The 56,978-nt window shown below is 63.7% G+C and carries 49 protein-coding genes (2 of these 49 cut by a window edge); 17 read left to right on the forward strand and 32 right to left on the reverse strand.

Features of this window, described 5'->3' with window-relative positions; translation table 11 throughout:
• From ABJ196_RS04880 to ABJ196_RS04905, 6 genes are all read right to left on the reverse strand, one after another.
• A protein-coding gene (locus tag ABJ196_RS04880; RefSeq protein WP_347305468.1) for an N-acetylmuramoyl-L-alanine amidase crosses the window boundary here: on the reverse strand, positions 1-949 show its 5' portion. Its footprint begins 233 nt before the window's first position; 949 of the gene's 1,182 nt are visible here — the first part of the coding sequence; its start codon is at positions 947-949; its stop codon lies off the left edge, out of view.
• A gap of 52 nt (positions 950-1,001) precedes the next feature.
• The gene (trxA, locus tag ABJ196_RS04885; RefSeq protein WP_257036439.1) at positions 1,002-1,331 is read right to left on the reverse strand and encodes a thioredoxin; all 330 of its coding nucleotides are present in this window, start codon (positions 1,329-1,331) and stop codon (positions 1,002-1,004) included.
• Positions 1,332-1,361: 30 nt separating this feature from the next.
• Entirely contained in the window at positions 1,362-2,282 is a 921-nt protein-coding gene (gene trxB / locus ABJ196_RS04890) for a thioredoxin-disulfide reductase (protein WP_347305532.1), read from the reverse strand.
• A gap of 227 nt (positions 2,283-2,509) precedes the next feature.
• A complete protein-coding gene (locus tag ABJ196_RS04895) occupies positions 2,510-3,064 on the reverse strand; it encodes a sigma-70 family RNA polymerase sigma factor (protein ID WP_347305469.1) in 555 nt (184 codons plus the stop codon).
• Between the two features lie 128 nt (positions 3,065-3,192).
• Positions 3,193-5,673, reverse strand: a complete 2,481-nt coding sequence (gene pepN, locus ABJ196_RS04900) for an aminopeptidase N (RefSeq protein WP_347305470.1) — start codon at positions 5,671-5,673, stop codon at positions 3,193-3,195.
• A gap of 302 nt (positions 5,674-5,975) precedes the next feature.
• Complete coding sequence (locus ABJ196_RS04905) at positions 5,976-6,509, reverse strand: YceI family protein (protein WP_257052445.1); 534 nt, start codon at positions 6,507-6,509, stop codon at positions 5,976-5,978.
• 311 nt (positions 6,510-6,820) lie between these two features.
• On the opposite strand from ABJ196_RS04905, the gene ABJ196_RS04910 reads away from it, so the two are divergent.
• On the forward strand, positions 6,821-7,009 hold the full coding sequence (locus tag ABJ196_RS04910; protein WP_347305471.1) for a hypothetical protein: 189 nt from the start codon (positions 6,821-6,823) through the stop codon (positions 7,007-7,009).
• 72 nt (positions 7,010-7,081) lie between these two features.
• On the opposite strand, the gene ABJ196_RS04915 is transcribed toward ABJ196_RS04910, so the two are convergent.
• Genes ABJ196_RS04915 through ABJ196_RS04925 form a run of 3 tightly spaced genes read right to left on the reverse strand, consistent with a single transcriptional unit; the run spans position 7,082 to position 13,085 of the window.
• Positions 7,082-10,327, reverse strand: a complete 3,246-nt coding sequence (locus ABJ196_RS04915) for a murein biosynthesis integral membrane protein MurJ (protein ID WP_347305472.1) — start codon at positions 10,325-10,327, stop codon at positions 7,082-7,084.
• 8 nt (positions 10,328-10,335) lie between these two features.
• On the reverse strand, positions 10,336-12,471 hold the full coding sequence (locus ABJ196_RS04920; protein ID WP_347305473.1) for a hypothetical protein: 2,136 nt from the start codon (positions 12,469-12,471) through the stop codon (positions 10,336-10,338).
• Positions 12,468-13,085: an NUDIX hydrolase gene (locus tag ABJ196_RS04925; protein ID WP_347305474.1), complete on the reverse strand. Its 618-nt coding sequence runs from the start codon at positions 13,083-13,085 to the stop codon at positions 12,468-12,470. The genes ABJ196_RS04920 and ABJ196_RS04925 overlap by 4 nt, the downstream gene beginning before the upstream one ends.
• A 64-nt stretch (positions 13,086-13,149) precedes the next feature.
• Here ABJ196_RS04925 and ABJ196_RS04930 point away from each other — a divergent pair, with 64 nt between their 5' ends.
• Genes ABJ196_RS04930 through ABJ196_RS04945 form a run of 4 tightly spaced genes read left to right on the forward strand, consistent with a single transcriptional unit; the run spans position 13,150 to position 16,309 of the window.
• Complete coding sequence (locus ABJ196_RS04930; protein WP_347305533.1) at positions 13,150-14,580, forward strand: CCA tRNA nucleotidyltransferase; 1,431 nt, start codon at positions 13,150-13,152, stop codon at positions 14,578-14,580.
• A 2-nt stretch (positions 14,581-14,582) separates the two neighbouring features.
• Positions 14,583-15,179 carry a YqgE/AlgH family protein gene (locus tag ABJ196_RS04935; RefSeq protein ID WP_257052456.1) on the forward strand — a complete coding sequence of 199 codons (597 nt, stop codon included), beginning with the start codon at positions 14,583-14,585 and terminating at the stop codon, positions 15,177-15,179.
• Between the two features lie 54 nt (positions 15,180-15,233).
• Positions 15,234-15,977 (forward strand): AzlC family ABC transporter permease, encoded by a 744-nt coding sequence (locus ABJ196_RS04940; RefSeq protein WP_347305475.1) that lies wholly within the window; start codon positions 15,234-15,236, stop codon positions 15,975-15,977.
• Entirely contained in the window at positions 15,977-16,309 is a 333-nt protein-coding gene (locus tag ABJ196_RS04945; protein WP_066512536.1) for an AzlD domain-containing protein, read from the forward strand. Before ABJ196_RS04940 ends, ABJ196_RS04945 begins: the two co-directional genes overlap by 1 nt.
• A 24-nt stretch (positions 16,310-16,333) precedes the next feature.
• Here ABJ196_RS04945 and ABJ196_RS04950 read toward each other — a convergent pair whose 3' ends face one another.
• From ABJ196_RS04950 to ABJ196_RS04970, 5 genes are all read right to left on the reverse strand, one after another.
• Positions 16,334-16,645, reverse strand: coding sequence for a hypothetical protein (locus tag ABJ196_RS04950; RefSeq protein ID WP_257036450.1), 312 nt, complete (start codon positions 16,643-16,645; stop codon positions 16,334-16,336).
• Positions 16,646-16,651: 6 nt separating this feature from the next.
• Positions 16,652-17,626 carry a bile acid:sodium symporter family protein gene (locus ABJ196_RS04955; protein WP_347305476.1) on the reverse strand — a complete coding sequence of 325 codons (975 nt, stop codon included), beginning with the start codon at positions 17,624-17,626 and terminating at the stop codon, positions 16,652-16,654.
• A 60-nt stretch (positions 17,627-17,686) separates the two neighbouring features.
• A complete protein-coding gene (locus tag ABJ196_RS04960; RefSeq protein ID WP_347305477.1) occupies positions 17,687-18,064 on the reverse strand; it encodes a Rieske (2Fe-2S) protein in 378 nt (125 codons plus the stop codon).
• A gap of 20 nt (positions 18,065-18,084) precedes the next feature.
• The gene (locus ABJ196_RS04965; RefSeq protein WP_347305478.1) at positions 18,085-18,651 is read right to left on the reverse strand and encodes a hypothetical protein; all 567 of its coding nucleotides are present in this window, start codon (positions 18,649-18,651) and stop codon (positions 18,085-18,087) included.
• A gap of 236 nt (positions 18,652-18,887) precedes the next feature.
• Entirely contained in the window at positions 18,888-19,301 is a 414-nt protein-coding gene (locus ABJ196_RS04970) for an SdpI family protein (protein ID WP_257069108.1), read from the reverse strand.
• Between the two features lie 240 nt (positions 19,302-19,541).
• Here ABJ196_RS04970 and ABJ196_RS04975 point away from each other — a divergent pair, with 240 nt between their 5' ends.
• Positions 19,542-20,762 carry a dicarboxylate/amino acid:cation symporter gene (locus ABJ196_RS04975; RefSeq protein ID WP_347305479.1) on the forward strand — a complete coding sequence of 407 codons (1,221 nt, stop codon included), beginning with the start codon at positions 19,542-19,544 and terminating at the stop codon, positions 20,760-20,762.
• Between the two features lie 384 nt (positions 20,763-21,146).
• Here ABJ196_RS04975 and trpA read toward each other — a convergent pair whose 3' ends face one another.
• From trpA to ABJ196_RS05005, 6 genes are read right to left on the reverse strand one after another with little or no spacing between them, the layout of a single operon-like run.
• Entirely contained in the window at positions 21,147-21,989 is an 843-nt protein-coding gene (trpA, locus tag ABJ196_RS04980; RefSeq protein WP_347305480.1) for a tryptophan synthase subunit alpha, read from the reverse strand.
• Positions 21,990-21,991: 2 nt separating this feature from the next.
• Entirely contained in the window at positions 21,992-23,200 is a 1,209-nt protein-coding gene (trpB, locus tag ABJ196_RS04985; RefSeq protein ID WP_347305481.1) for a tryptophan synthase subunit beta, read from the reverse strand.
• Between the two features lie 14 nt (positions 23,201-23,214).
• The gene (trpCF, locus tag ABJ196_RS04990) at positions 23,215-24,621 is read right to left on the reverse strand and encodes a bifunctional indole-3-glycerol-phosphate synthase TrpC/phosphoribosylanthranilate isomerase TrpF (protein WP_347305482.1); all 1,407 of its coding nucleotides are present in this window, start codon (positions 24,619-24,621) and stop codon (positions 23,215-23,217) included.
• A complete protein-coding gene (trpD, locus tag ABJ196_RS04995) occupies positions 24,611-25,636 on the reverse strand; it encodes an anthranilate phosphoribosyltransferase (RefSeq protein ID WP_347305483.1) in 1,026 nt (341 codons plus the stop codon). Before trpD ends, trpCF begins: the two co-directional genes overlap by 11 nt.
• A 10-nt stretch (positions 25,637-25,646) precedes the next feature.
• Complete coding sequence (locus tag ABJ196_RS05000) at positions 25,647-26,285, reverse strand: anthranilate synthase component II (protein WP_347305484.1); 639 nt, start codon at positions 26,283-26,285, stop codon at positions 25,647-25,649.
• Complete coding sequence (locus tag ABJ196_RS05005) at positions 26,285-27,796, reverse strand: anthranilate synthase component 1 (protein ID WP_347305485.1); 1,512 nt, start codon at positions 27,794-27,796, stop codon at positions 26,285-26,287. Before ABJ196_RS05005 ends, ABJ196_RS05000 begins: the two co-directional genes overlap by 1 nt.
• 583 nt (positions 27,797-28,379) lie before the next feature.
• On the opposite strand from ABJ196_RS05005, the gene ABJ196_RS05010 reads away from it, so the two are divergent.
• The 4 genes from ABJ196_RS05010 (at position 28,380) to ABJ196_RS05025 (ending at position 31,675) form a co-directional block, all read left to right on the forward strand.
• The gene (locus ABJ196_RS05010; protein ID WP_347305486.1) at positions 28,380-28,970 is read left to right on the forward strand and encodes a hypothetical protein; all 591 of its coding nucleotides are present in this window, start codon (positions 28,380-28,382) and stop codon (positions 28,968-28,970) included.
• A gap of 92 nt (positions 28,971-29,062) precedes the next feature.
• The gene (locus ABJ196_RS05015; RefSeq protein ID WP_347305487.1) at positions 29,063-30,046 is read left to right on the forward strand and encodes an ABC transporter substrate-binding protein; all 984 of its coding nucleotides are present in this window, start codon (positions 29,063-29,065) and stop codon (positions 30,044-30,046) included.
• The gene (locus ABJ196_RS05020) at positions 30,043-30,897 is read left to right on the forward strand and encodes an ABC transporter permease (RefSeq protein WP_347305488.1); all 855 of its coding nucleotides are present in this window, start codon (positions 30,043-30,045) and stop codon (positions 30,895-30,897) included. The genes ABJ196_RS05015 and ABJ196_RS05020 overlap by 4 nt, the downstream gene beginning before the upstream one ends.
• Complete coding sequence (locus ABJ196_RS05025; protein ID WP_347305489.1) at positions 30,890-31,675, forward strand: ABC transporter ATP-binding protein; 786 nt, start codon at positions 30,890-30,892, stop codon at positions 31,673-31,675. The genes ABJ196_RS05020 and ABJ196_RS05025 overlap by 8 nt, the downstream gene beginning before the upstream one ends.
• 13 nt (positions 31,676-31,688) lie before the next feature.
• On the opposite strand, the gene ABJ196_RS05030 is transcribed toward ABJ196_RS05025, so the two are convergent.
• Both ABJ196_RS05030 and ABJ196_RS05035 read right to left on the reverse strand, forming a co-directional pair.
• Positions 31,689-31,883 (reverse strand): hypothetical protein, encoded by a 195-nt coding sequence (locus ABJ196_RS05030; protein ID WP_347305490.1) that lies wholly within the window; start codon positions 31,881-31,883, stop codon positions 31,689-31,691.
• A 15-nt stretch (positions 31,884-31,898) separates the two neighbouring features.
• Positions 31,899-32,255: a YbaN family protein gene (locus ABJ196_RS05035; protein ID WP_347305491.1), complete on the reverse strand. Its 357-nt coding sequence runs from the start codon at positions 32,253-32,255 to the stop codon at positions 31,899-31,901.
• A 145-nt stretch (positions 32,256-32,400) separates the two neighbouring features.
• Between ABJ196_RS05035 and ABJ196_RS05040 the strand changes: the two genes are divergently transcribed.
• Together ABJ196_RS05040 and ABJ196_RS05045 are read left to right on the forward strand one after the other, a co-directional pair.
• Complete coding sequence (locus ABJ196_RS05040) at positions 32,401-33,876, forward strand: NAD-dependent succinate-semialdehyde dehydrogenase (RefSeq protein ID WP_347305492.1); 1,476 nt, start codon at positions 32,401-32,403, stop codon at positions 33,874-33,876.
• Positions 33,877-33,957: 81 nt separating this feature from the next.
• A complete protein-coding gene (locus ABJ196_RS05045) occupies positions 33,958-35,367 on the forward strand; it encodes an aldehyde dehydrogenase family protein (RefSeq protein WP_347305493.1) in 1,410 nt (469 codons plus the stop codon).
• A 42-nt stretch (positions 35,368-35,409) separates the two neighbouring features.
• Here ABJ196_RS05045 and ABJ196_RS05050 read toward each other — a convergent pair whose 3' ends face one another.
• Entirely contained in the window at positions 35,410-36,909 is a 1,500-nt protein-coding gene (locus tag ABJ196_RS05050; protein WP_257036470.1) for a plasmid pRiA4b ORF-3 family protein, read from the reverse strand.
• A gap of 249 nt (positions 36,910-37,158) precedes the next feature.
• Between ABJ196_RS05050 and ABJ196_RS05055 the strand changes: the two genes are divergently transcribed.
• Positions 37,159-38,349, forward strand: a complete 1,191-nt coding sequence (locus ABJ196_RS05055) for an HNH endonuclease signature motif containing protein (protein ID WP_257036471.1) — start codon at positions 37,159-37,161, stop codon at positions 38,347-38,349.
• 15 nt (positions 38,350-38,364) lie between these two features.
• On the opposite strand, the gene ABJ196_RS05060 is transcribed toward ABJ196_RS05055, so the two are convergent.
• The 4 genes from ABJ196_RS05060 to ABJ196_RS05075 all read right to left on the reverse strand — a co-directional run bounded on the left by ABJ196_RS05060 (position 38,365) and on the right by ABJ196_RS05075 (position 43,950).
• On the reverse strand, positions 38,365-39,060 hold the full coding sequence (locus ABJ196_RS05060; protein WP_347305494.1) for an MOSC domain-containing protein: 696 nt from the start codon (positions 39,058-39,060) through the stop codon (positions 38,365-38,367).
• Positions 39,061-39,062: 2 nt separating this feature from the next.
• The gene (locus tag ABJ196_RS05065; protein ID WP_347305495.1) at positions 39,063-41,645 is read right to left on the reverse strand and encodes a hypothetical protein; all 2,583 of its coding nucleotides are present in this window, start codon (positions 41,643-41,645) and stop codon (positions 39,063-39,065) included.
• A gap of 73 nt (positions 41,646-41,718) precedes the next feature.
• Positions 41,719-42,279 (reverse strand): CAP domain-containing protein, encoded by a 561-nt coding sequence (locus tag ABJ196_RS05070; protein WP_347305496.1) that lies wholly within the window; start codon positions 42,277-42,279, stop codon positions 41,719-41,721.
• A gap of 111 nt (positions 42,280-42,390) precedes the next feature.
• Entirely contained in the window at positions 42,391-43,950 is a 1,560-nt protein-coding gene (locus tag ABJ196_RS05075; protein ID WP_347305497.1) for an alkaline phosphatase, read from the reverse strand.
• 232 nt (positions 43,951-44,182) lie between these two features.
• Here ABJ196_RS05075 and leuS point away from each other — a divergent pair, with 232 nt between their 5' ends.
• Both leuS and ABJ196_RS05085 read left to right on the forward strand, forming a co-directional pair.
• Positions 44,183-47,026 (forward strand): leucine--tRNA ligase, encoded by a 2,844-nt coding sequence (gene leuS / locus ABJ196_RS05080; RefSeq protein WP_347305498.1) that lies wholly within the window; start codon positions 44,183-44,185, stop codon positions 47,024-47,026.
• A gap of 366 nt (positions 47,027-47,392) precedes the next feature.
• Complete coding sequence (locus tag ABJ196_RS05085; protein WP_347305499.1) at positions 47,393-48,967, forward strand: hypothetical protein; 1,575 nt, start codon at positions 47,393-47,395, stop codon at positions 48,965-48,967.
• Here the strand turns inward: ABJ196_RS05085 and ABJ196_RS05090 are convergent.
• Entirely contained in the window at positions 48,951-49,721 is a 771-nt protein-coding gene (locus ABJ196_RS05090; protein WP_347305500.1) for a hypothetical protein, read from the reverse strand. The genes ABJ196_RS05085 and ABJ196_RS05090 overlap by 17 nt on opposite strands.
• 177 nt (positions 49,722-49,898) lie before the next feature.
• On the reverse strand, positions 49,899-51,557 hold the full coding sequence (locus ABJ196_RS05095; protein WP_347305501.1) for an FAD-binding dehydrogenase: 1,659 nt from the start codon (positions 51,555-51,557) through the stop codon (positions 49,899-49,901).
• Between the two features lie 185 nt (positions 51,558-51,742).
• On the opposite strand from ABJ196_RS05095, the gene ABJ196_RS05100 reads away from it, so the two are divergent.
• Positions 51,743-53,476, forward strand: a complete 1,734-nt coding sequence (locus tag ABJ196_RS05100; protein ID WP_347305502.1) for a DUF5635 domain-containing protein — start codon at positions 51,743-51,745, stop codon at positions 53,474-53,476.
• Between the two features lie 117 nt (positions 53,477-53,593).
• Here the strand turns inward: ABJ196_RS05100 and ABJ196_RS05105 are convergent, their stop codons facing one another.
• Positions 53,594-54,571: an MDR family oxidoreductase gene (locus ABJ196_RS05105; protein WP_347305503.1), complete on the reverse strand. Its 978-nt coding sequence runs from the start codon at positions 54,569-54,571 to the stop codon at positions 53,594-53,596.
• A gap of 116 nt (positions 54,572-54,687) precedes the next feature.
• On the opposite strand from ABJ196_RS05105, the gene ABJ196_RS05110 reads away from it, so the two are divergent.
• A complete protein-coding gene (locus tag ABJ196_RS05110; RefSeq protein ID WP_347305504.1) occupies positions 54,688-55,287 on the forward strand; it encodes a VanZ family protein in 600 nt (199 codons plus the stop codon).
• Here the strand turns inward: ABJ196_RS05110 and ABJ196_RS05115 are convergent, their stop codons facing one another.
• Both ABJ196_RS05115 and ABJ196_RS05120 read right to left on the reverse strand, forming a co-directional pair.
• Positions 55,288-55,419 carry a hypothetical protein gene (locus ABJ196_RS05115; RefSeq protein ID WP_255357125.1) on the reverse strand — a complete coding sequence of 44 codons (132 nt, stop codon included), beginning with the start codon at positions 55,417-55,419 and terminating at the stop codon, positions 55,288-55,290. It abuts the gene before it with no gap.
• 231 nt (positions 55,420-55,650) lie between these two features.
• On the reverse strand, positions 55,651-56,978 hold the 3' portion of the coding sequence (locus ABJ196_RS05120) for a hypothetical protein (protein ID WP_347305505.1). The gene runs 133 nt beyond the window's last position; the window shows 1,328 of its 1,461 coding nt (coding positions 134-1,461); its start codon lies beyond the right edge, outside the window; it ends in the stop codon at positions 55,651-55,653.

Here is a 56,978-nt window from a genome sequence, read left to right on the forward strand (position 1 = left end):
TGGACAGGTTGGTCAGCGGCGTGCGCGCGGTGATTTCGCGCTGGATGTAGCTCGACAGCGTCTCGCCGATAAGGGAGGAGTTGCCGGACTCGGAGCCGAAGTAAAAGCTTGCTACGCCGTTGGCTTTCTCGTTGGGGTACGAGTCGCAGGCCAGCGAGATAATGAGGTCTGCGTCGAAGGCGTTGGCCATCTCGGAACGAGACTTCACCGTGGGGTCGTCGAGACGCGGGCGGGAGATGATAGTCTCCATGCCGGCGGCAATCATGCGGCCCTCGAGGCGCTGCGCCAGGTCCCAGAGGAGCTCTTCCTCGGTGATCTCGCCAAAGCGGCCTTTGACGGTCTGGCCTTTGTTGGCGCCGCCGAGCGCGGGGTCGATGACCACGCGCTTGCCGGCGAGCTTGGGTCCGGCGTTGCGGACGCGTTCGCGTTCCTGAACGTTGTGGGCTGAGCCCGTGGTAATGCGGCGGCCCAGGAGGCTCAGCGCGCGGATGGTGGCAGGACCACACACGCCGTCGTTTTGAAGGCCAGCGTTGAGTTGGTACTCGACGAGGGCGGCGTGGGTGTTACGGCCGAAGAGTCCGTCAATGCGGTTGCGGTAAAAGCCGAGCTCTTGGAGCTGCTGCTGCAGCTGGGAGACGTCGTCGCCCATGAGCTCGTTGCCGGGCTGGAAGCTCAAGACACGGGCACCGAGGCTGTACGACGCCTGGCGCAGCTCGCGCAGCGTGGGTTCATCGATGGTGCCCGAGGGCACGATGCCGCGGGACTGCTGGAAGGCCTTGAGGGCCTCGGAGAGCCCGTCGTCGAAGAACTTATCCTGCTCGGAGAACTTCTGTTTCTTCCAGTCGGCGACGTCGCCGCTGTAACCAGAGTTCAATCCCAGCCGGGCCAGGGTGGCGCGGGCCTCGGCGACGCGCGCACTGCGGTCGCCCACGTGATAGACGCGGTCCAACTTCCAAACCCCTTTCTTTTACTCAAACCTCAACAGAGCACAACAGTATCAGTTAGACGGCCTTCTGAATCTTTGCCACGATGGTGTTCTTCGGCTGAAGTCCAACGAATTCGTCGACCTTTTCGCCGTTGCGGAAAATGAGCACGGACGGGATGGACATGATCTGGAACATGCCGCCCAGGGTGCGCTCCTCATCGACGTTGACCTTGACGATCTCGGCCTCGTCACCCAGCTCACCAGCGATTTCGTCGAGCATCGGGGACAGCTTCTTGCACGGGCCACACCACTCGGCCCAGAAGTCAACGACAACGGGCTTGTTGACGGATGCCTCGACGACGTCGGTGCGGAAGGACTGCGCGGTGACGTTCTTCACGGTGGACATGGATCCTCTCCTTAGGAAAATGGAAGGTAATTAGGCCTGATCAGCCAGGTAATGTTCAGCGTCGATGGCGGCGCGGCAGCCGGAACCAGCCGCGGTGATGGCCTGCTGGTAGTGGTCGTCGACCAAGTCGCCGCAGGCGAAGACGCCCGGGATACTGGTTGCGGTGCCCGGCTGGTTGACGACAACGTATCCTTCAGGGTTAAGTTCCACCTGGCCGTTGAGGAATGCGGACCGCGGGTCGTGGCCGATGGCAACGAACATGGCGGTGACGTCGAGCTGTGAGGTCTCACCGGTGATGGTGTCTTTGAGCTCGAGGCCAGCAACCTTGCCGTCGCCTTCGAGGACGCGTTCCACTGTCTTATTCGTTGCCCACTTGATCTGCGGATTGGCCCTCGCGCGCTCGAGCATGATCTTCGAGGCGCGGAACTCCTCGCGGCGGTGAATAATAGTCACGGTCTCGGCGAACTTGGTGAGGAAGGTGGCTTCCTCCATGGCGGAGTCGCCGCCGCCCACGACTGCGATGTTGTGGCCCTTGAAGAAGAAGCCGTCGCAGGTCGCGCAGGCGGAGACACCACGGCCGGAGAGCTCGGCTTCGCCCGGAATGCCCAGGTAACGCGGTGCGGCGCCGGTGGCGAGGATGACGGTGCGGGCCTGGAAGACATCGTCGCCCACGTGGACGCGCTTGATATCGCCCTCGAGCTCGACGGAGTCGACGAGGTCCATGCGCAGGTCAGCGCCAAAACGGATGGCTTGGGCGCGCATCTCTTCCATGAGCTCAGGGCCCATGATGCCCTTCTGGAAGCCGGGGTAGTTCTCCACCTCGGTGGTGTTCATGAGCTCGCCGCCGTACTCGTAGCCCTCGAAGACGATGGGCTTGAGCTCGGCGCGGGCTGCGTAGAGAGCTGCGGTGTAGCCGGCAGGGCCGGAGCCGACGACGATGACGTCGTGGATGGCGTCTGCAGACGGGGTCTCGGTCGCTTCCGGCTCGGCGGTCGCATCGCCGAGGTTGATGAGGCCGGGGTTGTTCGCACCGGGGATGGTCACTGCACGTCTCCTTTATAAGTTGTGTCGTTGCATGACTCTTAACGCCATGATCCTACTCGGAGATTCCCGTACCCAGGAAACCCAGCACGTTCGTGTTGACGTGCTGTTGTTGAACTGTGACCAACCTGGACGAATCAGTCCGCCATGACGGACCGCAGCGTCTTTTTGGCGCGCGCCCGACGGGACTTGATGGTCCCGGTGCGCACTCCCTGCGCCGCGGCGGCATCGGCAAGCGAGAGCCCTTCGATTTCCGTGAGATAGAGTGCCACGCGCTGCTCCTCCCCTAGCCGAGCGAGCGCCTCGCGGATCATGAGCTGGGTGTCGAGCGCATGCTCGTAAGCGAGCGCCGGATTGCGGTCCGGATCGAAGCCTCCGGTATCGAGAGAAGGATTCTCGCGGTTGGCGCGATGGTTGAGGAAATCGAAGCCAGCATTCATGACAAGACGGTGCAACCAGGTGCCCAGCTGCGCGTCCCCGCGGTAGCGCTCGAGCGCAGTGGAGGCCTTGAGGAACGCCTCCTGGACAATGTCCTGGGCATCCGTGTCATTGTGCGTGTACTTCCGCGCGACGAACGTGAGCCGCTGGCGGTGTCGGTGAAAGATGTGCCCGAAGGCCTTGTCATCGCCCTCGAGGAAGGCCTCGATGAGCTGGTCGTCTGAGAGTTCTGACGTGGATTCTTGGTGCGACATGAAGTCAACCCCCCGATTGAAACTGGATGTGTAATCCATTCCAACCGAGGGGTTGTGACGGCGCCACCGGGAGACTGCACACTATATGTGGCACCCAAAAGATACTGTCTCTATGCAGGCATTATGCCTTACTTGGCGTGAGAATTTTTCACGCGGAGCGTCCTTGCAAGGCCATCCTGGCACTCGAGGAGCACGCGGCGCAGCGCGCCCGGGATGTCGCCGGCGAGCACTTTATCGGTGCGCTCGAGCGTCTCCGGTGTCTCCGGGTAGAGCCCGCGGACCAGGCGGTTGCCAATCTCGATGGGGTGCTCGGCCCACAGCGCATCGAGTACCTCGAAGAACTTACCCGCGAACGCGTCGCGGTCCCCGTGCGGGGCGTGGAAAGCGTCGATGAGCGCGTCGACCTGCGCATTCGAGTGCTTGCCGGGCTCGCGCACGAGATCGAAAGCCGCACGCTTGCGCTCGGGAAACGCGTGACGCGCGCCGAGGTGCGCCGCAACGCCCGTGAGCGTGTTGTCGCGCTCAAGCTCGGCGTCGAGCTCCGCATCCGTCGTGGCGTCGCGCGCGGCGAGCGCCGCGAGGACCGCCCAGCGCACGTCCGGGTCGAGCCGGAGCTTGCTGATGCCCCCATTGAGCACCGTGCGCAGGCGTTCCGTGCCGGAGGCGTCCGGGGTGGCACCGAGCGCCGTGATGGTCGCGCGGGCGAGGATGAGCTGGGCATCGGAGCCCGGCTCGGCGGTCTGGAGCAGATCCCACAGGGCGTCCGCGAAGTGCGCGCGGTCTGCGTCCGTGTCGAGGTAGTGCGCGACCGCGTACTGCGCGTTGGCGAACGCGGTGGTCATGAGCCCCGGGTTGGTCTCGGCCGTGGCGTGGTCGAGAACCGTACCCACGTAGTCGCGGGCTGGCCACTCACTGTCGCGCGTGGCCTGCCACAGGGCGGTCCACACGACGGCGCGCGTGAGTTCGTCCTCGAGTTTCGACAGCTGCTTTCGCAGGATACCGAGTGACTGCTCGTCGAAGCGGACCTTGGCATATGTGTGATCGCCGTCGTTGAGCACCACGAGCGGGCCCGCCGCCGTGCCGACCTCCGTGCGCGGTTCGCCTGTCAGATCTACGTCGCGGGACTCCACCAGCTCGAGTTCTGCGGAGTAGAAGGAGACGGTGAGACGGTGCGGGCGGAGGGTATCGGCAGCTTCCGCGTCGATGTAGAGCGTGCCGTCCTCGATGACCGGGGTGAGCGTGTCCGGACCGGAGGTGCGCAGCCATGCGTCCGCCCAGGCGTCGAGGTCGCGGTCCGTGTGCTTCTTCAACGCCTCGAGCAGGTCCTCGAAGGTCGCGGCACTGAAGGCGTGCTTTTGGAAGTAGTCGCGCGCGCCGGCGTAGAAGTTCTCGCGGCCGATGTAGTAGACGAGCTGCTTGAGGACTGCCGCGCCCTTGGCATAGGTGATGCCGTCAAAATTTTGGCGCGCGGCGTCGACGTCCGGGATCTCGGCCTTGATGGGGTGCGTCGTGGGCAGCTGGTCCTGCGTGTATGCCCAGTTCTTACGCGTGCCGGCGAATGCCGTCCACGCCTCCTGGTACTCCGTGGCGTGGATCGAGGCGTCGGCGCCCATGAACTCCGCGAAGGATTCCTTGAGCCACAGATCGTCCCACCAGCGCGGCGTGACCAGATCGCCGAACCACATGTGGCTCATCTCGTGGAGGATGGTGTTTGCGCGGCCCGTGCGCTGCGGACGCGTGGCGTGGGAGCGGAAGAGGTAGCGTTCCGTGAAGGTCACCAGGCCCGGGTTCTCCATCGCGCCGAGGTTGTATTCCGGAACGAAGATGGAGTCGTACTTGCCCCACGGGTACGGGTAGCCGTAGTTCTCGTGGAAGAAGTCCATGCCCTGCGCGGTGAGCTCGAGGATTTCTTCGTCGAGGTACTCCGCCATGGACGCGCGTGCCCAGGCGCCGAGCTCCGAGGTCACCGCGCCGTCCTGGGACGTCCACGTCTTATGCTTCGACACGTACGGACCCGCGGCAAACGACGTGAGGTACGTCGACAGTTTGGGCGTGGGCGCGAAGTCGACGGTGACCGCGCCATCATGCTCAGCGCGGGTCATCTCTGGCTGATTGGAGAGTACGGCCCAACCGGCCGGGGCCACCATCGTCGTGTGGAAGACGGCCTTGAGGTCCGGTTGATCAATGCACGGGAAGATACGCCGGGCATCGGAAGGCTCGAGGTGCGAGTAGAGGTAGACGTTGCCGTCCGCGGTGTCCTCCATGCGGTGCAGGCCTTGGCCCGTGCGCGAGTACGCGGAGGTACCAGCGATCTCCACGGTGACCTCCTCCCCTACCGGCACGCCGGTGAGGTAGATGCGCGCGCCATCGAAGCCGCCGTCCACGGCCTTCCCGTTGACGAGGACCTCCTCGACGGAGTTGCCCAGATAATCCACGAAGAACTCCGGATCGCTGGTCACGAGCCGGATGGTGGAACGGACGTTAAACTCGCTGGCCTGCGCGGCCTGGCTGAGGTCGAGGTGCAGGTTGTAGCTGTGAATGTCGAGCGCGGCGGTGCGGGCCGCGGCCTCTGCCTGGGAGAGGTTGCCGGTGGTGCGTGCAGTAGTCATGGTGCCATCTTATTAGCGCCACCGACCTGCGTCCCGAGATAAGGTCTCCTGTCTGAGTTGTTTCAAACAACTCTGCAACAACTTTTCGGGTCCTCGTGCACACTTTTTGTATCTTCGGCAGTAAAGGAGCAGGTCAACGAAAGAACATAGTAGTTGAAAGTTGTTTATGGGTTGTTGTATGCAGGCAGAGTTGCGTGCGGGTAATACGAAAACGCCGTATCCCGCCTCGCGAGGAGACGGGATACGGCGTCAGGAAGGAAGGGGGCGATTGGGCGCGCCCCAGCGCCGGGGTTCTCTAGGATCTACTGCTTGATGGCAGAGACCTCGAGGACGATCTTGATGTCTTCGGACACCAGGACGCCGCCGGTCTTCAGCGGAGCGTTGAAGTCGATGCCGTAGTCGAGACGGTTGATCTTCGTGGTGGCCTCGAAACCGAAGCGGGTGTTGCCGAACGGATCCTCGGCGACGCCTGCATCCTCAACCTTGAGGGTGACCGGCTTGGTGGTGCCCTTGATGGTGAGCTCGCCCTCGACGGTGCCCTCGCCGGACTCGTCAACGTTGAACTTAGTGGCCTTGAAGGTCAGCTCCGGGTACTGCTCAACGGCGAAGAAGTCGTCGCCCTTGACGTGGCCGTCGCGGCCCTCATCGCCGGTGCTGATGGAAGCGGCCTTGATGGTGACGTCTGCAGAGGACTCGTTGATGTTCTCGGCAACGTTAATGGTGCCCTCGAACTCCTCGAACGCGCCGCGGACCTTGGTGACCATGGCGTGGCGAGCGATAAAGCCGATGTTGGTGTGGGACGGATCCAGGGTGTAGGTGCCTGCGTTAACAGTCATGATTGTTTCTCCTTGATATAAGTAATCAGTTCGTTTGTTGATGTATCAATCATAGTACCCCAATGACTTCAAGCTTCAAGTCATTTTCTTTTACTATGTGCGGAAAAGGCCACCGCCTGCATAGATCGGGTGAATATAATTCGCGCATTCCCGTCGCCGCGGCCGCGTGTGGCGCCCACTGTACTTGTAATCGCTGTTTTCTACCGTGGTGTGGGTTGTGTGCGCTGATAGAAGGCTGTCACTTACCCCAATTCGTACCGATTCCACAAGTCCGGGTGCGTCCGGATGCATGGTTCCGAGTACCCTGAAAGGTGAGAACTGGGCTGGCTCCGGCCACTTCGGCTGCCGTGACGCCGAGGGCGACTTCAATCCCGAACTGGCTCGAGCTGGGCGCCCTGCTCACCGGCGAGGTCTCCGAGCGCTGGCAACGCATTCGGGAGCGTGCCGGTGCCACCTCGTTTACCGCCCCACACCGCAAGCACCCCCGCGCGACCAACTAAGACGCCACATCCCAGAAAACGCAGAAAGCGCACTCCGCAAGGAGTGCGCTTTTTCTGTCTTGAGGTGTGGAACTACGGCCGACCGGTGACGAGGACGTCAGTGAGCGTCACCTTGTCTGCCTTGGGCAGGGAGTCAAACCAGATGAGGACGCCGTCGAATTTTTCCGGCAGCTCGTCCAGATCGACGTGGTCCTTGGCGGACTTGAGCTTGCCGTTGGCGAGCTCGGTGAGTTCCTTCGAGTCAGCATTAAGCGACGCGGGGTCCGGGGTGCCCGTGACGCCGAAGACGCGGTACTCGGCGCCCGTGGACTTGGACTGGGAGAAGACCACGTCGCGCAGCTGGGAGGGCTGGGACAACTCGAGGAGCACCCCGGTATCGGCCTGGGACGTCGTCCACGTCGTCTTCGAGGAGTCATCGGTGAGCGCGGTCGTCTCCTTGCCGGAGGCCACGTCTACGGCTCCCGCCGGCGTGAGCACGAGCGCGGGGCCGGACACAGTGGTCGTCGTGGGGGCAGAGAGCGAGACGGGAGCCTCGGGCTCATCGCCGCCGATGAGCGAGATGATCCACACGGTGAGCGCAGCCATGCCCACCACGAAGGCGGTCGCCAGCGTGCCGAGGAGGAAGACGCCGGAGCGCGAGTAGCCGCGGGAGCCGAAGCCCGGTTCCTCGTCTTCGACGATGACCTCAGGTTCGGAGATGGGCAGCGGCTCTTCCTCCGGAGCATCCTCCGCGTCGCCTCCGAATTCGCGGAGCTGGTCCGCGATGAGCGCGAGCGGTGCCTCAGACTCGCCCAAATCAATGAGCGCCTGCGGGGCCGGGCTGGCGGCATGCGCGAGAGTGGAAATCGCGGACGTGAGCGCCGCGTGGTCGGATTCCTCCGACGCGTTATTCAGCACGCCTGGGAAGGCAAGGCGGACCACGCCATCCGTGGCGACGCGGAAGCGCGCGCGATTATCCACGCCGTAGGCAAGACCGGCGGCGTGGGCCGCGGCGGCATCGGCAAGCACGGGTGCGAGCGCGTGAGCCACGGCGCGAGAGTCGAGGTTGCCGGCCTCGGCGACGGCCTTGAGCTCGGTGCCCTCGATCCAGTCCGCAACCACGAGTCCGCCGTTGCGGTAGGACAGGATTTCAATATTGTCCGCGACGGTGGGCAGGTTCATCTCTGCGAGTTTGCGCGTGGAGCGCGCGACCTCGGCGGAGCGCTTGGCTACCTCGGCCGGGGTGGCCGGTGCCAGCGGCGCGCGGTTCGTGGTGTCGACGAAGGTGAGTGCCACCATGCGGCCGGTCTCTTGTTCGCGAGCCTGCCAGAAGCGCGCGCCCGGCACGGAGCCGTGCTCCTTGAGGAGGCGGAACCGGCCGTCAGAGACCGGGGCACCCGGCACGAGGGCGGGGCCACGGACGATACCGGCGGACATCGGCGGCGGGACCGGGGAGGAGTTGAAGGCGTCGAAGGCGACGAGCGGCTGGATTTCCGCCTGCTCGGGTTCCTCGACCTGAATACCGGCGTCCGGCTTGATGTTGATGAAGCGGCTCATGCCCGGGATGCGCTGGAGCGCGCGGCCCAGGTTGAGGACCTCTGGCAGGCCGGAGCGGGACACGACGAGGCCGGTGATGATGAGGAAGACAATGCCGGACAGGCCCACGCGCACGAGGATGAAGAGGCTGGGGACGTCCGGGATGATAAAGCCCAGCACCCAGTTGAAGGCGAGGGCGACGAGGACGCCCACGACGCCTGCGCCGGCGGACCACACAGTGGTGGCCATGACCTCGCGCCCGCCCAGCGAACCCAAGTGTCTCTTGAGAAGGAACGCGCCGATGACGGCGCCGGCGACGAAGCCAAAGCCGTTGGCGGTACCGAGGAGGACGACCACGTTGTCCGGGGAGCTCGCCACGCGCACGGCGAGCAGAGAGAGAACGACCTTGGTAATGGTGATGCCCGCGATGATGAAGGTCGGCGTCCAGGCCTCCTCGCGGGCATAGAAGACGCGCAGGTGGAGTAGGACGAGGGCGTACGGGATGAGCGTGAACGCGGAGAAGGACAGCGTGAGACCGAGGATTTCGGCCTCGTCCATGGTGAAGCGGCCGTAGCCGAAGAGGCCCTGAGCGATGGGCACGCCGAAGCCGGTGAAGAAGACGACGATAGGGATAAGCGCAATGAAGGTGAGCTTCGTGCCCAGCGTGAGGTCGCGGACCACGGCGTCCGAGTCGCCGTCCGCGGCGTTGCGGGACAGGCGCGGCATAATCGCCGTGAGGAGGGTGACGCCGATGACGCCGTAGGGAACCTGGAGCAGCAGCCAGTGGTTCTGGTAGATGACGTTGGCGGCCTCAGAGGAGATGGACGCGATCTGCGAGGTCACGACGTAGCCGGCCTGGGAAATGGCGACGTACGCGATAATCGCGATGGCCATGGAGCCGAACTGCTTGAGGCGGGCGTCGATGCCCCACAGGGGTGTGAGGTTAATGCCCGCGCGGTGCAGGTACGGAACAAGGATGAGGCATTGGATTACGACGCCAGCCGTGGTGCCGAGGCCAAGGAGCAGGATGTGCGGGTCCGTGATGGGCGAGGGCGCGGCGGGGTTGAGCTCGCCAGGCAGGAACCAGTACGCCAGGAGCACCGCGATGGAAATGACGTTGTTGATGACCGGGGCCCACGCGCCGGGCGCAAAGATATTCTTCGTATTGAGGATGGCCTGGAAGAGAGCGAACAGGCCGTAGAAGAAGATCTGTGGGAGCAGCAGATACGCCATGGACGTTGCTTGGTCGACGTTGACCATGCCGTCCGATTTGATCATCATGCGCGTGAGGAGCGGCGCGCCCACGACGGAGAGGATGGTCACCACGCCGAGGAGAGAGGCGGCGAGCGTGAATAATCGCCGCACGAATTCCTCACCACGGTCGGGGTCTTCCTTCTCCGCGCGCACAAGGACCGGGACGACGAGCGAGGTGAGCACTGCGCCGAGGACGATCTCGGTGACGAGGTTCGGAATCTGGTTCGCCGTCTGGAACGCGGACGCGATGGCCGCGCCCAGCGTCGAGGAAATGAGCACGGTGCGCAGGAAGCCCGTGATGCGCGAGATGAGCGTCGCGATGGCCATGGAGCCGCCGGCGCGGACGACGTCAGCGTCAGAGGTTCCTTCCGAATTGTCGGCAGACGCGTCAGCGGATGCCGGCACGTAGTTTTCGCCCTGGAGGTGCGACTTGTCCGGCTCGGCGGGCGTGGGCTCGGGCTCAGGTTGGGCGCGTGGCACCGGCACGGGCGCCGGCGGAGTGGGTTGGACAATGCGCGAACGCAAGCCAGCGGGTTCTTGAGATGTCATAAAGAGCTCTACTTCTTCTTGTGCGGGGCCCGGCGCAGGCGCACGGCGAGCGCACCCAGCGCGAGCAGGGCGACGAGACCGCCCAGGCCGTAGACACTTAACATACCGCCCCTGGTCTGTACCGCAATGGTGACAGGCTGCGAGATGGTCGCGCCGTCAGGCGTCGCGAGCCACAGGCGGAGGTCTGCCCTGCGGTCAGTCGGCAGGTCGGCCGTCATGGATACCGTAATAGACCCCTTGGCGGGTACCCGCAGCGCCTCCGGCGTGTTGAGGGACGCGGACTCAGGGCCTTCATATTTAATGTGGGCCTCGACGGGCAGCGGCAGCGAGTTCTCCGCGACGATGAGCAGCGGTGACGATTGCGAAGATCGCGTATAGACGTTGCCCGGCGGAATGAGCGAGACGGAGGCGCGCAGCTCCTGCAGCTGCTCCGAGTTCGCCTCGAAGCGGCGCGTCGAGCGCATGACCGCGTCCTGGTAGCCGGAGGCCGCCTGGCGATCGTTGAGGCTCAACGCCATGAGCAGGTCGCGGCGTAGCGGCAGCGTAAATCCATAGCGCGTGAGCGCGATATTTGGGTCATTGACCATGATGAGCATGAGCTCATCCGCGTACCGCGCTTGTTGCTCGGCAAGCAGAATCTCGGGCTCGCTCAGCGCCGCGGGGTCCGCGTAGGGGCTGCCCGGCTGGTCGTTTGTCTCTGCCGCGCCTAGCTTGCCGATGCCCCCTTCGGTCGCGCCCTGCGCGACCTCATCGAGGACCGCCGCCGCGGCCTCCGGATTGAGTTGGTTGGGCAGCTTGGCCACGAGGGGTGCATCTTTATCGGCGTCCGGGGCGGCGTGCTCGGTGCGCGCGAGGCGGATGCCGGCGGCAGCGCTGAGCGCGCGGGAGGCGGGGGCATCGGCAGCAAAGTCGTAGCGAAGGGCCGGGTTGGAGTACGCGGTGGTCTCCGGGTGCGAGCCGGTGCCAGCGAGCAGCGAGGCGAGCGAGGCGTTATATGTCGCGTAGCGCTCGCTGCCCGTGACCGTCGTATTGTCCGCGACGAGGACGGTGGGCGTGCCCAGGTCCGCGTAGGGGGCATTCGTCGTGAAATCCGAGGTGACGTAGCCGTTGCCGGGCACAAGGATAGTGGTAGGCGTTATGCCCAGGGTGTCCTCGATGGTCTCGTTGCCGCGGGCGACGGCCTCGTGGAGGAGCCACGCGTTGCGGGTTTTCGCCGCGGCGTTCTGGTCCGCGTTGGCCCACGGCATGGTGCTGATACAGTCGAGCTTCTTCAGCTTGTCCAGAAAGGCCTGCGCCGCGGCGGAGCCGGTGCCTTCGACGCCCGCGGTGTCGTTGGTCGAGCCCCAGGAGTCGCGCAGGCGCTGCGGCTTCTTCACGATGGACGGCCGGTTACTCGCCACGGTGTAGCCGTCCGCCATACGCGACGCAACGTCGACGAGCGCAGGGTCGAGCACGACGCAACCGGGCTGGTTGTGGTCGAGGTACGTGTCGACGAGTCGGGTAAGGCGCCCCTCGGGGCCGAGCTGGCCCGCGAGCTGCTCGGACTGGAGGATGAGCGACTCGCCGCCGGTCTCGCCCGGCACAATGTCCACGGTCGCGGTGAGCGGATAGAGGACCGTGAGGGAATCTTTGGCCTTGGAGTCGCCGACGGGAAGGAGGAGGCGGTCATCGGCAAGCGCATGCGCCGCCCCGTCCTGGAAGCCGGTGAGCGCGAACATGAGCGGGTAGACGCCGTCCTCATCCAGGGCCAGGGTGCCCTGATCATTGAGGCCCGTGGGCACGCGGAGCTCGACCGTGGTGCGCTCCCCCGGTTCCAGGTCCGCGGGTGCGGCGGTGGCCGCGAAGTACGGGAACTGGCCGGTGGCGAGCTCTGAGCGGCCTGCGTCGACGGTGGAGATGCGGTCCCCGCGCCGGGTGGTGACCTGGAGATCCGTCATCGTGGTGTCAGAGGTATTGACGATCTCGAGGGTGACATGGAGATCCTCCCCGCGGCGCGGCGTGGAGATCTCCGTGACGCTAAGCTCGGCGATCTGAGGTGTGCGGACGCTCTCCCAGGCTGCGTCATCGAGCGTCGGCGCGGCCTGGGCGGGCGCCGTGAGGAGCGCGACGGAGGCGGCGGCTGCGACTACAGCGGCGCGCCTCAACGCGGCGTGACCTTCCCTGCTTCCTTGTCTGCGCGGGCTAAGTCAGGAAGCAGATCGTGGGCGATACGCGCGAGCTTGCGCTCGTCCGCGTACGCCAAATGCTCGATGAGTTGGGACACAGGGATCCAGGAGACTTCGGTGACCTCCGGATCCTCGTCATTGAGGATGCCGTCGCGGAAGCGCAAGAGATAATGGTGCACCGTCTTATGGATGCGCACGCCATCTGAGACGAACCAGTAGTCGATCTCGCCGAGGTCCGCGAAGACCTCGCCGTGGATACCGGTTTCTTCCCAGACCTCGCGCTCGGCGGTCGCGCGCTTGTCCTCGCCGGCCTCGACGTGGCCCTTGGGCATGGACCACAGGAGGCGGCCGCGGCGGTCGAGGCGCCCGATGAGCGCGACGTAGACCTGGGAGAGATCCACCGAACCGTCAGCCTGCACGGCCTCCGGCAATCCGGAGACAATGAGGCCGCCCGCGGACGTTTCGTCCCGGGTTTCCATCGAGCGCGACTGCTGGCGTTGCTGCTGTTGCGCGCGCTTGGCACGCCCGTCGGTACGCCGGCGGCGGCGACGCCTGCGCGGTGCGGGTTTGGTGCCTTCATTTCGGTTAGTCATCGCCACTTATCGTAGTAGACTTGGCCGCGTGAATTTTCAGGACACCCAGGACAGCACCGACCGTATGGATCCCGCCTCGCCGGAACGCCTGGGCGTCCTCGCGCGGGCGGAGGCCGCGGTACGCGAGCTCTACCCGCTGCTCGAGGGGCTCATCGCTCGCTTTGAGGAGTCCGGCCACGCGCTCTACCTCGTGGGCGGCTCCGTGCGCGACGCCGCGCTCGGCCGCCTGGGCCACGACTTGGACTTCACCACGCCGGCGCGCCCGGACGTGGTGCAGGCCCTCCTTGACGACTGGGCCGAGACCGTGTGGGACACGGGCATCGACTACGGCACGGTGTCTGCGGCGTATAAGGGCCAGCAGATCGAAATCACCACCTTCCGCTCCGACGTCTATGACGGGGACTCGCGCAACCCCGAGGTCGCGTACGGCGACACGCTCGAGGGCGACCTCACGCGCCGAGACTTCAAGGTCAACGCCATGGCGGTTGAGATGCGCAGCGACGGGCCGGAGTTCCACGACCCGATGGACGGCCTCGGCGACTTGGCCGCACGCGTCCTCGACACTCCGGCCGCGCCGGAGCAGTCCTTCCACGATGATCCGCTGCGCATGCTCCGTGCCGCGCGCTTCGCCTCCCAGCTCGAGTTCGACGTCGCCCCGCGCGTGCTCAAAGCCATGAAGGACATGGCCGGCGAAATCCAGCGCATCACCGTCGAGCGCGTCCAAGTGGAGTTGGACAAGCTCATGCTCGGCGCGTTGCCGGAACGCGGTATCGACTTGCTCTGCTCCTCCGGCATCGCGGACTACGTCTTCCCGGAAATCCCCGCCATTGCCATGGAGCCGGACGAGCACGCGCAGCACAAGGATGTCTATGCCCACTCGCTGAAGGTGTTACGCCAGGCCATCGACCAGGAAGAGGATGGCCCGGACCTCGTGCTGCGCTGGGCCGCGCTCCTCCACGACATCGGCAAGCCCGCCACGCGCGATACGACGGACGGCAAGGTGAGCTTCCACCACCACGAGGTCGTGGGCGCCAAGCTCGCGCGCAAGCGCCTGCGCAAGCTCAAGTACCCCAAGCACGTGACCGAGGACATCGCGCAGCTCATCTACCTGCACATGCGCTTCCACGGCTTCGATGGCGACTCGTGGACGGACTCCGCCGTGCGCCGCTACGTCACCGACGCGGGCGAGCTTCTCCCCCGCCTGCACAAGCTCACGCGCGCGGACTGCACGACGCGCAACAAGAAGAAGGCCGCGCGCCTCGCGCGGACGTACGACCTGCTCGAGGAGCGCATCGCGGAGATCGCCGCGAAGGAAGACTTGGCGCGCGTGCGCCCCGACCTAAACGGCAACGAGATTATGGAGATCCTCGACTTGAAGCCAGGCCCCGAGGTCGGCGAGGCGTGGAGCTTTTTGAAGGAGCTGCGCCTCGAGGAAGGTCCCCTCGAGCGCGAGGTTGCGATTGCGAAGCTGCGCGAGTGGTGGGAATCTAGATAGCTATGTACGCCGACCGACTGTTTAAGGCCCTCGAACGCAACGAGCCTGCGCGCGGCCAGCTCCTCATCGCCGCGCCCGGCATGCGCTCCCCCGAGTTCGCGCGCTCCGTCGTGCTCATCCTCGAGCATAACGCGCAGATGACCTTCGGCGTCGTGCTGACCCAACGCTCCGAGGTCGCCGTCTTCAACGTGCTGCCCGAGTGGCTGCCGCTCGTGACCAAGCCGCAGGCCCTCTACATCGGCGGCCCGCTTAACCAGCAGTCCGTGCTGGGCCTGGGCATGACGCAGCCCGGCGTCACCTTTGACGAGGATGACGTGCTCTCCAAGATCGCGCCGCGTCTGGCGCTCGTGGATCTGCGTGCGGAGCCTTCCGAGCTCGAAGGTCGCCTCGCCGGCATGCGTCTCTTCGCGGGCTACGCGGAGTGGGCGCCCGGTCAGCTTGAAGAGGAAATCGCGGACGGCGATTGGTACGTCGCACCGGCGCTAGCGCAGGACGTGCTCACGCCTGGCCCGGCCGATCTGTGGGGCGACGTGATGAAGCGTCAGCCCATGCCTCTCCCCCTGTTCTCGACGTTCCCGCGGAGCGCCGACGCGAATTAAATTCCTGTGCTGCGGGACGTTCATGCCATGAAGCGGGATTGGTAAGCTGGCTCCATGAATTCCGTGGGCACGCGTGCAGAGATAAAGAAGGGCCTTGCTGATACCTGGGCCGTGGGCTTGGGACTTATTCCTCTCGGACTCGCCTTTGGTCTGCTCATGGTCCAGACCGGCTTCGCGTGGTGGTGGACGCCCATCTTCTCCTTCGTGATCTACGCCGGTTCGATGGAATTCCTTGCCGTCGCCATGATTACCTCGGGTGTCTCGGCGACTGCGGCGGCCGTGACGGGGTTTATGGTCAACTTCCGCCATATCTTCTACGGCCTGACCTTCCCCCGTGATAGTATTCGTTCGGTGCTGGGACGTGCCTACTCGACGTATGCGCTCACAGACGAGTCCTACGCGATCGTCTCCGCCCTGCCGCGCGGTGAAAAGCTCTCCGGTCCAAGGGTGCTCACCATTCAGATCTTCTGCCAAGCGCTCTGGGTGCTGCCCGGCATCGTGGGTGCGGTGGCCGGCCAGGCCGTTCCCGACTCGGTCCAGGGCATGGAGTTCGCGCTCGTCGCACTGTTCGTGGTGCTCGCCTTCGACTCCTTTAAGAACAACCCGGACTACTCGCTGCCCGTCATCTCCGGCGTCATTGCACTCGTCTGTGCACTGCTTGTTCCCGGCCAGATGCTCATGGTCGCGCTCGTCGTGTACTTCCTCGTGCTCATTGCGCGCTTCTTCTCGCCGCGGCTCGATGCGGCACTCACCTGGAAACGGGGGGCATCGGAAAGCTCTGCACAGGAGGTGAACTAATGCCAGAAGGAGTGACCTTGGGCGCCATCTTCGCCGTACTGCTGCCCGTGTGTGTGGTGACGGTGCTTATTCGATGGCTACCGTTTGGCTTCGTCAAGGCCTTCAAGAACAACCAGTTCATTAGCCTGCTGGGCCTGCTCATGCCCGTGGGCGTGATGACGGTGCTTGTGGTTTACACGGTCTTCGGCCAGCGTGAGGCACCCGGCGGGCTGCTCGCGGCGCTCCTCGGCGTGGCGGCGACGGTGGGGCTGCACCTGTGGCGCCACAACTCGGGGCTTTCCATCATCGGAGGCACGCTCGCGTATATGGCGCTGGTGAATCTAGTGTTCTAGCAGCGCGAGGTGTGAAGAACACTATTAGAGCTCTGGGAAGCGGGCGGTGGCCTCGGCCCACAGCGCCTCGAAGTCTTCCAGGCTGAGACGCTCGGCCTCCATGCCCTCGTAGGAGTCGTAGGTGTTGGGGTGCGGCACCTCGGCGAGGGGAATTTGTGCGTCGCCGTGCGCGGCCTCAGGAGTCGCGGCGCCCACCACGGCGTCATTGGGGGCAAGTGCAACCAGGCGGTGCATGCGGCAGGTTGTGGGCGACAGCTCCTCGAGCTCGGCGACGTGAATGGCAACGCCCACCTGTGGGATGGTCATGGTGGTGCGGACGTGGAGGAAGGTGCTCATGGTGGACTATCCTACCGGCGTCTCTTCCTGGCGGGCGTAGTGGGCGGCCAGCCATGAACAGATCATGAGCTGTACTTGGTGGAAAATCATGAGGGGCAGGACGAGGAGGGCCAGCTGCGCGCCGCCTGCGCCGAAAATGACGGAAGCCATGGGCAGGCCCGTCGCGAGCGACTTCTTGGTGCCGCAGAATTCGATGGCGCGCGTGTCTGCGCGGTCGAAGCCCAGGAGCTTGGATCCGCGCTGCGTGAGCCACAGCATGAAGACGACCATGACGATGGCGAAGAGGACGAGGAAGAGCACCTGCCACACTCCGATATCGGACCAGATGCCGCCCACAATGCCGGCGGAGAATGCGGAGTACACAACCATGGCGATAGACCCACGGTCGACGATTTTGGTGCCCTTGGTAGCGGCGAACGTGCCTACCCAGCGGCGGGTGATTTGGCCCAGGAAGAAGGGCAGGAGAAGCAGGACGGCGAGGTCAACAAAGACGGAGGGGTCGATGTGAATGCCGGAGCCCACACCCATGCACAGCATAACGAGCAGTGGGGTGAGGAGGACGCCTGCCAGGTTGGACAGTGAGGCCGAAACGATGGCGCCCGCCACGTTGCCGCGGGCGATGGATGTAAACGCGACGGAGGATTGCACCGTGGAGGGAACCAGCGTGAGATACAGGATGCCCAGATATATGTCTTCGCCGATGAATCCCGTGAGCGGACGCAGTGCAAGCCCCACGAGTGGATAAATGACGAAGGTGAACGCCAGAATTGTGAGGTGAAGTTTCCAGTGTTTCAGGCCGTTGAGGGCTTCAGACGTGGAAAGACGCGCCCCGTAGAGGAAGAAGAGGAGCGCGATGCTGATATTCGTGGCGATGGAAAATGCGTCCGCGAAGGCGCCGCGCGCGGGCAGGACGATGGCTAGGGCGACCGCGCCGAGGATGAGAACGATCAGCGGGTCGATGTTTTTCAAGCGTGCAAGCATGCCTTGCAGTGTACGCGGGTGCCGCGGCGCGATGTTTCACGTGAAACTACGTGTGGGGGTTTAGCTTGCGGCGGTATTCTTTACCGTCGTGCCGTCAGATTCCACGCCAAAGGCCGTGAGACCGGTGGGGGCCGGGCCAGAAACGACCTCACCCGTGGCGAGATCGAACGTGCTCATGTGCTTCGTGCAGACGGCGTTGCCGCCCTGGATCTTGGAGATCGGGTTCTGCTGGTGCGGGCACGTCGTGGAGTAAGCCTTGAACACGCCTTCCTCGGGCTGGGCGAAGATAACACCGTCGACGATGACGCCAGAGCCGACAGGAATTTCGGTGGCGGCTACCTCGGCGGTGGGCTCTTTACCGCAGGCTGCCAGGTAGGCGCCTGCGAAGGTGGTGGCAGTGCCGAGGAGGAAAGCTCGGCGGGAGCATCGAACAGTCATGCCTCTACCCTAGCGGGTGGTCAGGCCGTGAGGTCAATGTCCACGCCGTAGCCGTCGTCGTCATTCTCCGCCTCGAGGTGAATATTCCCCAGGGTCGCCTCGGCGTCATCGCGTGCTGCGTCGGCGGCCGTGTTGGAGAGCGTCCATTCCTTAATCTCGGTCCATGAGGTCTCGCCGAAGTCATATTCGCCGAGGGCCACGCCGACATCGGAAAGAACGGCGTCGATGTGCTTTTCTCTATCGTTGGGGGCGCCGGTCACCGTCGCGGAGACGGAGTCCGAGTCGAAGTCGACCTCATACGTCGCAGCGTCTGCTGTGCGGGTGCAGTCATCATCCTCATCGCAGGTGTAACCGGCCTGCTCGAGATTGGAGCGGAAGCCTGGCACGTTGATGCCCTTCGACATGGCCGAAGGTGAGGTCGTCTCGGCGGAAAAGGTGTGCGGAGTGGTCGACGTTTCGGTGGAGGCGGTCATCTCGGTGGCCACCGGCTCCGAGCTTGGTGCGTCCGCAGTGTCTGTGGTCGAGGAGCACGAAGCGGCAGCGAGAGTAGAGGCAGTGAGGAGGGTAAGTGCGCTCAAAGATTTCATGCGTACCAGTGTGCCTGTTATAGAAGGTGCTGTCATGTCCCACCCCTCCGTGAGGGGGATTTCGAGCTGCGAAAAATTGGTGAACACCAACGAAAGCTAGATTTTACGGACAGACCATGACCCTTGCTTATTTAGTCACTGTGACGTCTAACGAATTAAAACGTTGGGTCAATGGTGTAATGGGTTTATTCCACTATAGGACTAAAAAAGAACCGCGGTAGAACCGCGGTGTACGTTTACTTGTTGTCCGCCTTGCGGGCGGCCTTGCGCAGGGCTGTGAGATCGACTGCGGGGCCGGCGGCTTCCTTTGCCTTTTCGTTCTGGTCGAAGAGGAATGCGGCGCGGGCGCCCATGTTGGCGCCGACGGAGACGGCGAGTACGGCGATGATGAAGCCGAGCGCGGGGATGATCCACATCCACCCGTGGGCGATGAGCGCGACGAGGCCACCGAAGAGGAGTGCGACGCCACCGAGGATCCATACTGGGCCGGCGACGGAGTGGGCGAACTCCCATGCCTCGCGCGACTTGCGAGCTTCCTCGACACGGAGTCCGATGACGTTATTGCCCGGTAGCTTGCGGGCAGCAGCGAGGCCGCCGATGACGACGAGCGCCACGGCGAGAATAAGGAGAATGACTCCGAGTGCAACCATGGGCTCCATTTTAAACGGTGCCTCCCCCGCGGCCGTAATTGTCCCACCGGGCACGCTTGCCGCATATGTATTCATTATTCCCATGGGTGTGCGGTAACCTCAATGAGTATGTCGACCAATAGAAATTCGGCCGACCTGCTTCACTCCCTCGTGAGGCCGTGCTGCGCTGTGGCTGGTCGCTCGGGGGATGCGGAGTAGCCTCCCACCACAGGCTCCCTTTATCTTTGTGAAAGTACTGCTATGAACCTCAAGAGCATTGCGAATAGTCTTCTCTTCAAGATTATTGTCGCCATCATCCTGGGCGTTATCGTCAGCTTCTTCGCGCCGGTGTGGCTCGGCCGCATCTTCGCTACCTTCAACGGGCTCTTCGGTAACTTCCTTAACTTCTTTATTCCTGTCCTCATCTTCGCGCTCGTCGCGCCCGCCATCGCGGGTCTCGGCCGCGGCGCGGGTAAGTGGCTGGGTATCACCGCGGGCATTGCGTATGGCTCCACCATTCTCTCTGGTGCGATTGCCTACGGCCTATCGTTGGCCCTCTACCCCACCTTGCTGGCTGGTCAGTCCATCAATACGAACGTCTCCGACATCGACGAGGGCGCCTTGGAGCCTTTCTTCACGGTGGAGATGCCCGCGCCCTTCGAGGTCATGACCGCCCTCCTGCTCAGCTTCTGCGTGGGTGTTGCCATGACGACGGTGAAGTCGGACAATCTGTACCGCGTCATCAAGGAAACCGAGAACGTGGTTATCAAGGTCATCTGGGGCTTTGTTATCCCGCTGCTGCCCATTTACATCTTTGGCATGTTCCTGTCCCTGGGCATGAACGGCAACCTAGGCGACGTCCTCGTGGCGTTTACCAAGGTGCTTATCCTCGCCGTCGTGATGACCATCGTGTACCTCGTCTTCCAGTACGTCGTCGCGGGCGCCATCGCGGGCAAGAACCCGTTTACTGCCCTGAAGAACATGGCACCGGCCTACTTTACGGCGTTGGGCACGTCCTCTTCGGCCGCCTCCATTCCGGTGACGCTGGATTCGGCCTTGAAGAATGGCATCAGCAAGCCAGTTGCCGGCTTCGTCATCCCGCTCTGCGCCACCATTCACCTCTCGGGTTCCATGATGAAGCTGACGCTCTACGCGTTTGCCATCGTCTTCCTTACGGGCATGGATGTCTCTGCTGCTTCCGCCTTCGGATTCATCTTCCTGCTGGGCATCATGATGGTCGCCGCCCCGGGCGTCCCTGGCGGTGCCGTCATGGTTGCCGTTGGCCTTCTCCAATCCAACATGGGCTTCGATGATTCCCTCGTCGCGCTCATGATCGCCGCGTATATCGCGATCGACTCCGTGGGTACCGCTGCCAACGTCACGGGTGACGGCGCCATCGCGATGATCGTGGATCGCTTCGCAGGCAAGAAGATCAGCGACGACGAGGCGGAGCGCGCCGCCCTCGCCGCCGCAGGAGAGTAAAAACACGAAGAATGAGGCCCAGCCGAAAAGGCTGGGTCTTTATTCATTCTTGGACACTGTGAGGTGCTATCCAGGCGCGTTTCCACGTGAAAGACGCGACGCATGCGCCGTCCTTCTTCTCTTATGAAGAGACTTTTGAGACGTAAAGAATTGTCGCTCTCTCGTCTTCTCGGGTGGTATGGCTGCGTCGTTGATTGTCAGCCCGCAGGCCGCGGCCGCCCGATACGATAGAAGCCACGAGACATGCGCCGCGCAGGCGACGGAAGATGCTAGAGAACACTGTGAAGCCGAATAATGCTGCCGATGCCCCCAAGGACAACTCCGAGGAGGGTGGCTCCTCGGCAGGAGACATCGTCGCCATTATCGCGTCCTCTCCCTGCGTCCTTAGCGCGTACCCGCCTTCATGGCGGAGACGAACTCCGTCACGTCCTTGGCGAGTGCGTCGAGATCCTCGACGCGCGTCGTGCCCGCTTCCTCGTCGATGGTGACGAGGTGCTTCTCAATGATCTTGGTGAGCGCCGAGCCGGTAATGGCGCCAGCGGCGCCGGCCTTGATGGCCGCAGCGACGTGCTCCGGGGTGGAGATGCCGAAGCCGAGGAGGACCGGCGCGCCGCCGAATCGGGCGACGTTAGCGACGACCTCGTCGAGGCCGAGAGTCTCAGACTCCTTCTCCGTGCCCGTCACGCCGTCACGGGAGATCGCGTAGATGTAGCCCTTCGAGCTGGCGGCGACGCCCTCGAGGGTGTGTTCCGCCGCGCGGGCTGGGGCGATGAAGATCGGATTGATATCCGCCTTCTCTGCGGCGGCGACGAAGGGTGCGCCCTCGCGCACGGGGACATCGGGAAGCAAGATGCTATCCGCGCCAGCGTCCTTGAACTCCGTGTAGAAGCGGTCGAGGCCGCGCGTAAACGGCACGTTGCCGTAAATGAGCATGCCGAGGGGAAGCTCGGGGAACTCCGCGCGGATCTGCGTGATCTGTGCGATGGCGGCATCGACGGTCGCGCCATTGGTGAGCGCGCGGATATGGGAGGCCTGGATGGTCGGGCCGTCTGCGACCGGGTCGGAGAAAGGCACGCCGAGCTCGAGGGCATCGGCACCGCCTGCCACCGCTGCGCGCACAACGGTCAGGGTGGCGTCCGGCGTCGGATCACCGAGCATGATGAACGGGACAAATGCGCCTTCGCCGCGCTGCTTCAGGGTCTCAAAAAGTTGGCTGTAGCGATCCATGGTTAGTCCTCCTTGTAGACGTATTCCGGGTGGGCTTCGAGCGTGCGGCGCACGTGGGCGATGTCCTTGTCGCCGCGACCGGACAGCGAGACGAGGATAGTGATGTCCTCATCCTTGCGCTTGAGCGCGTATGCGAGGGCGTGCGAGGACTCGAGCGCCGGGATGATGCCTTCCTTGCGGGACAGGATCTGGAAGGCCTCGAGGGCCTCCGCGTCCGTGATGCCCACGTACGTGGCGCGGCCAGTCTGGGAGAGGTACGCGTGCTGCGGGCCGACGCCCGGGTAGTCGAGGCCGGCGGAGACGGAATAGGACTCTTCTACTTGGCCGTCGGCATTGCGCATGAGGTAGCTGCGCGCGCCGTGGAGGATGCCGATCGTGCCGTTGTTGATCGTCGCGCCATGCTTGCCGGAGTCGAGGCCCTCTCCCCCGGGCTCGGCGCCGACGAGCTCGACGCCCTCCTCGTCGATGAAGTCCGCAAACATGCCGATGGCGTTCGAGCCGCCGCCCACGCAGGCGACGACGAGGTCCGGCAGGCCGCCGGTGCGCTCAAGCATCTGCGCCTTGGCTTCCTCGGAGATGACGCGGTGGAACTCGCGCACAATGGTCGGGAACGGGTGCGGACCCGCCGCGGTGCCGAGCAGGTAGTGCGACTCGTGGAACGTTGCCGTCCAGTCGCGCAGTGCCTCGTTCACGGCGTCCTTGAGCGTGCCCGAGCCAGAGTCGACCGGAACGACCTTCGCGCCCATGAGCTCCATGCGGTAGACGTTGGGTTGCTGGCGCTCGACGTCCTTGGCGCCCATGTAGATAACGCAGTCGAGGTCGAGCAGCGCGCACGCGAGTGCGGTGGCCGTGCCATGCTGGCCGGCGCCGGTCTCCGCGATGATGCGCGTTTTACCCATGCGCTTGGCAAGCAGTGCCTGGCCAATCACCTGGTTTGTCTTATGCGCGCCGCCGTGGACCAGATCCTCGCGCTTGAGAAAAATACGCGCCTTCCCACCGAGCTTCGTTGCCTCCGTGAGTGGCGTCGGGCGGCCCAGATAATCCTTGAGGTAGCCCTTCAATTCAGCGCGGAACGAAGGGTCGTTCTGCGCGTCGACGAAGGCCTTCTCCAGTTGGTCAAGCGCCGGAATGAGTGACTCGGGGACGTACTGTCCGCCGAACTCGCCGAAGTAGGCTGGCAGCAAAGTCGGTGTTTCACGTGAAACTGTCATGGTGTAATCCTCGTTTAATCCTCTGTGGTTCCGTTGTTAAAAGTTCGAATCTTCGCGAAGGTGCGCGCAATGAGTCCGGTGTCCTTGACGCCCTTCCGGCGTTCGACGCCGGAGTTAATGTCCAACCCCACGGTTCGGACGTGGAGGGCGCGAATCGCATTGTCCGGACCGATTCCGCCCGCGAGCAACGCCTTCTCCTTCACCGTGTCCGGGACCGCCGACCAGTCGAAGGACGTGCCAGTGCCGCCCTTTCCGGAGTCGAGAACGAGCATGTCTACGTCCTCAATGAGCGCGGCCGCAAACTCCGGCCCGCGCGGGTCTGTCATGTCGAGGGCGCGCCACACCTCGCGCTCCCCTGCCGCGGCACGAACGGCGGCAATGAGGGCACGCTCCTCCTCCACCGAATTGTGGAGCGGCGCGTGAATCTGGAAGGCCTCCACACCGTCGAGCGCGAGTTCCTCCCACCCTTCGGTGCGCCGCGAGACGGCGACGTACGCGAGACCTGGCTCGTGTGCGATAATGTCTTCCGCGGTTTCACGTGAAACATGACGCGGTGACCCGGGCTCGAAGATGAGTCCACCGTAGACCGCGCCCGCCGCACGGGCGGCTTGGGCGGCGCTCCATGTGGTGAGGCCGCAGACCTTGTTTTTGCCGTAGACGAGCTCCCGCGCGGCGCGATCGATGTCCGGCGTACCAGTCAACTGCGAGCCGACGAGGAAAGCATTGGCACCGGCGCCGAGCTCACGCACCGTCTGATTGTTGCGGATGCCCGACTCGGAGACGACAACTTTTCCTTCTGGGATGTACTGTGCGAGGCGCGCTGTGCGGCCCAGATCGATGGTGAGGTCGTGGAGGTTGCGGTTGTTGATGCCGATGACGTCGACGCCGAACGCGACCGCGCGGTCGACCTCCTCCTCCGTGATGGCTTCCGTAAGTACATCGAGGCCGAGCTTGTCAGCGAGCGCCTTGAGCTCCGCGTAGGTCTCGTCATCCACGATGGACATCATGAGCAGGATGGCGTCCGCGCCAAAGTAGCGGGCCGCGTAGACCTGGATGGGGTCGATGATGAAGTCCTTGCACAGCACAGGCAGGTGCGTGGAGAGTGCCACCGTTTGCAGGTGGTCATAGTCGCCGCCAAAGCGTTCCGGCTCGCAGAGCACCGAGATGGCGGACGCGTACCGCGAATAGACGCGCGCGATGGCACCGGGCTCGTAGTGCTCGCGAATAAGGCCCAGCGATGGGGACGAGGACTTGCACTCCATGATGAAGCGGTTCGTTCCATTGAGCGCGTCGTAGAACGAACGCTCGGAACGCGGCAAGCTCTCGAGGTCCACGCCCGCGAGGCGCTCGCGGATGGCGGGCAGGTGCGTGCGGCGGGCCGCGACGATACCCTCGAGGACTGTCGGCACACTATTTGGCATAGTTCGCCTCCTCGTGCTTCTTCAACCATGCGGCAACCGTGCCGTCCGCGAGTAGACCCAGGGCCTTCTCCGTGCCCTCCTTGAGAGTCTCGACCTGGCCGTCGAGGTAGAACATTGCGCCTGCCGATGTCGCGATGGCGTCACGGTGGGCCGGGCTTCCGGTTCCCTCGAAGACCGCACGGATGAGCGCCGCGTTCTCCTCTCCCTCGCCACCCACGAGGTCCGCGAGTTCGTGACGCTCGATGCCCAGGTCCTCCGGCTCCTTGGTGTAGTGCGTGATCTCACCGTCACGCAGCTCCCAGAGCTCCGTCGTACCGTGGACGGCGATCTCGTCCGTGCCAGCGCCGTGCGCGACAAGGGCGCGGCTGCGGCCGAGTTCCTGGAAGACCTCGGCGAGGAGCTGGCCTTGTGCCGGGTTGGCGATGCCCATGAGCTGATGCTCTGGGCGGCCCGGGGAGAGCAGCGGGCCCATCGTGTTGAAGAGCGTGGACACGCCTAATGCCTTGCGCACCGGCTGCACGTGCGCGACGGCCGGGTTGTATGCCGGGGCAAAGAGGAACGTGAAGTTCGAGGCCTCGAACTGGCGAACGGCGCGCTCGGGGTCAAGGTCGAGCGGAATGTTGAGCGCCTCGAGCACGTCCGCGGAGCCGGATTTGGAAGAGACCGAACGGTTGCCGTGCTTGATCATCTTCACGCCGCCGGCGGCAGCGATGAGGGAGCCGGCCGTCGTGATGTTAATCGTATTGGCGCCGTCGCCACCCGTGCCAGCGGTGTCCATGAGACCCTCGCCGGTAATCGGGAATGGCCGGCCCGCTTTGAGGAAGGCTTTCGCCGCGCCCGCAACGTCCGCGAAGGTCTCACCGCGCGTGCGAATGCAGGTGAGCAACGCCGCGATGTGGACCTCGTCGTAGTCGCCGACGGTCAACGGAGTGAAGACCTCAATGGCCTCCTCCATTGTCGGCTCCTTGATATCGAGGAAGCGCTGCAGGGTCTTGAGTGAGTCGTGGCTCGTCATGATGTGTGTCCTATCGGTTCGTCGTGTGAGTAGTGAGTTGGTCAATGGCCCGTTCCAGCATGATGGGGCCCTTGGGAGTGAGCACGGATTCGGGGTGGAACTGGACACCCAACGCCATGCCGTCGACAGTCTCCCCCGCCATGACCACGTCGCCGATGCCGGTCTGAGTGGTCGCCAGCGCGCGCATGCCGGAGGGCATGCTCGTGCAGCCCAGCGAGTGATAGCGCGCGACCGGGACCTGCGTGCCCACGTAGTTCGGATTGTCAGGCTCCACGTCGGTGGTGAGCCCCTCGAAGAGTGGGTGCTTCGCCCCCTCTGGCGTGAGCGTCATCGGGAGCGAGACGCCGTGCACCGGGCCGCAGGGTTCGACGGTGCCGCCGTGGTGGTGCAGCAGTGCCTGGAAGCCGAGGCAGATGCCGAACAGCGGTATCGTGCCCAGCACGGTGTCGATGAGTTCCATCATGCAGCCCGCTTCTGTCGGGTGGCCGGGGCCGGGCGACAGGCAGATAATGTCCGGGCGCGCGCCCAGGATCTCGTCCACGGAGACAGTATTACGGAAGACCATGGTGTCGAAGCTGGCGAGCGCGTCGACCAGGTTGTAGACGAAGGAGTCGTGGTTATCGATCAATACGACCTTGGGTGAAGTCATTAGCGCACAACCTCCAGCGTGGCATGATGAGCGGTGGCGATGGCGCTCAAGACCGCGTAGGCCTTGTGAAGCGTCTCATCAGCCTCGGATTGCGGGACGGAGTCGCGCACGACGCCCGCTCCCGCCTGAACCACGGCGGTTCCGTTCTTGACGTAGGCGGAGCGAATGACAATGCAATTGTCCATCGAGCCATCGCCCTTCAAGTACCCCACTGCCCCGCCGTAGGAACCGCGGCGTACCTTCTCCGTCTCACGAATGAGCTCCATCGCGCGCAGCTTGGGCGCGCCGGTGAGCGTGCCCATGTTCATGCACGCGCGGTAGGCGTCGAGGGCGTCGAAGTCCGGGTGCAGCTCCGCCGTCACGCGCGAGACCAAGTGCATGACGCGCGAGTAGCGGTCCACCTGGAGCAGGTCCGCGACGCGACGGGTCCGCGGCACCGCCACGCGGGCCAAATCATTGCGGGCGAGATCCACGAGCATGGTGTGCTCTGCGACCTCTTTGTGGTCGGTGCGCATCTCAAGCTCGTTGCGGATGTCGAGTTCGTCGTTGATGGTGCCGTCTGGGTTGAGGCCGCGCGGGCGCGTGCCGGCGATGGGATAGAGCTGTACCTCGCGCGTCGCCGCCGTGAATTTCAGGTTGGACTCCGGCGAGGCGCCGAAGAGTTCGTAGTCCGCGCCGCGGACGTAGAACATGTACGGTGACGGGTTCGACTCGCGCAGCGCGCGATAGGCCGCGAAGGCATCCGGGCACTCGAGCGAAAATGCGCGCGCCGGCACCACCTGATAGATGTCGCCCGCTGTGACGTTATTTTGTAACTGTGACACAATTGCCCTGAACTCTGAGTCGGGGATCGATGCAGTCGCGGTGACCCGATCGCGGCTCGGCGCGGGCTCCAGATCCTTCCCCGCAGTCTCCGCGAGCGCCGCCAAGTTTGCCGATGCCGCCTCTTCCGTCAGGTCGACCGCATGCAGCGCCGCGGTGCCCCCGAGGTGATCCACCGTGAGGAGAGTCTGTGCGACGACGAATTCGTAATCTGGGTAGTCGTTGGGCCCCTCCCCTACCTTCGGCAGTTGCTCGAAGGTCTCGAGATAGTCATAGGCGAAGCCGCCGCCCAGGAAGGGCAGCATGCCGTCGGAGTATCCCGCATCGAACTGCAAGGCGCGCAACACCGCTGCGGTCGACACGTCTCGCAGACGCTCGCGCTCGTCCACTTTCTCCGAGAGCTCGAAGACGAACGCCTCGCCGTCGAAGTGGTCCGCAAGTTGTTCCTTGAGTCGGCCCAGCATTGCGTCGCCCACTGGCGTTAGGGGCGTAGCAATGACGCGCTGCCCACGGCACGTGACCTTAAGTGCGGCTTGGAGGACGGCGATGCAGTTGACGTTCTTTTTCGACTCGATATCCGCCGCCTCGAGCAGCAGGCTGTCGTGCGCCGTCGCCAGCCGGTGGAAGAGCAGGGACGCGTCCTGCTCATAGGGAATCTCGCGCGTGGCTGTCGCAAGTAGTGGTGGCATTTTCAGTGCCCTTTCGCGGCTAAATAATATCTGTAGCTTGTTCTATTTTGTCAGCTAAAGGTCCGCGCCGCGAGCGTCGGGTGGCTATGAAAACCACGAAAGGCCCGCGTACACGCGAGCCTTAACCTTCTGGGTTGCTTTCAACCGGCCCGCAGTTACGCGCGCCACCACCAGTTCTGGGATTTGTTGGTCAGAAGTTGCATGAGACACACGTTAGCACGGGTTTCCATCGGGTGGGAGATTTTGCCCATAATTTCTTCGCGCGGCGGCGCTCCCTCCTCTGTTGACGAGGTCGCTCTCATTAAAAGTCTTTCGAGAGTTTCACTATGAATCGCCAGATTTTTACTATGAGGCGTCAGATCTTTGCCATGAGGTCGTGAATTATCGCGGGCGGGTCGGCGCACACAGTTGAGGACATGTGCGTTGATCTCGTGAGATGGCAGCCTTTCCCTCATTGCACGTGCGTGTGTAATGAAGGTGCAATGAGGACTCCAGAATGTGACTCACCATCCAACTTACGGAAGGATAGTTGCATTGTGCCGTGTCATGGCGTGGAAGAAATGATCTATGTAACCTCGCGCACATGGACACCCTCGCTGAAAAGTTAGCCCCGCTCCAGGACCAATTTTCTACCGAACTGGCCAACCGCCGCGCCGACGCGGAGGAAGCCTTTGCCCGATTCGAGGCGGCCCATGCCGCCGACCCACGCTTCGACGGACTCAAGCCGTGGCGCGCACCCTATGTCGACGCGTTCGCTCGCGCCGTCGCCCCAGAGATGAGCGTCGAGGACGTCGAGCTCGTGCTCGGCCAGGCCCTCGTGAAGTACTACGACAGTGATTGGCTTGTGGTGGGCGACGATGACGGCAGGCCCGTCTTTGGTGCCTACGCGCCCGGCCGTCGCTTCGCGCACCTGCCGGGGACATACGCGCGCGACGTCGTGAATGGCACACAAGACCGCTACTTCGGACTGCGGTGGACCGAGGACTTCACGTTTCCGGAAGACAACGAGGAGCAACGGGCGGAGCAGCACCGCCACCTCGCGGAGGCGTTCTACTACCTCATCGCGCACCCCGAGGCGACGGTGAAGGAGGCGCTGGAGTCGGTGCAGGGGGCATCGGAAAGCTCGGCGGAGCTTGAGGCCAAGCTCACGGAGCTAGCGGAGGAGCACCTCTAGTGGGACAAATATTGTCATTCGACTGAAAACCTACCGAGCAACAGGTAAATTACGCTTCACACAAACATTTCTCCCGATAGAAAGTCGACATAATGAAGCGTTTCTCTCGTTCTCAGTCCGTCGTGGCGACCCTCGCGGTCACTGCCCTGGCCCTCGTGGGCTGCTCCAGCTCAGAAAGCTCAAGCGGTTCTGATGGCTCCAACTCGTACTCCATCGGCATCGCCCAGCTTGTGCAGCACCCCGCGCTGGACGCGGCATCGGAAGGCTTCAAGGAGGCCTTCGAGGACGCCGGCGTAGAGGTTGACTGGGACGAGCAGAACGCCAACGGCGAGCAGTCCACGGCCGTGTCCATCGCGCAGCAGATGGCGGGCAAGGGCCACGACCTCAACCTCGCCATCGCGACGCCAGCCGCGCAGGCCCTGGCGAACTCCATCAAGGACACCCCGCTGCTCTTCACGGCCGTCACGGACGCCGTCGCCGCGGAACTCGTGGAATCGAACGAGGCGCCGGGCGGCAACGTCACAGGTACCTCGGACATCGCGCCCATCGACAAGCAGGTGGAGCTGCTCAAGGAGCTCGTGCCAGACGCGAAGTCCATCGGCGTTGTCTACGCCTCTGGTGAGGTGAACTCGCAGGTCCAGGTCGATGAGTTGAAGAAGGTCGTCGCACCGATGGGCATCGAGGTGAAGACCCAGACCGTCACCTCTGTCACGGAGATTCCGCAGGCTGCTGAAGCACTGGGCGACGTGGACTCCATCTATGTCCCGACCGACAACATGGTGGTCTCCGGCATCGCGTCCCTAGTGAAGGTCGCGAATGACAAGAAGATTCCGGTCATCGGTGCGGAGGCAGGCACCGTTGAAGGCGGCGCCGTGGCCACCCTGGGCATCGACTACGAGGCGCTGGGCCACCAGACCGGCGAGATGGCGCTGAAGATCCTCCAAGACGGCGGCGACCCGGCCTCCATGCCGGTGGAAACCGCGAAGGAATTCACGTACGTCGTCAACGAGAAGGCGGCGGAGGCCCAGGGTGTTGAGATCCCGGCCGAGATTCTGGATCAGGCTGAGCGAGTATGATCGGCGCGCTTGAACTAGGTCTTCTGTATGCGTTCCTCGCGGTGGGGGTCTACCTCACCTTCCGCGTGCTGGACTTTCCCGATCTGACCGTCGACGGCTCGTTTACGACGGGGGCTTCTACCGCTGCGTTGCTCATTACGCATGACGTTAATCCGTTCTTCGCGGCGGTGTGCGGCTTCGCCGCTGGCTTCCTCGCCGGAACCATCACGGGCCTTCTGCATACGTGGGGCAAGATTGACGGGCTGCTCTCCGGCATTCTCACCATGATTGCGCTGTGGTCCATCAACCTGCGCATCATGGGTAGCGCCAACATTCCGTTGCTGTCCACGGGCTCCATCTTCGATCCGGTGGACGACCTCATGGGCACCTGGGTGGGTGTTGGCCTCCTCGGGGTCACCGCCGCTGTGGTCGTCGCCATTGTCGTGTGGTTCCTCTCCACGGACCTGGGCCTGTCGCTGCGTGCCACGGGCGACAATGAAACTATGGTCGCCTCCTTCGGCGTGTCCACCAACCTCACGAAGACCCTCACGCTGGCGCTGTCCAACGGCCTTGTGGGGCTCGCCGGCGCCATCGTCGCGCAGTACCAGGGCTTCGCGGATATCTCGATGGGTATTGGCCTTATCCTGGTCGGTTTGGCCTCTGTTATCCTGGGCCAGGCCATTATCCCGCAGCGTGGCTTGTGGCTCGTGGTCGGCTCCGTGGCCTTGGGCGCGGTCCTCTACCGCCTCATCATTTTCGCGGCGCTATCCGTAGGTCTCAACCCGAATGACATGAAGCTCATTACCGCGCTCCTCGTCGTGATTGCTTTGCTCGTGCCGAAGCTCGCCGGAGGTGTTAAGTCTCGTGCTTAAGATTCAGGGCATTACCAAGACCTTCTTCCCCGGCACCGTCAACGAACGCCGCGCGCTCGCGGGCATCGATCTGCACCTGGAGCCCGGCGACTTCGTGACCATCATCGGTTCCAACGGCGCGGGCAAGTCGACGCTCCTTAATGCCATCTCCGGCCGCCTGCCCGTCGACGCGGGCACTGTCACCGTCGCTGGTACAGATGTCACCCGCCTTCCCGAGCATAAGCGCGCGAAGGTCGTGGGTCGCGTCTTCCAGGACCCCATGGCGGGTACCGCGCCGAACCTCACTATCGAAGAGAACCTTGCGATGGCCTACCAGCGCGGCAAGTCCCGCGGGCTCGGCCTCGCTTTGAATGGCCGCCGCCGCGCCCTCTTCAAGGAGGAACTGGCCAAGCTGGAGCTCGGTCTGGACAATCGCCTCACGGCTCGCGTCGGTCTGCTCTCCGGCGGCCAGCGCCAGGCGCTCTCGCTGCTCATGGCTGGCTTCACGCAGCCGCAGGTCATGCTCCTCGACGAGCACACCGCCGCACTCGACCCCCAGCGTGCCGAGCTCGTCACCGACCTCACCCGCCGCATCGTCGCTGAAGGCAACCTCACGACGCTCATGGTCACCCACAACATGGCCCAGGCTCTTAGCGTTGGCAACCGCCTCATCATGATGCACGAGGGGCGCATCATCTACTCCGCCGCCGCCGTGACCAAGGCGCAGCTCACCGTGGAAGATCTCATGGCGGAGTTCGCAAAAATCAAGGGCGTCTCTGATCGCACCCTGTTGCAGTAGCTTTCCGATGCCCCTACCCCGGCGTCGTGCCTAGGCTGGGGGCATGAAGAGTGACATCGATACTGCACTGTCCGCCGCCCGGGCGGCGGATAACGGTCGTCACGCCGAGCTCCTCGTCACGGACGGACCCCACGCACGAGCGCCACTCCGTTGCAGCGTCTGAGGACGCGGTCTTTCTGCTCACCACCGTGACGAGCCAGCCGGGCATGGGAAGCCGCGGCGATTAGTCGGGTTCTTTCATTCGCAGGATATAGATGCTCACGCACGTCGCAATGGTGGGCAACAGAATCCACGCGAACATCCTCCCGATGAAGAATGCGGACAACAAAATGCTTGCCCACAGCAGTGGAATTGTCCGTGCCTTGTCTTTGCGGGACATCTGCCCCGAGCGAAAGTTGTGGATATAGGGGCCGAAAATGGGGTGGCTCATGAGCCAGGAATAAAAACGATCGGAGCTGCGCGCGAAGCAGAAGCCCGCGACAAGCAGGAATGGCGTCGTTGGCAGGAGGGGCAGGACGACGCCCACGGCGCCCATCGCAAGGGACACACAGCCGGTGGCCAGCAGGAGTGGTCGAAGCATGAGGGTTACCTTACTAAGCTCGCCCTTTAGATCCAATGTTTCACGTGAAACTCATCAGGTACCCCCATGCGAAGGAAATGCGATCTGGGCACCCACAACCCGCGTAGTGTGGCCTGCATAACCCACCGCAAGAAAGGATCTGACAATGGGAGTAAATGTCTCGGAACTGCTCGCAAAGGTGCCCACGGGTCTCCTTATTAATGGTGAATGGCGCGACGCCGCCTCGGGTGAGACCTTCGAGGTGGAGAACCCCGCCACTGGCGAGGCTCTTGCGACGCTTGCGTCCGCAGGTTCGGATGACGCGATGGCTGCCCTCGATGCCGCCTGTGCCGTCAAGGACGAGTGGGCGCGCACCTCCCCGCGCGAGCGTTCCAACATCCTGCGTCGCGCCTTCGATCTCGTGACGGAGCGCAAGGATGAGTTCGCTGCTCTCATGACTCTGGAGATGGGCAAGCCGCTCGCCGAGGCATACGGCGAGGTTACCTACGGCGCCGAGTATCTGCGCTGGTTCAGTGAGGAGGCCGTCCGCGACTATGGCGCTACCCTGCCGGCGCCGGAGGGCACCATTCAGATGGTCACTCGCCGCAAGCCGGTGGGCCCGTGCCTGCTCATTACCCCGTGGAACTTCCCGCTTGCCATGGCGACCCGCAAGGTAGGCCCGGCCGTGGCTGCTGGCTGCACCATGGTGCTCAAGCCGGCGAAGCTCACGCCGCTCACGTCCCAGTACTTCGCCCAGACCATGATTGAGGCAGGCCTTCCGGCCGGCGTCCTCAATGTCGTCTCCGGCAAGTCTGCATCCGCCATCTCCGAGCCGCTCATGGCAGACTCTCGCCTGCGCAAGGTCTCCTTCACTGGCTCCACCCCGGTGGGCAAGACTCTGCTCAAGGCTGCCGCGGACAACGTGCTGCGCACCTCCATGGAGCTGGGAGGTAACGCGCCGTTCATCGTCTTCGAGGACGCCGACCTGGACCAGGCGGTCGAAGGCGCGATGGGTGCCAAGATGCGCAACATCGGCGAGGCCTGCACCGCGGCCAACCGCTTCATCGTCCACGAGTCCGTCGCCGACGAGTTCGCGAAGAAGTTCGCCGCGAAGATCGGCGAGCTCAAGCTCGGCAACGGCCTCGACGAGGGTGTTACCTGTGGCCCGCTCATCGAAAAGAAGGCTCTCGACAATGTCACCTCGCTCGTGGACGACGCCGTCGAGAAGGGGGCCACCGCGCTCATCGGCGGCAAGCCCGGTGAGGGCGAGGGTTACTTCTACTCTCCGACCGTCCTCACCAACGTCTCCCGCGACGCCCGTGTAGCGCAGGAGGAGATCTTCGGCCCCGTCGCGCCGATCCTCACTTTCTCCACGGAGGCCGAGGCTATCGAGATCGCCAACGACACGGAGTTCGGCCTGGCGTCTTACGTCTACACGGAGACCTCTGACCGCATGTGGCGCCTCGCTGACGGCCTGGAGTTCGGCCTCATGGGCTACAACGCGGGTGTCATCTCCAACGCCGCTGCCCCGTTCGGTGGCGTGAAGCAGTCTGGCATGGGCCGCGAAGGCGGCGCCGAGGGCATCGCCGAGTACACCTCGCTGCAGTACATCGGCGTCCGCAACCCCTACGCCAACGCCTAAGCGCCGCGTAACGATCTATCACCTCCTGGAGATGTAGTATCGTGAGTCACATTTTGACTCACGCTTTCTCCAGGAGGTTTTATGTCTCAGTTCAGCACCTACGCGGATCTGCTCGCTGCCGTCACCACTGACGGCGGGTCACCGGTCCACGACCCGGCGACCGGCGAGCTTATCGGCACCTACACCGTCGGCACCGTCGCGGACCTCGACCACGCCGTTGCGACCGCGCGCGTTGCCCAGAAAGACTTCGCTGCCCTCAAGGATGAGGGGCGGTGCGAGCTCCTGCTCAAAGCTGCCGATGCCGTCGAGGCCGCCGCCGAGCCCCTCGCCGAGCTCCTCTCCCGTGAGCAGGGCAAGCCGCTCAACGGTCCTAACGCCCGCTTTGAGGTAGGTGCCTGCGCCGCGTGGCTGCGTGCCACCGCCTCCTTCGAGTCCCCCGACTACACCGCCGTCGATGACGACATCACCGCGACGGTCCACTACCGTCCCCTCGGCGTCGTGGGTGCCATCGGTCCGTGGAACTGGCCCATGATGATCACCACGTGGCAGTTCGCCCCGGCTCTGCGCATGGGCAACGCCGTCGTCATCAAGCCCTCTGAGTACACCCCGCTCTCCGTTCTCGCCCTCGCCGCCGTGATTAACGACGTCCTGCCGGCGAACCTCCTCCAGGTCGTTACGGGCGACGGCTCCGTAGGCGCCGCTGTGGCCTCCCACCCGGACATCGACAAGATCATGTTCACCGGTTCGACGGCGACCGGTAAGAAGATCGTCGAGTCTTCCGCCGCGAACCTCCAGCGCCTCACCCTCGAGCTCGGCGGCAACGACGCCGGCATCGTTCTCGACGACGCAGACCCAGCCGCCATCGCCGGCGACCTTTTCTGGGGTGCGTTTATCAACACCGGTCAGACCTGCGCCGCCATGAAGCGTCTCTACGTGCCCGAGTCCCTCTACGACGCCGTCTGCGATGCTCTCGTCGAGGTCGCTAAGGCCTCCCCCATGGGCGTCGGCCTCGAGGAAGACAACGTCCTCGGCCCGCTGCAAAACCAACAGCAGTTCGACATCGTTGACCGACTCGTGAAGTCCGCCCAGGACGCCGGCGCCCGCGTTCTGTTGGGCGGCGACCCGGACTACGACGCGCCGGGCTACTTCTACCCCACTACGCTCGTCGCAGATATCGACCCGGACAACCCGCTCGTGATCGAGGAGCAGTTCGGCCCAGCCCTGCCGATTATCAAGTACACCGACCTTGACTGGGCCATCGAGCAGGCCAACAAGCTCGACGTTGGCCTCGGCTCTTCGGTCTGGTCCTCGGACCGCGACCGCGCTCGCGAAGTCGCCGCACGCCTCGAGGCCGGCACCACGTGGATCAACGGCCACGGCGGCGTCGACCCCCGCGTCCCCTTCGGTGGCATCAAGTCCTCCGGCTACGGCGTCGAGTTCGGCACTGAGGGTCTCAAGGGCCTCGCCTACCCGCACATCATCAACGGCTAGCTGCACGCCGAGCGCGCACGGTAGAGACGCGGCGCGACGGTGCTACGGGGACACAGACAACAAGTCCTTGAGTGGTGCCGACGGCACGTCAACGATGGGGCTCGACGAGCGATCCTGCGCCAGCATTTCCGGCAGGGCGCGGCGCAGCGCCTCCTGGAGAAAGCCGATGACATCCGGCGGCAGGTGGATGCAGCCACGCGGCGCCTCGCGGTCGCGCAGGCCGAGGCAGGCCGCAGAGCTCAGAATGTGATCCACGTAGGAGTGGATGAGGCCGCCGCCCTGGCGTGGCCAGAGCGCTTCCTCAACATGGTCGAGGAACTCGTTCTGTACCTGTGTGATGTGGACGCCGCGCATATCCGCGAGCGGGTGGAAGACGAGGTCGCTGTAGAGAAAGTACAACGACAGCAGACTGTCGAGAATGAGTCGGTCACGGTTGCCGACGGGATAGTAGTCGAGCAGGGCACGGCCCAGCTCGGCCGGAGCGAGCTCGGTGAGTTCCAGTGCTTCGGCGGTGACGCGGATTGCGCCCTTCTCGCGATCGAGGACGAGAAGCTGCATGTTGGCAAGGTTCTCAATCATGATGCCGGCCACGGCGATCGTGTGATGCTCGCACAGTGGCACAGGGTGGACGGAGCGAATGATCCGGGCGGCGTCGTCGAAGGAGAGCGGCGGGTGGGGCTCCTCTTTGAGGCGCAGGGTGGGGGCCATGCGCACAATCTTCTTCACGGCCCGTCCCACGGTAGCCGCACCGGAGTCGGAGAGGCCGAACTGCTCGGTGGAGACGAAGGCGCCCACGAGTGCATCGAGCCCTGGGATGTCGAGCTGATCTGCGAGGAAAGCGGGCACGGATGTTCCGGCCTTTGCGGCGGTGATGGCGGCGTCTTCGAATTGCTCCGTCTTCCAGAACGGCAGTGCGGGTCCCGGCGTGGCACGGGCGAGCTCGAACTGGGGGCTTGCCTGGAGCTCGCCCGTGATGACGACGCTGCGCACAGCGTCCGTGAGCGTCACGAGCTTAGCGCGCCGGGGGTCTGCGTCGGAGATGCGAATTTGCTTGATCGACCGAGTGCCCAGGACTCGCTCACAGGTGTCGAGCTGCTCATCGGTGAGCTTCGTGCCCTTCTTCTGCACGGCCTTGATGATGCCCTGGACGGTGTACCAATCGTCAAACGACGTGCCCGGAGGCGGCGTTGCGCCACAGGCATCGACGAGCACGGCCCGGCGGTGCATGCGGTGAGAGTACTGCAGGTGCTCAACCTCGATGGTCCACTCCTCTCCCGGTCCGCCCTCATAGCGGATCACGGCATCCGTTTCGAGGGCCTCAATGATGCAGTCGTAGGACTCGGGATTATGGAAGTTGTAGGGGTCATCGGACAACGAAGTGGGTTCGACCTCGAAATAGTGGAAACCCGTAGCGTCGAAGTTGAAGGCTGCGCAGATGAGGTGGTGGAGATCGTCGAAGGTCGTGGCCTCCGGGACGATGAGAGTGCGGGACAGAGTTTCGTAGGAGTTGATGGACGTGAGAGTAATCATGTGAGAAATCATGGCCGCGATACTACAAAGAAAGGCGACATAGACGTTCTACCTGGGGAAATGAGAAAATCGGCTATCGAGTGTTGCCCAATACATTGTGCAACGAGGTTCCCAGCGATGTGAGCGGGTACCCCTGAGCAGGCGTTTTCCAATTTGGCATTCGCTAATTCGAAAGTATTGACGAACGCCGACGGGGGTGAATATGCTGGATTGCGTTAACTCTCGAACACCTAATCTAACGCCTTGATGGGGTAGCCTCTCATGACCACCGTTCCACCAGACAGCCCGAACCACCCGCCCGACGCATACTTCGCACCACTGAACCCGTTGAGTCCCGGATACGACTACTTCACCGAATCCAACCGCCTGTTCTGGACGACGATGCACGCGGTCCTTCCCACCGACGACGATGACACGGACCTGGCCTACGCCCGCCTGTCGCGCATCCTGGGTATCTCACGCCGCCGCGCCGAAAAGAACTACTACGGTGTGACCGCCATGGCCGGGCTTCCCCAGCTCACCGCCGCACACGAAGCCACCTGGATGCTCGACGACGAACGCCTTGACGTCATCGGCCAGCAACTCCTCGACGTCGCCGCCGACCTCCTCCCCCTTATCGACGACGCCCTTGTGGCCCTTTTTACCCCCACCGCCAAGAACCAGGAACTGCCCACCTGCAACCACATTGAAAAGACCATCCGCGACATCCTCAACCAGTACTACGACCTCACGGAAGAAAACCCCGACAAGAACAAGGACGAAGACGGCACCCGCTACCGTATGACTCACCACGGCCAGCGCTCCCACCTCGGCCTGGACATGGACGCCCTCGACGCCGAAGCGCTCGACGCCCACGTGCGCAAGTACGCCGACGCCCACAACGTCTCCCATACCAAGGCCCTGCTCGAACTGGTCTTCAACGGCGCAACCACCACCGTGGTCATCAATGTCTTCAAGTCCGACGCTCACTCCCTGGCCTACCTGCCCGAGCACGGCTTCATCGACCCGACGAAGTCCACCCACCCGATCGTCATTCGCAACCTCGAACCCGGCCGCACCGACGCCTACGTCCCCACGGATGTCATCCGCGCGTTTATCGAAGCACGCGACGGCACCTGCCGCCGCGCCGATTGCACCGTGCCCGCCAAGCACGCACAGCTTGACCACCGCGTCGAATACGGCGAAGGCGGAGACACCTGCACCGACAACCTCATCGCCGTGTGTCAGCACCACCACAACGTGAAGACGGACCGGCGGTGTGACTACATCCTCGACCCCGCAACCGGAACCGTCTACTGGCTCTTTGAAGACGGCACCTGGGAATCCACCGAACCGAAAGGCATTATGGCACAACACTGGAAGCAAACTATCGGCCAGCGCACCGCGCAACTGGCAGCCGAACGCAACCTCGTCCCCCTCCCCGAACCCGAGGAGATCAGCTTCGACGACTAGAAAACAGACCGAGTATTACTCGGAATGCGATGTTCCACGTGAAACACGGAGTTTCGCGTGCTTGTCCGCGACCTCCACGCGCCTAGCCAAAGGCAGGTGGTGGATGTCGGGGAGGCAATGGACCTCCACGACGTGACGAGCGAGATCCACGTCGCCGAGTTTGGCTCGGAAGGCCATGCCCATGGTGACGTCATGATCGGGGCGCCCGACGAACTCGAGCGCGTCGCCGGGTGCAATGCGGCCGGGTTCGAGCACCCGGAAATAGGCGCCGCAGTCGCCACGATCGGACCACGTTTTTACCCAGCCGCGCTCCCCTAGCCACTCGGCAAAGGTCCCGCAGGGCGTGCGGGGTACGGAAACCTCGAGGAGGGCGGAGCCGACGCGAACCTGCTGACCGATGAGGAGATCGCGGAGCACGACGCCGGAGGTGGTGAGGTTCTCGCCGAACATGCCGCTGCGAAGCGGTCGCCCGAACTCGGTCTCCCAGAAGTCGAGTTCCTCGCGAGCGTAAGCGTAGACCGCCTTGTGGGCGCCGCCGTGAAAGTCGCTGTCCCCTACGAAGTCGTCGGCCACGCCGGATCCGTCCCCGTAGTTCGGACCAGGCGCAGAGACGTCAATGGACGCGGCTGGGTGTTTGTCTATGCCCGTCGTGGGATACCGGCGGACGGAGTGATCGTGTGGAACGGCGATATTCGTGGAGACAACCTGCATGGTTACCTATCGTTGCAGAGATACTGTGTGAGCCCCTCCGCTGTGCGGAGGTCGTAGGCGAAGAGTGCGGGGGCGAGCGCGGCGGCATCGGCAAGCTGGGGCAGGTCGTCCTGGAGGATGGCGAGGACTGCGGGCTGCGGGAGCAGGCCGGCGGCGACGGCGCGGAACGCGAGCGCGAAGATGTACGAGATGTACGGCATCCAGGCCGCGGAGACGTACGGGGTATCGCCGCCGCCGAAGGCACCCAAGGCGACGAGGGTATGCGAGACGGAGGTGTCGAAGCCCAGTTGGGCCAGTACGCCAGCGAGCTTTTGGGCGTCGCCGCGCAGGTGGCTTACGGAGCCGAGGCGGTAGAAGTCCTCGTCGTGCGCGAAGCACTCGCGCAGGGCCGCGATGCGGGCGGCCTCGTCGTTGATGGCCGTCGAGGACGGGGTTGCGTCGGGGCCGGAGGCCTTCATGAGGAGCAGCGGACGGGTGAGCGAGTCGATGCCGGAGTCAAAGGCGAGGGAAAGCTCGGGCGCGGCGCCAGCAGGGACGCCCACATTCCATGGGTGGGCCACAAGTTGGGTCTGCGCCAACGCTTTCGCTTGACGGGACAGTGAGAGGCCGGACGCGGGCAGTGCGCGGATGGCGGCGCCGGGCTCCCCGCGCAGGCGCTCGAGGACGGCGGCGAAGGTGGACTCAATGCGGGCGTTGCGGCTCCCGGTGGCGAGGGCCTCGAGCGCGGCGTAGGCGGCCCAGGCCTCGTCCACCGTGGCGTCGGCGAAGCTTACCTCGCCGGGGGCCTCCGCGATGACGGCATTCGGCGCCGGGTGCGCGGGCGCGGACAGGTCAGTGAGTGGCTCTTCCGCACGGGCGTCGATGATGAGTGGGCCAGCGTCCTGCAAAGAGGAAGGAAGTGCCAGGTCAACGAGGCGCTCCGGGGAACGAGCCGGGTCGTTCAAGGGCCAGGCCCAGGCGAGGAGATCCGAAATCTCTTCTTCCTCTTCGTTGAAGGACAGCTCGACGTGGGTCTCCGAGAGTGTGGCGCCGGTGATGAGCGGGGCACGCTTCACCGTCGCGATGGCGGCGTAAATGAGATCCGAGGCGGCAGATGCCTCGTATTCCACCACGCGGCGCTCGGGGGCTTGTGCAAGGTGGCGGGAGCGGGCGGCACTGTCAAGCGAGTCCAGGAAGTCCTCGTACGACAACGTCGACCACAGGAGATAGAGCTCCATGGAAGACTGCTTGCGCACCGCGTGACGCAGCGCGCGGTTGGACAAGGAAACGTTGCGGTGAGACTGCGTGGACCCGGCGGTCGAGGCGAGCGACTTCATCTTCTGGCGCTTATCAATTGCCACGAACTTGGCGAGCGGCAGCGGCTGCGGCGAGTACACCGTGAGCGCGGCATCCGCATCGAGCAGGCTGGCGTAAATGACCTGCTTATCGAAGGATTCCGTGGGTTCGGTGCCGGTGAGCTTCACGCGCGTGCGCAGCGTCGCGGGCGTCACTCGGAAATCGAGTTCGTAGCCGGCCTCGCTCGCGACCGTCTCAATTCGGGAGGTCTCGGTGGGCTCGAATTCGCGCGTCCCCTTGTCAAACACGATCGCCTTGCCTGGCGCCGAGGCGAGCGTGTAGCTAAACGGGGAAAGCTGACCAGCCGCGTCGATAAACCGGAAGCCGGTGCCGCGCGGACCTTCGTTCTTCGCACGCATGTGGAGCGCCTCCGCGATGGAGAACACGCGCATATCCACCTGCTCGCCGTCGCGCAGCAGGCCTACTTCATAGCGGCCGACCCAGGGGTCTTCGTAGAGGTCAGAGGGAAAAATCTCGAAGGTCCCCTCCCCCACCGTCTCGTCCGAAATCGCCTCGCGCTCGCCGCCCAGTGGCGCGTAGACGAGCTGAATGACCCACTCGCCCGGCTGCGTGATGGTCACCGTGGGCGACGCCTTAAACACCGGCCGGTGGTCGAGCCCGCGCGCGTTCGGCAGCGTCGCGACGTCCGTGCCCCACTCCCAGGCCGCCGGGGCGGTCACAGCGAAGCTCGCCGCGCTGACCTGCGGTGTGATGAGGGACAGCTCCGAGCCTTCCGATGCCCCCTCCATATCCAGGTTCCAGGCCGCCCAGCCGTCCCATTCGCCGTGCGCGTGATGGGTCTCGGAAACCCCGGAGACCCCGGAGACCACCGTGCCAGCCGGCGCCAGCAGGACGTAGTGCGCCGGGAAGAGACCCTGTTGCGCGTCCACGAGGCGGGCGCGGTCATCGAGCACGATATACGGGGACTGCGCGGTCGCGCCGATGAAGGTGGCCTCAAAGTGCTCCCCCAGCGCGAGATCGATGCGGGCAAACGGCTGTGACAGCGCCACGAGCAGCGGTTCTTCATCGCCCGCCGCGGCGCGGAGTACGCGCGTGGTGGTCTCCCCCTCCAGATCCGTGACCGCCACGGTCCAGGTGTAGCCCGTTTCCGCAATCGCTGGGATGTCGATAGCGAGGCTGTGAGTTGAGTTGCTCCACGTCAGGTGCGGCATGCCGGTGACGAGGGCGTCATCTGCCGCAGCAGAAGCAGAAAATGTGGACGATTGATTAAGGCGGTTGTCCTGACTCATTTGCTCCATCCTAGGACAGCGGGCGCCCTTTTCCGCAACCCGCAGGAACACGAGGAAAGTCTAGTCATTCTCCCTAAAAATAGCCGCGCAAAACAACGATGTATTGGCCCAGTGCGTTCTGCGCGACGCCCACTCCACCCACGCGCAGGCCCGGATCGAGCATCACCGCGTTATGGGCGGGCGAGGCTTGCCACTGCCGCACGGGCGCGTGCGCGTCCGGCCCCGCAGTAAGCGCGATGTTTTCAAACGTATTCGTGCCGGAATGCCAGATTCGTGTCCCGCCCTGTGCGTTGAGGTGGTCCGCCCAGCCCTGCGCGTCGTTCGCCTGCCGGACGTTAAAGGCCACCGGCGCGCGTCCGTGGCGCACGCGATACGCGTTGAGCTCGGTCATGACGGTCCCGCGCACGGCCTCCAGATCCGGCCGCGTCGCCCGGTACCCCGTCGCTGTCGAGGACTCTGCCTGCGAGGACAGCCCCGCAAAAGATGGCAGCTTTATCTGGGAGAACAGCCCGTTGACCTGAGCCATCACCGTCGCCACGACATCGTCTACCACGTTGGCCTGCGCGGGAGACGACACTCCCACGGTGAGCGTGGCTGCAAGTGCGGCTGCGGCAAGGGCGGGTGGGGTGCGCATCAAAGTCTCTCCGAGGTAGGCGGCTGTGTTCCTTGGTGTTCCGTTGGAAGTGTAGGCGAGCGAAGGCCCTCCCCGCACCGAAGTACGGAAAGGGCCCAAAGAAAAGTGAAGCTACTTGAGGAGCTTCTGGATGGCCGACATATCAATCTTCAGCATGCCGATGGCCTGCAGCGCAGCCGCCACGGCAGCGAGGATGGCCGCCATGATGCCGGCGCCCGCCAGGCCCGCACCGACGGAATCCTTCGAGGAGCCGTCCTGCTTCGGCTGCTCGTCCTGCTTGTCGTCTTCCTGCTTGTCGTCGTCCTGCTTGGAGTCGTCTTCCGTCCACCAGTTGTTGAAGACCAGCTTGGCAATGTCGGTGTTGTCAATGAAGTCGCCACGGACCGGGTCCGTGCCCTTCACTGCGGCCTTGATGTCCTCAGAGCCAGCGCCCTTGAAGAAGAACGGCACGACCTGGTTGGTGTGCTCCTTGGAGTACCACTCGTGGCTTGGCAGCGCGTCCTTGTCGCCGGCCATGGCGTTCCACTTTTCCTTCTCGTCCGCGCCGGAGAGGTAGCCCGTCTCGTGGTCAGCGGTGACGATGAGGAGGGTCTCCTCCCAGTTGGAGTTCTCCTCGACCCAGTCGATGGCGGCATCGACAGACTTGTTGAAGTCTTGGACTTCCTCGATCTCACGAGCGGAGTCGTTGGCGTGGCCGGTCCAGTCGATGGCGCCGCCCTCAATCATGATGGAGAAGCCGTCCTCGTCCTGGCCCAGCACGTTGAGCGCACCCTTGGTCATGGTGGGCAGATCCACCACGTCGTTCTGAGGGTCGGAGTACGGGGTCTCGCCTTCACCGGCGCGGCCCTGCTGCAGCGTCGAGGCGACCTGCGGGGTGCCCCAGTACTTGGCGCCTTCCTCGACCTCACCAGCGGCAAGTTTGTCAAAGCCCTCGTTCGTCTCCACGAACTTCCAGTCGGTCTTGCCGCCGGAGAGCGCACCGAAGTCCTCTTCGGTGATGTAGTCGTAGGACGGGGTGGTCAGCAGCTGGTTCGAGTCATCGTAGAGCGGGTGGCCAGCACCCATGACAACGGAGAGATCTGAGTTGAGCATGTCGTGGGCGATCTCGCCGTACGCGTTGCGATCCTTGTTGTGCGCCGCGTAGGCCGCCGGAGTGGCGTGGGAGAACGGCACGGAGGAGACAACACCGGCGGACTTGCCCTGCTTGATGGCGCGCTCGGAGATGTTTTCCTCCGCCATGCCGTAGTTGGACATGCCCAGCACGCCGTTCTTCACCTTGATGCCGGTGGCCATGGCGGTACCTGCCGCAGCCGAGTCGGTGATGACGCCTTGAGAGACGTAGTCGTGGGTAGCCCACGCCTGCTCCGGGTGGTAGGAACCGCCCTGGGAGAAGGTGGTCTGGGACAGGCGGTTGAAGTCCTCGTAGCGCTGCACGGACTTACCCTCAAGCTCCTTCGGGCCCTCGGCGCTGAACTCACCGTCGACGAGGTACTTGGACTGGCCGGTCTCGTAGAGGTTGTTGTAGGCGATGTGGCCGTAGCCCATGCCGTCGCCGATCATGACGATGATGTTCTTCGGGCCAGCAGACTCGGCAGCCTGTGCCGGGGCGACGATGCCGGTGCACAGGGCAGCGGCGGCCAGGGTCGCGACGGTGCGGGAGAAAATACGCATGAAAAATGTCCTTGGGAGTGCGAGAGTTGATAGCGACGTTCACCTCACGAGCCACGTGCCGTGAGCGAGACGCGCCTACCGTAAGAAACACACGCGACCATCAAGGAAATGCGGCGGAAACTTCCGGTGAATTGCCGTGGAAGTACTACCAAATTTCTGCTGAGGGAAACTTAAGGGCTCTACCTGCACCACACCGTGGCGTTATAACGCAGGGCTACTACACTGTCTAAGCATGACTAACCCGAGCGAAAGCACAGCCCACCGCTATACCCCGGAGCTGGCGAACCAGATTGAAAAGACCTGGCAGCAGTACTGGAAGGAGCACGGCACCTTTAACGCACCGAACCCCACCGGTCCGCTAGCTGGTGAGGGCGAGCTGCCCAAGGACAAGCTCAACATCCAGGACATGTTCCCCTATCCCTCCGGCGTGGGCCTACACGTCGGCCACCCGCTGGGCTACATCGCGACGGATACTTACGCTCGCTTTAACCGCATGCTGGGCAAGAACGTCCTGCACACGCTGGGTTATGACGCCTTCGGCCTGCCGGCCGAGCAGTACGCCATCCAGACCGGTACGCACCCGCGCACCACCACGATGGCCAATATTGAAAACATGCGCCGCCAGCTGGGCATGCTGGGTCTCGGCCACGATCCGCGCCGCTCGGTCGCTTCCACGGATCCGGAGTTCTACAAGTGGACGCAGTGGATCTTCTTGCAGATTTATAACTCGTGGTTCGATGATAAGGCCCAGAAGGCCCGCCCCATCGCCGAGCTCATCAAGGAGCTCGAGGTCGGTAAGCGCAAGACTAAGGACGGCCGTTTCTACGCAGACCTCACGCCGGAAGAAAAGCGCGAGGCCGTGGACGAGTTCCGTCTCGTCTACCTGTCTAACTCCACCGTGAACTGGTGCCCGGGCTTGGGCACGGTGCTCGCGAACGAGGAGGTCACCGCGGACGGCAGGTCTGAGCGTGGCAACTTCCCGGTGTTCCGCAAGAACCTGCGCCAGTGGATGATGCGCATTACGGCGTACTCGGATCGTCTCCTCGACGATCTGGATCTGCTCGACTGGCCGGACAAGGTCAAGTCCATGCAGCGCAACTGGATTGGCCGCTCCCGCGGTGCCGAGGTCACCTTCCGCGCGGAGGGCCATGACATCAAGGTCTTCACCACCCGCCCGGACACCCTCTTCGGCGCGCAGTACATGGTGCTCGCCCCAGAGCATGAGCTTGTCGATGCCCTCCTCTCCCCCATTCCTTATGACGACGACGTCGATCCTCGTTGGACGTACGGTAACGATGACCCGAAAGAAGCCGTTGAGCAGTACCGCCTCGACATCGCGGCGAAGTCCGACCTCGAGCGCCAGGAGAACAAGGAAAAGACGGGTGTCTTCCTGGGCACCTACGCCACCAACCCGGTCAACGGCCAGCAGATCCCGATCTTCATTGGTGACTACGTCCTGACCGGCTACGGCACCGGCGCCATCATGGCGGTCCCGGGCCACGATCAGCGCGACTACGAATTCGCGACCGAGTTCGGCCTGCCCATCGTCGAGGTCGTCGCCGGCGGCAATCTTGACGAGGAGGCCTACGTGGGCGATGGCCCGCGCGTGAACTCCGCGAACGATTCTGGCCTGGACCTCAACGGCATGGAGAAGGCCGAGGCCATCGCCACTATGATTCAGTGGCTGGTCGACAACAAGGTCGGCCAGGAGAAGATCCAGTACAAGCTGCGTGACTGGCTGTTTGCTCGTCAGCGTTACTGGGGCGAGCCCTTCCCCATCGTCTACGACGAGGCCGGCGAGCCCTACCCGCTGCCCTACTCCATGCTCCCCGTCGAGCTGCCGGAGGTCGAGGACTACAAGCCGGTCTCCTTCGATCCGGACGACCGCGACTCCGAGCCGCAGCCGCCGCTGGCCAAGGCCCGCGAGTGGGTCGAGGTCGAGCTAGATCTTGGCGACGGCAAGAAGAAGTACTACCGGGACACGAACGTCATGCCGCAGTGGGCCGGTTCTTCGTGGTACCAGTTGCGCTATATCGATCCCACCAACGATGACGCGTTCTGCGACATCGAGAACGAGCGCTACTGGACAGGACCTCGTCCGGCGGAACACGGCGCGAACGATCCGGGCGGCGTGGACCTGTATGTCGGCGGTGTTGAGCATGCCGTCCTCCACCTGCTCTACGCGCGCTTTTGGCACAAGGTCCTCTACGACTTGGGCTACGTCACCTCCAAGGAGCCGTACCGTCGCCTCTACAACCAGGGCTACATTCAGGCTTACGCCTACACCGATGCTCGCGGCGTCTACGTCCCGGCCGCCGAGGTCGAGGAGAAGGATGGCACGTTCTTCTACCAAGGCGAAGAGGTCAACCAGGAGTACGGCAAGATGGGCAAGTCCCTGAAGAACGCCGTGGCTCCGGATGATATCTGCCGCGACTTCGGTGCAGATACCCTGCGTGTTTACGAGATGTCCATGGGCCCGCTCGACGCGTCCCGCCCGTGGGCTACCAAGGACGTCGTCGGCTCCCAGCGCTTCCTCCAGCGCCTGTGGCGCCTGGCTGTTAACGAAGAAACCGGCGAGCTCGCCACTACCGACGCCGAGCTCACGAAGGATGACCTCAAGCACCTGCACCGCACTATCGCGGGCGTGCGTGACGACTACGAGAACCTGCGTCTCAACACCGTCGTGGCCAAGCTCATCGAGTACGTCAACTACCTGACGAAGACGTACAAGGCGTCCGCCCCGCGTGCCGCCGTTGAACCGATCGCGCAGTTGGTCTCCCCCATCGCCCCGCACATCGCGGAGGAGCTGTGGAAGCGCTTCGGACACGACGGCACCATCACGTACGTGGACTTCCCCACCTTCGATGAGAAATACCTTGTTGACGATGAGGTCGAGGTCCCCGTCCAGATCAACGGCAAGGTCAAGGCGCGCATCAACGTCGCTGCCGATGCCGCCCAGGACGACGTTGTTGCCACCGCCCTCGCTGACTCCAAGATCGCCAGCCTGGTCGAGGGTAAGAACATCGTCAAGCAGATTTACGTCCCGGGCCGCATGGTCAACCTGGTTGTGAAGTAAATCTGAGCCGCCCTCCCCTGGGGTGAGGGGTGGGCGGCGGCAGTTCGGGGGAATTTCATCACGTGACTAAATAGGCTCGCGTCGAATAATAGGTAACAAAACATACTTTCAATAGCGCGCATGTTGAAGGTGCGGTACCTATAAATTATGCGACCGACATATTCTTCTGGGCCACCCGATGACGCGACGCTGCGCGACGTCGCCCGCCGCCTTGATATTGCTGAACGTGCTTTGAGCGACGCCCGCTCACAGCTTGCGGGTTACTTGGAGTCTGCATCCGTGACTCCTTCGCCGACCTCAACACCTCTTAAGACCACTCCCCCAGTCCGGAAAGAACCTGCTGGTGTCCCGGCTTTTCGGTCCAGCATGGGCTCGCCGCAGGCGCGCACACCACGCGATCGCGAGTCGACGCTCATTAAGGCCGTGGCTATCGGCGGCGGCGTCATCACACTCGCGGGTGTCGCCTTCCTCGTTGCCGTGGCCATCCAGGCTGGTGTGCTCGGCCCGGCTGGCCGCGTGATCCTTGCTTACATTGTGTCGGCGGCTCTGCTCGCAGCCGCGCATCGCTTCCGCGCCAAGGCTCCGGCCGCCTCCGTGACGGCGTTGCTCGCGACGGGACTCTATACTGCCCTCGCCACGACCTGGCTCATGGCTTTGGAACTCGAATGGATTCCGGCGTGGATCGCCCCACCGATCATGGCGGCGATTTATCTCGCCGTTGGCGCGTACGCGGTGCGCGTGAACCAGCGTGCCGCGACCGGAATGTGGCTCGCGGGCGGCACCGCGGTCGCTGCCGTCACATTCTCTGCATTTAATATAAATTATGCTGGGGCTACCCTAGTATTCCTCATACCGCTGATCATCGTCGGTTTGGGCATTGCGCATAAAAACTACGGCATCAGCGCCGTTGGTGCACTCAGCTCCATATTGATCTACCTGAGTGTTGGTCTCCCCGATGTTTGGATATCCCTAGATGTTGTAACGGTAGAGGCTCTAGTGACTGCAGTTATTCTAGCCGTTCTAGGTCTCAAATTCCGAATTTCGTCGCCATATCCAAATTTTAAAGTACATTGGGGAGTCTATCCCGCCATCCTGGTCGTCGGCGCAGTCATCGTGGCAGACTCCATGTGGGCGGTCTGGCTGGCCGCGGTCGTTACGGCTGGACTCCTCGTCCTCGCCCTGCGGGCCCCCTTCGGCTCTGCGGCGACGGAGACGAAAGTGACTCCTGCTGCAGACCTGTGCGAGTGGATGCTGCGCGCTCTGCCCATCGTTCTCGCGGCCATGACGGAGCTCTCCGACATGGGGCTCACACCGTCCGTATCCCGCGGTCTAGGACTGGTGGGCTTCGCGGCGTTCTGCTTGGCTGCGGTCCTCGTTGTCAACTACATCCGGGACAACCTCACCATTGCTCTCTGGGCATTCTGCGCCCTCTGGCTCACGTGGGAGCTCGCCGAGCGCGTCCTCGGATTCTGGTCACGTCCCATCTCCACGGAGCTGTTCATTCAGGCGATGGTGCTCGCTGTGACGCTCGTGGTGCTGGCCGTGCTGCCACAGCGCCTTCCGCGGGTCGAGGACAGGGGAGTAAAGGTGGTTGCATTGCTTCTCACCCTGTACCTGAGCATGCTGGCTGTCGTGGGTATCGCGCTGCAGCTGGGCGCCGTCACCGGCGGAACCGAGGTGGCCTTCCGTCTCGGCCATGCCGGGGTGTCCATCGGTTGGATGGTTCTTGCCGCGTGGTTCCTGCTCTCCAAGCACTTGGGGCTCACGGGCCTTGGCGCGGCGCTCGCCATTGGCTCGGTGGTCAAGCTCGTCTTCTACGACATGGCGGCCATTAACGGTCTCATCCGCGCCATCGCCTTCCTCCTGTGCGGCATCGCGCTGCTCATCATCGCGGTGAAGCGTTCCTCGCCGGAGGAAGCGAACGCTACTTCGAGCGACTAGCCCAGAAGCCGATGCCGCCCAGCATCATGACCCGGCCGGCGAAGACCTGGCCGGGGCGGGGGACTGGCTGGGTGGAAGGGGCATCGGCAGGCAAGGCAACGGCGAGCACACCGGAAGGCAGCTGGATGCCGCAGGCGTAGAACTTCTGGCCAGACAGCTCATTGGTGCGCTCGTCAACGCTCACCAGCTGGCCGATAAGCCGCGCATACGGGCCGACGTGAAGCGGGGAGAAATCCTTGTAGAACTTGTCGACGCTTGCCGAATACAACATCGCGGGGACGGGGGAGTCATAGTTATCCGGCGAGGTCTTCCATGCTGCGACGTCGTCGTAGAGCGTGTACTTCATGGCCGCCGCGGCCAGCTCGACGGTCTCGAGCTCCACCTTCTCATTGACCGCCGGATTGCCGGCGGGAAGTACAAACGACTCGTCTGCGGCGGCTGCTACCCGGTTGAAGACCACACCCGCGGCACCCGGCTCGCGCAGCTCAAAAAGCGCCAGGTGCTCACCCACGCGGTAGGCGTTGGCATGGCTCGTGGCCGAATGGCTGAATCCGAGCACCGTGGTCCAACCGCCTTCTACCTGCTGGAACGCGGTCAGGCGCGCGCCCGACGGGTCCTGGTAACTTACGGCACCCATGTAGCCAGGCACCTGAATACCCTTTCCGTCCGTGACATCCATGACCGCCTCCATGAGGTCATCAAAATCATCAAAGTCGAAGCCGAGAGCTGCGTATTCAGTGGGCAGATTAGTCATGAGATTCAGTGTAAGGGGAGTGGTGGCCTCCCGCTTTCCGATGCCCCTCAGTTCCGGTTAGCTGGCCCGTCCAGCGTCTGGTGCTCCCCGCGCGAGCGGGGATGAGCCCCTTGCCAACCGTCTTATGAAAAGAAACCTTTGGAACTTCCCACATACGCGGCGATAATGGTGCTCCGCCTACAGTGCCGCCAACGCCTCGCCCACGCGCTTGCCGGAGTGGATGCAGCCGCCCAGGAACGTGCCTTCCAGCGCGTTCTTGCCGTGCATGCCACCACCGCCGAAGCCGGCGGCCTCACCGCAGGCGTAGAGCCCCTCGAGCACCGTGCCGTCAGCGTGGAGGCAGCGGCCGGAAAGGTCGGTTTCGATACCGCCCAGCGTCTTGCGGGTGAGCACCTTGAGGCGCACGGCGATAAGTGGGCCCTTGGAGTCGTCGAGGAGGCGGTGCGGAGCGGCGGTGCGCACGATCTTGTCGCCCAAGAATCCGCGCGCGATGCGGATGTAGTTGACTTGCGCGTCTTTGCTAAACGGATTGTCCAGCTGCGAGTCGCGGTCCTCGATGAGGGTGCGCAGTGCGTCAAGTTCAATGCGCTCGTTGCCAGCGACCTCGTTCATGCCGTCGACGAGCTTGTCCAAGCTGTCCGCGACGACCCAGTCGATGCCGTGGTCCATAAACGCCTTGACCGCCACGTGCGTGCCGGGACCCAGCTTGCCAGCGAGCTTCCTGAAGTCCTTGTCCGTGAGGTCGGGGTTTTGCTCCGAGCCGGAGAAGATGAACTCTTTATCCGCGATGGCCTGGTTGAGCACGAACCAGGAATAGCCGTGGCCGGTGTGGCCGATATGGGCGAGCGCGGCCAGGTTGTCGGAGCCAGGGAATAGGTTGGTGGGCAGGCGCTTGCCCTCCGCGTCGAGCCACAGGCTGGACGGTCCCGGGATAATGCGGATGCCGTGGCCGGGCCAGATGGGATCCCAGTTGGTCATGCCTTCCGGGTAGTGCCACATGCGGTCCGTGTTGACCAGGTGGGCACCGGCCGCAGCCGCGATGTCGATGCCCCGGCCATCCACGTGCGCCGGCACGCCGGTGACCATGTCTTCCGGACACGGTCCCCAGCGATCCTCCGGCCACATTTCGCGGACCTTGGCCAAGTTGCCGCCGATGCCCCCAGTCGCCACCACGGTGGCGATCCCGCGGACTTCAAAGGTGTCGACCACCTCGCGCGAGGAGGCGACGCCACGATCCGCGTCCGAGGGCGCGAGCACGCTGCCACGCACGCCGGTGACGCGACCGTTCTCCACGATGAGCTCGTTCACGCGGTGGCGGAAGCAGAAACGTACGCGGCCCTGCTTTTCGGCCTCGAGGAGCGGCTCGCGGAAGACGCGCACGACCTCCGGGCCTGTGCCCCACGTGAGGTGAAAACGCGGGGCCGAGTTGCCGTGTCCCGACGCATCGCCGGAGCCGCGCTCCGCCCAGCCGATGGTGGGCAGCATGTTAAGTCCCAGTGCCTTCAAGTAATCGCGCTTCTCATTCGCGGCGAAGCGCACGTACTCGCGGCCCCACGCGCGTGGCCACGTATCGTGCTCCGCGTCGTCGTAGTCCGCGGAATTCTGCCAGTCGCGCCAGGCGAGCTCTTCCGAGTCGTGGACACGCATGAGCTTCTGCTCCGGGGAGTCCACATAGAAGAGTCCGCCCAGCGACCAGAACGCCTGACCGCCCAGGTTGGCGCGGTTTTCCTGTTCCAGGATGATGACGTGCTTGCCGCCCTTGATGGCCTCATAGGCCGCGACGAGACCCGCCAGCCCCGCGCCGACGATGATGGCAGATTCTTGCTTGTGACTCATGGCACAAAGCTAGCACGCACGCCTCGCCGTGCACCTGCATCCGCGCGGCTATTCCACCGCGGATCCGCCGATCCGGCGGATCTTTGTCAGAATATAGGGGGTCTAATCTGACAAAGAACCGGTGAATTCACGGATCCTTGTTAGAATAAGGAGGTCCTATTCTAACAATCCGCAGGTGGGCTTCGATGAAGGTAGAACTTGAGGGCCGTAAGGCCGAGCTTGAATCTGAGGTTGATCGCATTCTGTCGTCTGCACGGGGTGGCAGGGTGACCATCACCAAAGAGACGCAGTCGGTAGATCTCAAGGAAGAGGCGGGTCGCCGGAACGGCAAAGAGATTGAGCCTGGCTATCCTGAAAATCCAGACGCCGCTGTCAAGCTGGCGGATGAGGTGGCATGCATGGCGAATAGTCCCGGAGGCGGCGCTCTCATCGTGGGGATCGCGGATAAGACCGGCGACGTCATTGGGACAGAGCTTGATGTCGATTGGTTGCGCGAGCAGATCTATAACAAGATTGATGTTGCTCCTGATATTGCAGTTCGCACTGTTGAGGGGCAGCGCGTGCTTGCTCTATATGTCGCGCCGTCGCCGGAGCCTGTGCATGACACCGCCAACCGCCTGCGCTGGCGGGTGGGGAGTTCTTGCAAGCCGGTTGATCGTTCCGAGTGGTGGGAGCATCAACGCCAGCGTCAAAATCTAGACGTACTCGCGCAAGACTCCGCGAAGACGCTGGCTGATGTGCGGGAACGCGCCGTAGACTTGGCGCGCCGTGCGCTGTCGAAGCGGGAGGACGAGGTCACGGATCTCAGCAAGGAGGATTTCCTTCGGCGTCTCGGCGCGCTGGGGCCCAAAGATGCCTTGTCGGGGGCGGGTGCCATGCTCTTTACGGCGATGAATAGGGTGGCTTTCGAAATTACTATTCTCGACGTGCACGGGGGCGCCGTCCAGCGTCGCGTCTCCACGCGCGCGGAGGAATCGCTGCTTGAACAGTTGGATGAAGTGGAAACGGTGCTCTCCGCAGTCAATCGCGATAACACGGTGATCGAGGGGTTCTTGCATACCCCAGTGCCGGAAATACCAGTCAGTGCGGTGCGCGAGGCGCTTCTCAATGGCATTATCCATCGCGATTGGAACCGGCGTGAGCCTACCGATGTGCGATGGATTGATATGGACTCGACACTCGTCGTGCGTAGCCCGGGTGGGTTCCCACAGGATATTAACGCGAAGAATATCCTCAGTAATCGTTTCGCACGTTACCCAGCTCTCGCCGACCTTTTCCGTGCCGTGGGGTTGGTGGATAAGCAGGGCGTGGGAGTCGATCGTATGTATCAGGCAATGATTACCTTGGGGCACCGTCCGCCGCTTATCGAAGAGGTTGCCGGTCCCTGCGTGGAAACCATGCTTGTGGGCGGCGCTCCGGTTCTTCCAGTCTTGCAGTTGGTGTCAGCCATTGTCCCCGCTCCGCGACAGAATGACTTTCGCATCGCGGTGATTCTCTATCTCCTGTTCCATCGGTCTTTTATTACCGAAGAGGACGTTGCCGAGGGGCTTCAAACCGGGCTGGAGTCTGCGCGCGTTGCGCTTACTGCGGCATTGCAGACGACCATCGACGGCGTGTCGATGATTACTAAACACGAGGACGCGTGGTTGCTGGGTGATACTGCTCGAGATATGTTGCATTCCCGCTCGACAGACTCGGTGTATGAGTTAGTTCCGTATCTCAGCACGGAAAGTTCCGCGCTTGCGAAGCTGGTTCGGCAATGGACCTCGCGTTTCGGGGCCATTGCCACGAAAGATCTGATGGCGTTGTCGGGCGTGTCCCGCGGAACGGCCAAGAAATGCATTGACGACATGGTGGAGGACGGAGAACTGCGTCTGGTGGGCGGCGGTCGGTCGACCAAGTACGTACCCGCAACCTAGAACCTGTCTTCACGGCGCCTAGTCGTTGTCTTCTGGTGCTGTGCTATTCCACCACGGATCCGCCGATTCGGCGGATCTTTGTCAGAATAGAGGGGGTCTATTCTAACAATCCCCAGGTCACGGTTGCTCGGCGATGGTAACCACCGTGCGGCCGCGGTGGTTGCCCGCGAGGATCTCCTTGGCGGTTTCCGCGACATCGGCGAGCGCGACGGTGGTAGTGATGGAGCGCAGCAGCTCGAGGTCTAGGTGTTCGTCGAGCAGCTTCCAGGCCTCCTCGCGGCGGGGCAGCGGCGCGTCGACGGAGTTCACGCCGGCGAGTGTCACGTCGCGGAGGATGAAGGGCAGGACGGAGGCGGGCAGGTCGGGGCCTGCGGCCATACCGGTCGCGGCGACGACGCCGCCCCAGGTGATCTGGGCCAGAACGTTGGCGAGCACGGCGGAACCGGCGGTATCGACGGCACCGTCAAAGCGGGCCTTCTGCAGCGGGCGGCCGGGCTCGGAAATTTCTGCGCGGTCGAGGATGTGGTCGGCGCCCAGCGTGTGCAGGTACTCGGATTCTGCGTCGACACGGCCGGTGAGTGCGGTGACCTCGAAGCCGAGCGACGTGAGCAGCTGCACCGCGATGGAGCCCACGCCGCCGGTCGCACCGGTGACGAGGACGTGGCCCTCGGTGAGCCCGTGACGGAGCAGGGCGTTGACGCAGAGGGCGGCGGTGTAACCGGCGGTGCCGATAGCGGCGGCATCGGAAGCCGAGAAGCGCGAGGGGACCGGGACGGTGGCCGCGGCCTTGACCTTCTGCTGGGTGGTGTAGCCGCCGTGGCGGAACTCGCCCAGGCCATCGCCGAAGGCGGCGACGAGGGTACCTTCCGGCAGTCGCGCGTCAGAGGACTCGGCCACGGTGCCGATGACGTCGATGCCCGGCACAAGCGGGTCGACGCGCATCACGCCCTTATTGCCGTCGAGAGCCATGGCGTCCTTGTAGTTGAGGGAGGAATAGGCGACATCGACGAGCATGTCGCCCTCGCCGAGCAGGGGCCCGTCAAGGAACTCGTGGGAAACTCCGGAATCGGTGCGGGTGACTTTGAGTGTGCTCATAGGCACAAGCCTACGCGTCTGTGGCGTGCGGCTCGTGGGGAATTGGCAGGGATGGGCAGGTGACATTCAGCTCGTACCCCGGAGAGCTGACAGGCGGGAGGCTTAGGTTGTCCTTTATGACAGTGACAGCGACGAAGAGCCCGGCCCCCGCGCGACACCGTTCCGTGAGCGACCACCTCACGGTGCGCCGCGACGCGCGCCCGGTTAGCCTGCTCGTGCTCGCTGTGACCGCAGTGGCGACGGTGGGCAAGCCCTTCATCGAGATCCCCGGCATTATCAACGCCTCGGCGCACCGGGTGCGGTCGGTGAATCTCGACCTCTTCCACGAGTGGGTCGCCGGGACCACCATGTGGTACGGCAAGTACACCAATACCTTTGGCAATATCGCGCTGTTTATTCCGGTGGGGCTCGTGCTCGTGGCGCTCGCGGCGACGGCGGTGCGCGGTCGCGCACGCCGCCTGAGCCTGTGGCTGCGCGCCGTGGTTATCGCGGCGGGGCTCTCGGTGGGCATCGAGGTGACGCAGTATATCTTCGCGCTGGGCTACAGCGATGTGGACGACGTGCTCTTCAATACCGTCGGCGCGGCGATGGGCGCGTGGGCGATGTTGCGCCTTGACCACGAGCGCCAAACCAAGCTGCTGTGGCGCCTGGGCTTCCTCGCTGCGGCGCTGCTCGTCATCGTGGTCTGTGGGCTGGTGACCGGAATAATCGGATAGTTACGTGATGACCTCGAGGCTGCGCAATGCGGGCTCGAAGGCCTGCCACGGCGTGCCCTCGATTCGTACGGGCGAGACGTCCGCGAGCTCGTTGAAGCCTAGCCCCTCAACGTCGCGCCCAAATCCCACCAAAACTCTGGAATCCCGTACACAATTCCGAATTCTGGGTAGGGTTTGGGCGCCGCTTCGGCGGTTTCTGCGGTGTTTTCTGGGGAGTCCGCGCTGAGGAAGTTAGACCACGAGGCCGATCACGGCGACGACGGCGAGGACCAGGATGATGAGTACGCGGGGGTTGAGCGAGCTGGAGCGGTGCCCAGAGGACGAAGCGGCAGAGGGAGAGGTCATGGGAGACCTTTCGGGGAGCTAAAAGGGGCGAGTTTGATCGTCGTCGAAGTCGTCGGGCAAGTCGTAGTTCTCTTCGTCGAGAGTGAAGAAATCGCGCAGCGTATCCATGTCGAGGTCGTGATGAGTGGGCTCGGTAGAAGGGGTAGGGCGCGTGTCGAGCAGGTGCGCGATACCGGCTTCCTCGTTGAGCAGGCCCTTGTATTCGATGATGCCGCGCAGGTTGTGCAGTTGCCAGCCCACCATGCCGCGGCCGGCCTCGGTGAGACGGAGCGGATCGTCCGGGGCGAGGATGCCGAGCATCTGATAGAGACGAATGGTGCGGTGCACGTTATCGGGGCCCTCGGGGCCGACCTTGGTGGGCACGCCGCTCAGCGGCAGCGGCTCGCCGCGGATGAGCAGGCAGAACAGGAGCGCGGTGCTCACTAAGTCACTGTCGTCGTCGCAGAAGGGGAGCATGGTGAAGTAGTCCTCGCCCACCAGACCCGGGTCGCTCAACAGCCGGTTGGTCTTCTCCGCGAGGTTCATGCGTGAGGAGGTCTCCTCGATGTAGTCCATGAACACGAGGAAGTCGTGGAGAATTCCAATGGGCGGCACGGAGGATTCGCGGGAGGCGGTGGCCGCGCCGGGCCAGAAGGCCGCAACGTCGAGTTCTTCGATCAACCGCTTGACCAGCGCGGGACGGAACGCGCCGGTGGAGGTCAGGCGCAGCTCCGAGGTGAGCGTGCGCAGGATGCCGGTAAGGCGGGTGCCGAGGGTGCGCGCGGCGGCATCGGAAAGCTGGGGCAGAGGGAAGTCGAGCTGGAGCTCGGGGAAGGAGTCGAGGAGAATCTCGCGCAGGCCGATGGGATCCTCGAGCCGCGCGGGCATGCGCGGGGTAAAGGGAGTGTCAAAGTCGAGGCCCTCGGGCATGACGTCTTCAACCGAGCTGAGCTCCCGGAGACGATCCGCGATGGTGGGGTGGAAGCACTCCGTGAGCCGCTGGCGCAGCTGGTCGAGCGAGTAATTGGGGAAGATGGACTGGATGGCCTCCCACTGCGTCTGCGGGATGGGAATGCCCGCGAGCAGCTGGCGGACGTCTTCGAGCATGGAACGCATGCGGTTGCCGTCGCCCACGGCGGTGACAAGATCCGGGCCCGTGGCGTCGATGAGCGCGGGCGTGGCTTGCTGCAGGCGGGTCTCCGAGAGGAACATCAGGTGGATATCCCAATCGCCGACAGAGGGGTGGTAGTCCACGCCAGTGCTGCGGTTCATGAGCGTGTGGAACGCGGGCTCATCGAGGACGTCGAGGATCTCAATGAGACGTTCGCCCACGTGGACATGCCCCGGCGGGGCAGGCTCTAGGCCCA

It is taken from the genome of Corynebacterium sp. SA-MJD20WY100, from assembly GCF_039822565.1.
Lineage (GTDB): Bacteria > Actinomycetota > Actinomycetes > Mycobacteriales > Mycobacteriaceae > Corynebacterium > Corynebacterium phoceense_A.

Coding starts and splice junctions, on each gene's coding strand:
- trxA (WP_257036439.1), bottom strand. CDS start 1,331: ATGTCCACCGTGAAGAACGTCACCGCGCAGTCCTTCCGCACCGACGTC.
- ABJ196_RS04895 (WP_347305469.1), bottom strand. CDS start 3,064: ATGTCGCACCAAGAATCCACGTCAGAACTCTCAGACGACCAGCTCATC.
- pepN (WP_347305470.1), bottom strand. CDS start 5,673: ATGACTACTGCACGCACCACCGGCAACCTCTCCCAGGCAGAGGCCGCG.
- ABJ196_RS04905 (WP_257052445.1), bottom strand. CDS start 6,509: ATGACTGTTAACGCAGGCACCTACACCCTGGATCCGTCCCACACCAAC.
- ABJ196_RS04915 (WP_347305472.1), bottom strand. CDS start 10,327: ATGACATCTCAAGAACCCGCTGGCTTGCGTTCGCGCATTGTCCAACCC.
- ABJ196_RS04925 (WP_347305474.1), bottom strand. CDS start 13,085: ATGACTAACCGAAATGAAGGCACCAAACCCGCACCGCGCAGGCGTCGC.
- ABJ196_RS04930 (WP_347305533.1), top strand. CDS start 13,150: ATGGATCCCGCCTCGCCGGAACGCCTGGGCGTCCTCGCGCGGGCGGAG.
- ABJ196_RS04935 (WP_257052456.1), top strand. CDS start 14,583: ATGTACGCCGACCGACTGTTTAAGGCCCTCGAACGCAACGAGCCTGCG.
- ABJ196_RS04940 (WP_347305475.1), top strand. CDS start 15,234: ATGAATTCCGTGGGCACGCGTGCAGAGATAAAGAAGGGCCTTGCTGAT.
- ABJ196_RS04945 (WP_066512536.1), top strand. CDS start 15,977: ATGCCAGAAGGAGTGACCTTGGGCGCCATCTTCGCCGTACTGCTGCCC.
- ABJ196_RS04950 (WP_257036450.1), bottom strand. CDS start 16,645: ATGAGCACCTTCCTCCACGTCCGCACCACCATGACCATCCCACAGGTG.
- ABJ196_RS04955 (WP_347305476.1), bottom strand. CDS start 17,626: ATGCTTGCACGCTTGAAAAACATCGACCCGCTGATCGTTCTCATCCTC.
- ABJ196_RS04960 (WP_347305477.1), bottom strand. CDS start 18,064: ATGACTGTTCGATGCTCCCGCCGAGCTTTCCTCCTCGGCACTGCCACC.
- ABJ196_RS04965 (WP_347305478.1), bottom strand. CDS start 18,651: ATGAAATCTTTGAGCGCACTTACCCTCCTCACTGCCTCTACTCTCGCT.
- ABJ196_RS04970 (WP_257069108.1), bottom strand. CDS start 19,301: ATGGTTGCACTCGGAGTCATTCTCCTTATTCTCGCCGTGGCGCTCGTC.
- ABJ196_RS04975 (WP_347305479.1), top strand. CDS start 19,542: ATGAACCTCAAGAGCATTGCGAATAGTCTTCTCTTCAAGATTATTGTC.
- trpA (WP_347305480.1), bottom strand. CDS start 21,989: ATGGATCGCTACAGCCAACTTTTTGAGACCCTGAAGCAGCGCGGCGAA.
- trpB (WP_347305481.1), bottom strand. CDS start 23,200: ATGACAGTTTCACGTGAAACACCGACTTTGCTGCCAGCCTACTTCGGC.
- trpCF (WP_347305482.1), bottom strand. CDS start 24,621: ATGCCAAATAGTGTGCCGACAGTCCTCGAGGGTATCGTCGCGGCCCGC.
- trpD (WP_347305483.1), bottom strand. CDS start 25,636: ATGACGAGCCACGACTCACTCAAGACCCTGCAGCGCTTCCTCGATATC.
- ABJ196_RS05000 (WP_347305484.1), bottom strand. CDS start 26,285: ATGACTTCACCCAAGGTCGTATTGATCGATAACCACGACTCCTTCGTC.
- ABJ196_RS05005 (WP_347305485.1), bottom strand. CDS start 27,796: ATGCCACCACTACTTGCGACAGCCACGCGCGAGATTCCCTATGAGCAG.
- ABJ196_RS05010 (WP_347305486.1), top strand. CDS start 28,380: ATGGACACCCTCGCTGAAAAGTTAGCCCCGCTCCAGGACCAATTTTCT.
- ABJ196_RS05015 (WP_347305487.1), top strand. CDS start 29,063: ATGAAGCGTTTCTCTCGTTCTCAGTCCGTCGTGGCGACCCTCGCGGTC.
- ABJ196_RS05020 (WP_347305488.1), top strand. CDS start 30,043: ATGATCGGCGCGCTTGAACTAGGTCTTCTGTATGCGTTCCTCGCGGTG.
- ABJ196_RS05030 (WP_347305490.1), bottom strand. CDS start 31,883: ATGCCCGGCTGGCTCGTCACGGTGGTGAGCAGAAAGACCGCGTCCTCA.
- ABJ196_RS05035 (WP_347305491.1), bottom strand. CDS start 32,255: ATGCTTCGACCACTCCTGCTGGCCACCGGCTGTGTGTCCCTTGCGATG.
- ABJ196_RS05040 (WP_347305492.1), top strand. CDS start 32,401: ATGGGAGTAAATGTCTCGGAACTGCTCGCAAAGGTGCCCACGGGTCTC.
- ABJ196_RS05045 (WP_347305493.1), top strand. CDS start 33,958: ATGTCTCAGTTCAGCACCTACGCGGATCTGCTCGCTGCCGTCACCACT.
- ABJ196_RS05050 (WP_257036470.1), bottom strand. CDS start 36,909: ATGATTTCTCACATGATTACTCTCACGTCCATCAACTCCTACGAAACT.
- ABJ196_RS05055 (WP_257036471.1), top strand. CDS start 37,159: ATGACCACCGTTCCACCAGACAGCCCGAACCACCCGCCCGACGCATAC.
- ABJ196_RS05060 (WP_347305494.1), bottom strand. CDS start 39,060: ATGCAGGTTGTCTCCACGAATATCGCCGTTCCACACGATCACTCCGTC.
- ABJ196_RS05065 (WP_347305495.1), bottom strand. CDS start 41,645: ATGAGTCAGGACAACCGCCTTAATCAATCGTCCACATTTTCTGCTTCT.
- ABJ196_RS05070 (WP_347305496.1), bottom strand. CDS start 42,279: ATGCGCACCCCACCCGCCCTTGCCGCAGCCGCACTTGCAGCCACGCTC.
- ABJ196_RS05075 (WP_347305497.1), bottom strand. CDS start 43,950: ATGCGTATTTTCTCCCGCACCGTCGCGACCCTGGCCGCCGCTGCCCTG.
- leuS (WP_347305498.1), top strand. CDS start 44,183: ATGACTAACCCGAGCGAAAGCACAGCCCACCGCTATACCCCGGAGCTG.
- ABJ196_RS05085 (WP_347305499.1), top strand. CDS start 47,393: ATGGGCTCGCCGCAGGCGCGCACACCACGCGATCGCGAGTCGACGCTC.
- ABJ196_RS05090 (WP_347305500.1), bottom strand. CDS start 49,721: ATGACTAATCTGCCCACTGAATACGCAGCTCTCGGCTTCGACTTTGAT.
- ABJ196_RS05095 (WP_347305501.1), bottom strand. CDS start 51,557: ATGAGTCACAAGCAAGAATCTGCCATCATCGTCGGCGCGGGGCTGGCG.
- ABJ196_RS05100 (WP_347305502.1), top strand. CDS start 51,743: ATGAAGGTAGAACTTGAGGGCCGTAAGGCCGAGCTTGAATCTGAGGTT.
- ABJ196_RS05105 (WP_347305503.1), bottom strand. CDS start 54,571: ATGAGCACACTCAAAGTCACCCGCACCGATTCCGGAGTTTCCCACGAG.
- ABJ196_RS05110 (WP_347305504.1), top strand. CDS start 54,688: ATGACAGTGACAGCGACGAAGAGCCCGGCCCCCGCGCGACACCGTTCC.